The organism is Citrobacter sp. Cu231 (genome assembly GCF_030332265.1).
Taxonomy (GTDB): domain Bacteria; phylum Pseudomonadota; class Gammaproteobacteria; order Enterobacterales; family Enterobacteriaceae; genus Citrobacter; species Citrobacter meridianamericanus.
In genome coordinates this window covers 805836-863506 of sequence record NZ_JAOWIE010000032.1, presented here as the reverse complement: position 1 = coordinate 863506, position 57671 = coordinate 805836, and the positions used below count along the sequence as shown (strand labels likewise).

The window sequence follows — 57671 nt, the reverse complement described above, 5'->3', positions numbered from 1 at the left end:
TGCTGGTACTGTTGTTTATCATTCCTATCGCGCTGCTGGTTAATAGCATTGTGGATGGCAGCGGGCCGTTGATCCATGCCGTAACCGCAGGCGATATGACGTTGCCGGATCTGGCGTGGCTGAACAGTATTCCATTGGTCGGCGCCAAAATGTATGCCGCATGGCATAGCCTGCTGGATATGGGCGGCTCGGCCATCATGGCGAAGGTTCGTCCTTATATTGGCACGACGACAACCTGGTTCGTCGGTCAGGCTGCACATATTGGCCGTTTTATGATGCACTGTGGTCTGATGCTGCTGTTCAGTGCCCTGCTGTACTGGCGCGGTGAACAGGTGGCGTTAGGTATTCGTCACTTCGCTTGCCGCCTGGCATCCAAACGCGGCGATGCCGCCATTCTGCTGGCAGCACAGGCCATTCGCGCCGTCGCATTAGGCGTCGTGGTCACCGCACTGGTGCAGGCCGTGCTCGGCGGTATTGGTCTGGCGGTAACCGGCGTGCCGTATGCCACGCTGCTGGCAGTGGTGATGATCCTCTCTTGTCTGGTACAGCTGGGCCCCTTGCCGGTGCTGGTCCCGGCCATTATCTGGCTGTACTGGACGGGCGATTCAACCTGGGGCACAGTGCTGCTGGTGTGGAGCGGTGTGGTCGGAACGCTGGATAACGTGATTCGCCCGATGCTGATTCGTATGGGTGCCGATTTACCATTGATCCTGATTCTCTCAGGGGTCATCGGTGGACTAATTGCATTCGGCATGATTGGCCTGTTTATCGGCCCGGTGGTCCTGGCTGTTTCCTGGCGTCTGTTCTCCGCATGGGTAAACGAAGCCCCTGCGCCGGATAGCGATCCGGATACAATCCTCGAAGAAATTGCTGAAATAGAACGCAATAAGTAATCCCACGTCAGGCGGCACAGCTGCCTGACTGTTTAACAATTCTAATTAATCCCTCCCATTTACTGAATCAGACCCAACGTTGCCCTTCTTTAAACACTCATTTGTGTCGCAAATTCTTTACAGTTTTTAAACTATTGAGATGAATCTGATCGACGTTAAAAAGCCGTATGCCTACTATTAGCCCATGGCTTTAGATCAACACATTGATTTATAAGCATGGAAATCCCCTGAGTGAAACAACGAATTGCTGTGTGTAGTCTTTGCCCATCTCCCACGATGGGCTTTTTTTTGTCCTTCGTACCCTTCTAATCGCCATACTCTCCTTTCTTAACTTTCCCGCCATTCAACGGTCTGTACCAATTAAAAAAGTGGTTTCGATATCAAGCACAAAACCGTGATATTGTTGAAGGCTCAGGGGGCTGACGGACAGATATCAGCCAATATTTATAGGGTAATCAATGAAAACCGTAACTGTAAGAAATGTCGTAATTGGCAAGGGTGCGCCGAAGATCATTGTCTCACTGATGGCTAAAGACATCGCAATGGTAAAAAGTGAAGCGCTGACCTATCGCGAAGCGGATTTCGATATTCTGGAATGGCGCGTTGACCATTTTGCCGATGTCGCATCCATTGACGCAGTACTGGACGCTGCGCGCGCCATCCGCGAGATTCTGCCTGACAAGCCGTTACTTTTTACCTTCCGTACTGCGCAGGAAGGCGGCGAGCAGGCCTTACCTGCTGAAGACTATTTCGCACTAAACCGTGCAGCGATAGACTGTGGTCTGGTGGATATGATCGATCTCGAGCTATTCACTGGTGATGCGCAGGTGAAAGCAACCGTTGAGCAAGCTCACGCCAAAAAAGTCCTGGTTATTATGTCGAATCATGATTTTCATAAAACGCCGGCCGCTGAGGAGATTGTTCAGCGTCTGCGTAAAATGCAGGAACTGGACGCCGATATCCCCAAAATTGCGCTGATGCCGCAATGCAAAACGGATGTGCTGACGCTGCTCAGCGCGACGCTGGAAATGCATGAACGCTATGCCGATCGTCCAATTATCACGATGTCGATGGCAAAAAACGGGGTGATTTCTCGTTTAGCTGGCGAGGTTTTTGGTTCAGCAGCCACGTTCGGTGCGGTGAAAAAAGCATCTGCTCCGGGGCAAATCGCAGTGACCGATCTGCGCACTGTACTGACAATATTGCATCAGGCTTAAGCGTGGAAGGATAAAATACCGGATGACGATGCTACCGCATCTTATCCGGCCCACGAATGATACTCACCGTAGGCCGGATAAGGCGCTTACGCCACCATCCGGCATAATGTTACTTGTTCAGTTCAGCCAGGCTCAGCCAGGTCTGCACGACGGTATCCGGGTTCAGCGACAGGCTGTCGATCCCCTCTTCCATCAGCCAGGCCGCGAAGTCTTCGTGGTCAGAGGGACCCTGACCGCAGATACCCACGTATTTGCCTTGTTTCTTGGCTGCGCGAATCGCCATCGACAGCAGGGCTTTCACCGCGTCGTTACGCTCATCAAACAGTTCAGAAACCACACCAGAGTCACGGTCCAGACCCAGCGCCAGCTGCGTCATATCGTTTGAACCGATGGAGAAGCCGTCAAAGTATTCAAGGAACTGCTCGGCCAGCAAGGCGTTGGACGGGATCTCACACATCATGATGATCTTCAGCCCGTTCTCACCGCGTTTCAGCCCCTGACGCGCCAGCTCTTCCACCACCGCTTTCGCCTGCGCAACGGTACGTACAAACGGCACCATCACTTCGACGTTAGTCAGGCCCATATCGTTACGGACACGTTTCACTGCGTCACATTCCAACGCGAAACAGTCGCGGAAGCTATCAGCAACGTAACGGCCCGCTCCACGGAAGCCCAGCATCGGGTTCTCTTCATGCGGCTCATAACGCTCACCGCCGACGAGGTTGGCATATTCGTTGGACTTAAAGTCAGACATACGCACGATGACGCGTTTCGGATAAAACGCCGCCCCCAGCGTCGCGATCCCTTCCGTCAGACGACCCACGTAGAATTCACGTGGAGAATCGAAACCTTTCATCATGGCGCGGATTTCGTTTTGCAACTCAGGCGTCTGGTCATCGAACTCCAGCAGCGCGCGAGGGTGTACACCAATCATGCGGTTAATGATAAATTCCAGACGAGCCAGGCCAACACCTTCGTTTGGCAGGCAGGCGAAGTCGAAAGCGCGGTCCGGGTTACCGACGTTCATCATCACCTTCAACGGCAGATCCGGCATGGTTTCGACGCTGGAACTCTTCACGCTAAAGTCGAGCATTTCAGCGTAAACATAACCGGTGTCACCTTCGGCACAGGAGACAGTAACCTTCTCACCGTCTTTCATGCGCTCGGTAGCATCGCCACAGCCAACCACTGCCGGGATCCCCAGCTCACGGGCGATGATCGCCGCGTGACAGGTACGACCGCCACGGTTGGTGACAATCGCCGCTGCTTTCTTCATGATCGGTTCCCAATCCGGGTCGGTCATGTCAGTAACCAGCACATCGCCGGGTTCGATACGGTTCATTTCGCTGATGTCCTGGATGACTTTGACCGGACCCGCGCCAATGCGGTGACCGATGGCACGACCTTCAGCAATAATTTTACCCTGCGCATGCAGCGTATAACGCTCCATCACCTGGCCACGAGAACGCACGGTTTCCGGACGCGCCTGCACAATAAATAGCTTACCTGTATGACCGTCTTTCGCCCATTCAATGTCCATCGGACGACCGTAGTGCTTCTCGATCTGTACCGCCTGCTTCGCCAGTTCCTGCACTTCAGCATTGGTCAGGGAGAAAATGTCGCGCTGTTCCTGCGGGACATCTTCAATCGTTACCTGCTTACCGTGTTCCTGGGTTGGCGCGTAGACCATACGGATCTTTTTCGAACCCATTGTGCGACGGACGATAGCCGGACGATTAGCCGCCAGCGTCGGTTTGTGCACGTAGAATTCATCCGGGTTAACGGCGCCCTGCACGACCATCTCGCCCAGGCCCCATGCAGACGTGATAAACACCACCTGATCGAAACCGGATTCGGTATCGATGGAGAACATGACGCCGGAAGACGCGAGGTCTGAGCGCACCATCCGCTGCACACCCGCAGAGAGCGCTACGCCACGATGGTCATAACCCTGATGGACACGATAAGAGATCGCACGGTCGTTAAACAACGAGGCAAATACGTGTTTGATAGCAACCAGTACAGCATCAAATCCCTGGACGTTGAGGAAGGTTTCCTGCTGCCCGGCAAATGACGCATCTGGCATATCTTCTGCGGTGGCGGAAGAACGCACGGCAAAAGATGCATGGGCATCGTCCGCTGACAGCTGCGCGTAGGCATCGCGGACGGCATTTTCCAGCTCCGGCTGGAAAGGAGTGTCGATAATCCACTGGCGGATCTGCGCGCCGGCTTTTGCAAGCTCGGTGACATCGTCAATATCCGTTTTATCCAGCAGCTCATAAATGCGCTGGTTTACACCGCTTTGGTCCAGAAACTGGTTAAACGCATCGGCGGTCGTTGCAAAACCATTCGGTACGGAAACACCCATACCTGAAAGGTTAGTAATCATTTCACCCAGGGAGGCATTTTTGCCCCCAACTCTGTCTACATCATTCATGCCGAGTTGGTTATACCAAAGCACCAGCGGTGACGAGCCATTGTTGGACATCGAACAATCCTTATATTTGAACGAGGTTAGAAAACTCAATTTTGCGTAATTATCTTTGCATATTTACTCCAGCGAAAAAAACGGTGAATCGTTCAAGCAACTTTATTTTTTATTTTTTCAGATTGTTTCCGCATTTGCGCAAACCCGCGAGCCACAAGGGATCTCCACAAAAACTACCGGTATAAACATTTGTTCCGAAAAATGAAATGTACTTTTCATTAAATATAAAAATACCGTTTCATTTTATAAAAAAGATGCAGCAATATTCGCTTCTGGCGAATTTTAATTTATGCTTTCAGAGAATTATGTCTGCCCAGGATGAGCAAAATGGATAATGCTGTTGATCGTCATGTATTTTATATTTCTGATGGTACGGCCATCACCGCCGAGGTATTGGGCCACGCGGTAATGTCGCAATTTCCGGTCACGATCAGCAGCATTACGCTGCCGTTTGTGGAAAATGAGAGCCGTGCGCGGGCGGTAAAAGACCAGATTGACGCGATCTACCAACAAACTGGCGTGCGTCCTCTGGTGTTCTACTCCATCGTCCTGCCAGAAATACGCTCAATCATTTTGCAAAGCGAGGGTTTTTGTCAGGATATCGTGCAGGCGTTGGTTGCTCCGCTGCAGCACGAGATGAAGCTCGATCCCACGCCAATCGCCCATCGCACCCACGGTCTGAATCCCGGTAATCTCAACAAATACGACGCGCGCATTGCCGCTATTGATTACACCCTTGCCCATGACGATGGTATTTCGTTGCGCAACCTCGATCAGGCGCAGGTGATCCTGCTTGGCGTTTCCCGTTGCGGCAAAACACCGACCAGTTTGTACTTGGCGATGCAGTTTGGTATTCGCGCCGCCAACTACCCCTTTATTGCCGATGATATGGATAATCTGGTACTGCCAGCGTCCCTGAAGCCGTTGCAGCATAAATTGTTCGGCCTGACCATCGACCCAGAGCGCCTGGCGGCAATCCGCGAAGAACGCCGGGAGAACAGTCGGTACGCTTCGCTGCGCCAGTGCCGGATGGAAGTTGCTGAGGTAGAAGCGCTATACCGGAAAAATCAAATCCCATGGCTGAACAGTACCAATTATTCGGTAGAAGAGATTGCTACCAAGATCCTCGACATTATGGGGCTGAATCGGCGCATGTACTAGAACGCTAGTTCATTGGTTCGATTTTTTGTTATGATGCTCGCCACCAGGCAGGATGAGTGTGATATTGTGATGTACATCACTTCCCGGTAGTCCTGCCGTTGAAGCAACAAATTTCTGAGACAAATAATGAACAGAACCGATGAACTCCGTACTGCGCGTATTGACAACCTGGTCACTCCAGCAGAGCTTGCGCAACGGTATCCTGTTTCGTCCTCCGTCGCCCGTCATGTCACGGAATCCCGACGCCGGATAGAAAAAATTTTAAATGGTGAAGACCCGCGTTTGCTGGTGATCGTGGGTCCCTGCTCGATTCACGATCTTGATGCCGCCATGGAATACGCGACGCGTTTGCAGGCCCTGCGCGAGAAACATCAGGCGCGTCTGGAAATCGTAATGCGCACCTATTTTGAAAAACCGCGCACCGTCGTGGGTTGGAAAGGTTTAATTTCCGATCCGGATTTAAACGGCAGCTACCGCGTAAATCACGGCATTGAACTGGCGCGTAAACTGCTGTTGCAGGTTAATGAATTAAGCGTACCGACGGCAACAGAATTCCTCGACATGGTGACCGGTCAGTTTATTGCCGATTTAATCAGTTGGGGAGCCATTGGCGCGCGCACCACCGAAAGCCAAATCCACCGCGAGATGGCATCCGCGCTCTCCTGCCCGGTCGGTTTTAAGAACGGTACAGATGGCAATACGCGTATCGCCGTCGATGCAATTCGTGCCTCTCGCGCCAGTCACATGTTCCTCTCACCGGATAAAACCGGCCAGATGACCATTTACCAGACCAGCGGTAATCCTTACGGGCATATCATCATGCGCGGCGGTAAAAAACCGAATTATTATGCGGAAGATATTGCCGCCGCCTGCGATACGCTGCACGAATTTTCGCTGCCTGAGCATCTGGTGGTCGATTTTAGTCACGGCAATTGCCAGAAGCAGCATCGTCGTCAGCTGGAAGTATGCGATGACGTCTGTCTGCAAATTCGTAATGGTTCGACGGCGATTGCCGGGATTATGGCCGAGAGTTTCCTGCGTGAAGGTACGCAAAAAATCGTTAGCGGCCAGCCGCTGGTGTACGGTCAGTCCATTACTGACCCGTGCCTGAACTGGGAGGATACCGAACTGCTGGTTGAAAAACTCGCCTCTGCGGTTGATAGCCGTTTTTAATGCTGTTCGCCGGGTAACACTACGTTGCCCGGTGCTAATCCTATGTTTTCCCCCTCTTTGCTGTACAAAATCCGTTCTCGTCACAATTATTTCACAAAAATGCTTGCCGCAAATTTGCTGTTTGATGATAATGATTATCATTGTTACATTGATTGTTATTTTTAAACACTATGTCACGTATGGATAACTCAACAACAACGTCTGCAAAAGAAAATGCACCGCCTTCTGCCGCGCCAAATGAGCGTCAAATTGACAGCAAAAGCCTGCTGGGTAAAGAAGGACGTGTGATCATAGAACATGATGGTCAGCACTACTTGCTGCGCCAGACCCAAACCGGAAAACTCATTCTGACCAAATAAACAATACTGTTCGCCAGCCACCCAGGTCATACCCAGGCAGCCAGCGCTTTTCGATTTCCTAATGGAGAGTTGCTATGCCATACCTGCACACCGCATCCCTACGTCCTTCGCTGTTGGCGCTGGCGATTGTCAGTAGCCTGCCCGCCATCGCGTATGCAGCGGTCGAAGATATGACCGTCACCGCCACCGGCAACGCCCGTAGCGTCTTTGAAGCGCCAATGATGGTCAGCGTGATAGATGCCACCGCCCCGGAAAACCAGACCGCCAGTTCGGCTGCTGACCTGCTACGCAAGGTTCCAGGGCTGACCCTCGATGGCACGGGGCGCACCAACGGTCAGGACGTGAATCTGCGCGGCTACGATCGACGCGGCGTTCTGGTGCTGGTTGACGGCGTTCGCCAAGGAACTGATACCGGGCACCTGAACAGTACCTTCCTCGACCCGGCGCTTATCAAACGCATCGAAGTCGTACGCGGTCCCTCTGCACTGCTGTACGGCAGCGGCGCACTTGGCGGCGTGATCGCGTATGACACTGCGGATGCCAAGGATCTGCTGGAAGCCGGAAAAAACAGCGGTTACCGCGTATTTGGTACTGCGGGAACCGGCGATCACAGCCTCGGTATGGGCGCCAGCGCGTTTGGGCGCACCGATACGCTGGACGGACTGCTTGCATGGTCGAGTCGCGATCGCGGTGATTTGCGCCAGAGCGACGGTACTACGGCGCCAAACGACGAAGCGATCAACAATATGCTGGCGAAAGGCAGTTGGAAAATTGACGGCGCCCAGACGCTGGCAGGCTCGTTACGCTACTACAACAATGAGGCCCGTGAACCTAAGAACCCACAAACCAGCGCGACGGATGCCACCAGCAACCCGATGACTGACCGTTCAACCATCCAGCGCGATGCGCAACTGACCTACTCGCTCGCTCCGGCAGACAATGACTGGCTGAACGCGGATGCCCGTATTTACTGGTCCGAAGCGCGCATTAATGCACAAAACATGGATAACACCAGCGAATTTCGCAAACAGACCACCAAAGGCGGTAAAATCGACAATCGCAGCCGCCTGTTTACCGACTCTTTTGCCTCTCACCTGCTGACCTATGGCGGCGAATATTATCGTCAGGAACAACAGCCTGGCGGCACAACCACCGGTTTCCCGGAGGCAAAGATCGATTTCAGCTCCGGCTGGCTACAGGATGAAATCACCCTGCGCGACCTGCCGGTTACGCTGCTCGGTGGGACCCGTTATGACTCGTATCGCGGTAGCAGCGATGGTTACGCGGATGTTGATGCCGACAAATGGTCGTCCCGCGCCGGACTCACCGTTACGCCAGCCGACTGGCTGATGCTGTTCGGTTCATACGCTCAGGCCTTCCGTGCGCCGACCATGGGCGAGATGTATAACGATGCTAAACATTTCTCTATTGGTCGTTTCTACACTAACTACTGGGTACCCAATCCTAACCTGCGTCCGGAAACCAACGAAACGCAGGAATACGGATTTGGCCTGCGCTTTGACGATCTGCTGATGGCAAGCGATGCGCTCGAATTTAAAGCCAGCTATTTCGACACCAAAGCGAAAGATTACATCTCCACCAGCGTCGACTTTGCTGCCGCAACAACGATGTCCTATAACGTCCCCAACGCCAAAATTTGGGGTTGGGACGTCATGGCGAAATATACCGCCGACTTATTCAGCCTCGACATGGCCTATAACCGTGCGCGCGGCAAAGATACTGACACGGGCGAATACATTTCCAGCATTAACCCGGACACCGTCACCAGCAAACTAAATGTGCCGGTTGCGCACAGCGGATTCTCCGTGGGCTGGATAGGGACATTTGCCGACCGCTCCACGCATATCAGCAGCAGCTACGCTAAACAGCCCGGCTATGCGGTAAACGATTTCTACGTGAGCTATCAGGGTCAACAAGCGCTGAAAGGCATGACCACCACGCTGGTGCTGGGCAACGCCTTCGACAAAGAGTACTGGTCGCCGCAAGGCATTCCGCAGGATGGTCGCAATGGCAAAATTTTCGTGAGTTATCAGTGGTAATCACTTTTCCCCGGTTCGCCGGGGTAGCAATCTGGAAGGAAGAGACAATGAATCATTACACATGCTGGCTGGAACTGAAGAAAGAAAATCCCGGTAAATACGCACGCGATATTGCAGGGTTGATGAATATTAGTGAAGCCGAGCTGACCTTTGCGCGTGTCGGCCATGACGCCTGGCGCTTACGTGGCAAAGTCCGCGAAATCCTCGGCGCACTGGAAGCCGTAGGCGAAACCAAATGCATTTGCCGCAACGAATATGCGGTGCATGAACAGGTTGGCGCTTTTACCAATCAGCACCTGAACGGTCATGCCGGACTGGTTCTTAATCCGCGCGCCCTCGACCTGCGTCTGTTCCTTAATCAGTGGGCAAGCGCCTTCCATATCAGTGAGACCACGGCCCACGGCGAGCGTCAGAGCATTCAGTTCTTTGACCATCAGGGGGATGCGCTGCTGAAAGTCTATGCCACACAGAATACTCTCGTTGAGGAATGGGCTGCGTTGCTGACCCGTTTCATCTTCGCTGAAAACCCGCCACTGGTACTGCAACCTGCTAACACGTCTGCACCAGCCGCCATCACGGTCGATGCGCATACGGTTGATCAAGAGTGGCGAGCCATGACCGATGTACATCAGTTCTTCGGTCTGCTGAAACGCCACGAGCTCACCCGTCAACAGGCATTTAATCTCGTTGGTGACGATCTGGCCTGCAAAGTTTCTAATCGTGCACTGGCGCAGATACTTGATGCCGCACGCCAGGATGGCAATGAAATTATGGTCTTCGTAGGTAATCGCGGGTGCGTACAGATTTTTACCGGCGTAATAGAAAAACTGGTGTCGATGAAAGGCTGGCTGAATATATTCAACCCGGCATTTACCTTACATCTGCTGGAAGAGAGCGTGGCAGAAACGTGGGTAACGCGCAAACCGACCGCCGATGGCCACGTCACCAGTCTGGAACTGTTTGCTGCCGACGGCACGCAAATCGCCCAGTTGTATGGTCAACGTACGGAAGGCGAACCTGAGCAGACGCAATGGCGCGCACAGATTGACGCGCTCACGCCGAAAGGACTTGCCGCATGAAAAAACTGCTGGTCCTGATTGCTCTGCTGCCCATCGCAGCGCTGGCTGCGCCCGTGGAACGAGTTGTTGCGCTCGGTGGGGATGTCACGGAGATTGTCTACGCGTTGGGCGCACAGTCATCTCTTGTGGCGCTCGACAGCACCAGCCAGTGGCCGGAAGCGGCAACCGCATTGCCGGATGTGGGCTATTTGCGCCAACTCAACGCCGAAGGGATCCTTGCCACCCGCCCTACGCTGGTCCTTGCCAGCGCACAGGCGCAGCCCTCTCTGGCGCTAAAACAGGTTGAGCAGAGCAATGTCAGGGTTGTCACGATCCCGGCGAGCAACGATCTCAACGTGATTGATGAAAAAATCCGCGTCATCGCCGAAGCAACCCACCGGGAGGATGAGGGCGAAACGCTGCGCACCCGCTTACGTCAGGAACTGGCGGCATTGCCGTCATCCGGACTTAACAAACGCGTACTGTTTATTCTCAATCATGGCGGAATGACCGCGATGGCAGCAGGCCAACAAACCGGAGCCGATGCGGCGATTCGTGCCGCCGGTTTGCGCAACGCCATGCAGGGCGTTACCCGCTATCAGCCGATGTCACAAGAAGGCGTCATTGCCAGCCAGCCCGATCTGGTAGTGATTTCACAAGATGGCGTTAAGGCTATGGGTGGCGAAGCGAACCTGTGGGCGCTGTCGGGTCTTGCGCAGACGCCAGCTGGACGGAATAAACAGGTATTGCAGATTGACGATATGGCGCTGCTCGGCTTTAGCATACGCACGCCACAGGCGATATTGCAGCTTCGTGCCAAAGCAGAGCAATTGCCCTGATGTCCCGACGAATCAGTTGTTCTTTATGGGCACTCGCCTTCATGTTGGTCGTGGCAACCATCCTGGCTACCGGTTTTGGCGCGTTGCGCCTGCCGGTAAGTCTGCTTTGGCGCGATGGCGATGAAGCGCTGCGTCAAATTTGGCTCACAATTCGTCTGCCGCGCGTTCTGCTGGCGTTAATCATTGGTGGCGCTCTGGCGCTCGCAGGCTGCGTGATGCAGGGACTGTTTCGCAACCCGCTTGCCGATCCGGGATTGCTGGGCATAAGCAGCGGTGCCGCCTGCGCCGTCGCTTTATGGGTCGTGCTACCTGTCTCTTTACCCGCATTGTTGATGCTGTACGCCCCAATGCTGGCCGCTTTTATTGGCGCCCTGGCGGCAACGGTAGTGATTTTTATCCTCAGCCAACAGCGCGGCGGTTCACTCTCACGTCTGTTACTGGTCGGTATTGCAATTAACGCGCTCTGCGGAGCGGCGGTTGGCGTTTTGTCATGGGTCAGTAATGATGCGCAATTGCGCCAGTTGTCGTTATGGGGGATGGGAAGTCTGGGGACCGCGCAGTGGCCAACGCTGCTGGCTGTCACGTCACTGACTATCCCGACGGTACTGACCATCTGGCGTCTGGCACCGGCGCTGAACCTGCTGCAGTTGGGTGAAGAAGACGCGCATTATCTCGGTGTAGATGTGCGTAGCGTTCAACGTATTTTGCTACTGTGTAGCGCATTGCTGGTTGCCTCAGCCATAGCGGTAACCGGTGTCATTGGCTTCATCGGGTTGGTTATCCCACATTTAATGCGTATGTGGCTCGGTTCAGACCATCGGGCCGTTATCCCCGGCTCCGTGCTGGCGGGCGCGTTTTTATTACTGGTTGCCGACACGCTGGCCCGTACGGCGGTTGCGCCTGCGGAGATGCCAGTCGGTCTGTTAACCAGTCTTCTTGGCGCTCCGTGGTTTTTATGGCTTATTTTTCGTCAGCGAGGACCGCATGGCTGAACATTTTATCGCTGAAGGGCTTCATTATCGTGTGGCTGGCAGAGCGGTGATTAACGACGTATCCCTCTCCCTCGCAAAAGGTGAACTGGTGGCGCTCATTGGCCCAAACGGCGCGGGGAAATCCACCCTGCTGCGCCTGCTGACCGGTTTTCTGCAACCGGCGAGTGGATGCTGCATGCTGGCGGACAAACCGCTGGATGAATGGCCTACCCAGACGCTGTCGCGGCATCGGGCAGTGATGCGCCAGCAAACACGGCTGGGATTTGACTGGCCGGTAGAGGCCGTTATCGCGATGGGACGCGCGCCCTGGACGCCGCGGCCGGAGCCACGACTCATCGCTCAGGTGATGGAAATGACCGGATGCACACCGTTGGCGGGCCGGCAATACGCCGCGCTTTCCGGCGGCGAGCAACAGCGCGTACAGTTGGCCCGTGCGCTGGCGCAACTTTGGTGCGACGGTGCGCCTCGTGGCTGGTTATTCCTTGATGAGCCTACTTCGGCGCTGGATCTTTATCACCAGCAGCATTTGTTGCGCCTGCTGAAGACGCTCACCGCGTCACAAGAGCTACATGTGTGTATTGTGCTTCACGATCTGAACCTCGCCGCATTGTGGGCAGACAAAATAGTGCTGCTGCACAACGGCAGGCTGGTGTCGCAGGGAACGCCGGCGGCTGTGTTACAGGCCGATGATCTGCAGCACTGGTACGGTGCTCAGGTACACGTTGGTCAGCATCCGGCCACCGTGTCCCCGCAGGTGTTTCTGGCACCTTAGCTCGAACAGCTCACCTCCAGCCGTTTACCCCAGTCAGGAGGACGGCTGACATAGTCATCATCACGATCGACAAACGGAGTACGCAACGCTGAATGCAACCGATGCAGTTCGGCGTAATCCCCCTGCTCCGCCTGACTAATCGCCCGCTGCGCCAGCCAGTTACGTAACACCATTGCCGGATTTGTCGCTTTCATCTGCGTTTGTCTGACCGCATCGGCGATGCCGTCTTGCTGCAGGCGCGCGCGATACCGAGCGAACCAGTCGTCAAACGCCGCGCGGTCGATAAACTCATCGCGCAGCGGGGATTGCGCACTGTGTTGTTCCGTTTGGCAGAGCATGCGAAACGTTCGCGTATAATCACTTCTTTCTCGCGCCATCAGACTAAACAGTTCGCTAAGCAGATCGTTATCGTTTTTTTGCTCGCTAAAGAAGCCGAGTTTTTGCCGCATCCGCTGACCGTAGCGAGTCAACAGTGCCAGTTGGTAACTGTCCAGCGCATCATTCAGCGCCTCGACCGGGATAAATGGCGACAGGGTTTGCGCCAGACGTTGCAGATTCCACAGCGCCGCGGCTGGTTGATTATCGAAACTGTATCGCCCCTGATTGTCTGAGTGGTTGCAGATAAAATCGGGCACGTAGTCATCAAGAAAACCGAATGGACCGTAATCCATCGTCAGCCCCAGAATCGACATGTTGTCCGTGTTCATCACACCATGCGCGAATCCTATCGCCTGCCAGTCAGCGACTAGTGTTGCAGTACGCGTGACAACATCATTAAACCACAACAGATACTTATCGGCTTCTTCCTGCCATTGCGGCCAGTAATGCCGAATCGCAAAGTCAGCCAGTTGGCGCACTTTTTCCGGCTCGCGACGATAGTAAAAGTGTTCAAAATGGCCAAAGCGCATATGGCTTTGCGCCACACGAATGAGCATCGCTCCTGCTTCTACCGTTTCGCGATACACCGGCGTGTCGCTGGTCACAATCGACAATGCCCGCGTGGTCGGTATGCCCAGATAATGCATCGCTTCGCTGGCCAGACTCTCGCGAATTGTCGAGCGCAGCACGGCGCGCCCATCTCCCATGCGGGAATAAGGCGTAAGCCCGGCCCCTTTCAGGTGCCAGTCAAACGTTGAGCCATCCGCAAGTTGTTGTTCGCCTAGTAGGATCCCGCGGCCATCGCCAAGCTGGCCTGCCCAAACACCGAACTGATGCCCGCTATAAACTTGCGCTACAGGCGACATCCCGGGCAGCAGCGATTCGCCTCCCCAAATACCTGCACCGGTTGGAATATCAAATAGCGACTCCGGTATCGCTAATTGCTCCGCCAGCGCATCGTTATGCCAGATCAGGCGCGCATTTTTCAGGGGAGTAGGCAAAAGAGCTGTATAGGTTGCTGGTAACTCATCACGCCAGCGGGTGGTAAAAGACAGGGTCATAGGGCCTCCTGCCTCTAGTGTAGACTGTTAATAGTCTGTTAAACACCAGCAAATAATAGGGTCATCTCTTAGCGAGCGAAATTATCTGCGCAGGAGGCACGGCAGGCCATAATCCTCCCTGCATGGCACTGAATCCCAGAGGTAATACACGTGCTAACATCTCTGGTGTATCAATACCGCTAATGATGACGGACTCACTACAGGGAGATATCTGCGCCAGGATAGCCCGCATAAATGGCTCAAATGAAATATGTGCAATCCTTTGTTGAACAAAGTTTTTATCCAACACGACGCGTTTGAACAGCCCATCAAAAATTGCCCGGGTAGATATCCCGCCAGCACCATAGTTTGTCAGTACTAATGGAAATCGCGCCGCCAATGCAGCCAGCGTTGGATTCTCTCTTCCATTATTTAACTCTGGAAAGTTTTCATTAATTGCCATTTCCAGAAACGAAAATCGTTCAACTTGTGAAGCAAATTTATCATCTGATAATAAAGTATTAGCAATTGCCGGCGTTAAATTAATCCAGGCAGAAACTTTTCGTTGAATAAAAAAATGTTGGCACGTTTCGATTAAATCAAGCTTTTCGGTAAATAAGCGACATTGCTCATCGTCCGACATCCGAGGCAGTACCAGCTCGGTGGGTATACGCACGCCCCCCTGCTCACTGGCAAAACTGGTGATGATATCAACGTATTCAAGATCGCCTTTTTCGCTTCTCGCAGGAAGAAAAGAAAACTCTGAATGGTATAGCGTATCCAGTGAAACAATCATCGTGCCAGCCCCTCTGCATAGGTGTTATCCGGCATCCTGTAGCAAAGGATGGAGAAATACGTTATTGCTGATGCAAATAGAGGCTCTTTCATTTTTCCCTTTTTAGCCAGTAAATCGAATCCTTTTTTTTAGCTTATCCTGATTATAAGCGAATATCCAGCTTTGCACTTTTTAATATCTCGGAATAAATCATATTTTTAGCAAAATACGCTCTTAATGCTCAGGGTTATTGTTCGGCTGGCGGCAGAAATAAAAGTTAACTTTCAAATGGTGATGTCGAGGCTGCGCAGTCGTTGGCAGCCTTGTGTCTTATGAGGATTAAATACGTCGCGCCTGCCAAAAGTTTTTACGCCAGTAAACGTTATCCAGTGACGAGCGCATAACTCCACGACTGGTTGAGGCATGAATAAATTGATTGTTGGTATCGTAAATTCCGACATGCAGACCGCTTTCCCCTGATCCGGTTTTAAAGAAAACCAGATCGCCTGGCAGCAAATCATCTTTATCAATTTCGGTACCAATCTTTGATTGTGTGCGTGTGTCACGCGGGAGTTGCAGATCGAATTTGTCGCGCATTGTCATCAAAACAAATCCAGAACAGTCTACCCCGCTACGACTCATGCCACCGTAACGATAGGGTGTTCCGTGCCAGGTTTGTAGCTGGTCATTCAGACCGGCGATAACGGCGATAGAATCCGACAAGCGAGCATTTGGCGCAGGAGCACGATGGCTGCTGCAGCCCGCCAAAAACAATGCTGTGATGAAAATAAGCCAAAAGCGCATTCAGGAAGAATCCTCTGAATTATATTTTTATACCAATTTAGCGTGGAAATTATATGATTTTCAAGAACCCATTTAACTTAAGTGGTTGATATGAGCATTCTGTGGCCTTCAATGTCCAAACGACGGAAGTTTACGCCATAAGCCGCAGTCAAATTAGCTGGCGTCAGCACTGCATCCCGTGGGCCGCTGGCAAGCAACTTCCCGCGTTTAAGGAGCCAGGCCTTATGCGCATGGCGTAAGGTGTGATTAAGGTCATGGCTGCTCATAACAATCGCGATGCCCTGCAAACACAGCTGACTCAATAACCGATCCAGTGCATTTTGTTGCGCCACGTCCAGGCTGTTCATCGGCTCATCCAGCAGTAAAAGCTGGCCAAAGGGATTCGCTTGCGGGCAAATCTGCAGGATAACCGCTGCCAGGCGCACGCGCTGCCATTCTCCGCCGGAGAGCTGATTCACACTACGTGGCAGCTTATCTCCAAGCCCAAGCGTATCGGCGACGTCCTGTAGCTGATCGGTACGTGCTTTATCTGGTTGATGCAGCGTCAGAAAATGCCAGACCGGCATCGCAAACGGCGGGTTTTGCTGTTGCGCAAGATAGGCACGATATTGCGCCAGCTTTGCCGCTGGCCATTCGTCCAACAACATATCACCAAAGGTGATACTGCCTTCTCCAGTCGTCAGACCCGCCATCCGCGCCAACAGCGTGCTCTTTCCGGCGCCGTTAGGGCCCACTAAATGCAGAATCTCCCCCGCTTTTATCTCACCGGAAAGCGGGCCGAGCCGGGTTGATTCCGCTACGTCCTGTAGCTGCATCAATCGAGACATTAGTTTACCAGCGCCTTCTTGATAGACTGCACCAGGATGGGATCCTCAGGCGTCATATCGGGTGAGAATCGTTGCAATACCTGACCATCTCGCCCCACTAAAAACTTCTCGAAATTCCACAAAATATCGTCCGGGTAGAGCGGCGCCCGACCTTTACTCGCCATGCGCTCATAGAATCCGCTCTCCACAGGCGTAGTGGCTGTTGGCGCGGCATCAATCAGTTTCTGATACAGTGGATGGCGTCCCTCGCCGTTAACGTCAATCTTGCTGAACATCGGGAAGGTAACCCCCCAGGTAGTACTGCAGTACGTTTTGATTTCCTCTTCGCTGCCCGGCTCCTGGCCCAGAAACTGGTTGCAAGGGAATCCAAGTACGGTGAAACCCTGCTGATGCCAGGTTTTCTGTAGGTTCTCCAGTTGCTCATATTGCGGCGTCAACCCACATTTTGACGCCACGTTGACAATTAACAGCACATTTCCGGAATACGGCTGCAGTGAGGTAACCTCACCGTCGATGGTGATCACTTCTGTATCGAGGATAGTGTTTTGCATAGCATCTCCAGAACAACAAGTGGATTTTCAGTTTTTAATCATAGACCGAACCAACACGTTCTAGCGCGCGGCTTTTAGCAATAGCCAGATAAATACCGGTGCGCCCATGGTGGCCGTCACCACGCCGATAGGCAGCTCAGCCGAGGCCAACACCAGACGCGCGACAACATCAGCTAACAGTAATACGATAGCGCCAGCCAACGCACAGCCCGGCAGTAACACGCGATGATCGGTTAAACCGCACAGCCGCAGAATATGTGGGATCACAAGCCCAATAAAGCCAATCGCCCCCGCCAGTGCCACGCTGACGCCAACCATCCAGCCCGTAGCGACAACCAGCAGATTACGCCAGAACCACAATGGCAGCCCCAGCTGGCGTGCAGAAGTCTCCCCCAGCGCCAGCATATTCATCGGCTGCGACTGACAGCAGATCCACACCAGTACTGGGATCAGCGCCACCATTAGCCAGGCCTGATGCCAGTCGACGCCGCCGAAACCTCCCATCATCCAGTACATCAGCTGTCGTAAATCGAAAGACGTGGAAAAATAGATGGCCCATGTCATTAGCGCGCTACAGATAATTCCCAGCGCCACCCCCGCCAACAGCAGGCGGCTGGTAGACAAATGGCGACGGGCGAAACGGAGCAAAATAAGCGTGATAATCAGCGCCCCGGCGATGGCGCATAAACCCAACGCCCAGCCTGGAAGCTGGCCCTGTCCCAGCAGCACTGCCGCGATGAGTCCTACCCCTGCACCGTTAGACACGCCCAATAACCCAGGCTCCGCCAGCGGGTTTTCAAACAGAGCTTGCATCACTGCGCCAGATATGGCCAACGCAGCGCCTACCAGCAAAACGGCCAGGGTTCGGGGAAGTCGGATTTGCCAGACGAACAGATCGCCGCGGGCACTGAACCAGTCGCCAGGGGCGATCCACTGTTCTCCTGCGCACAAGCTTAGAATCGTTGCCAGCAGCATCAGTACTGACAGTGACAATATCCAGCGCACATTTCGTCGCTGCTGTAGATGGGCGAAAGTCAGCATGTTTTCCATTCTGCTGAAAAGAGATGAAGGTGATTCTACGGTGCTGATTCGGTAGTGAAAAGGAAAAAGGCCGCAGAGCGGCCTTTTTAGTTATATATCATGGTTTGCGCTGCCGCTTTGATGGCAGAGCAATTGACTTAGCTGATCGTTAAATCACTCTTCTTTGGGCGTTGCGTTTTCGACTCGGCTTTTTAACTTCTGTCCGGGTCTGAAGGTCACCACGCGCCGTGCTGTAATGGGAATATCTTCGCCCGTTTTCGGGTTACGTCCCGGACGTTGATTCTTATCACGCAGATCGAAGTTACCAAAACCAGAGAGTTTTACCTGCTCACCATTTTCCAGAGCACGACGGATCTCTTCGAAAAACAGCTCGACCAGTTCTTTGGCATCCCGCTTGCTAAGCCCAAGCTTATCAAACAGATATTCTGACATTTCAGCTTTTGTAAGCGCCATAGGTTCAATCCCTCAATGATGCCTGGAATCGCTCTTTTAATGCCCCTACACATTTGGCGACGGTAGCGGCAATCTCCTCTTCTTCAAGTGTACGGCTGGTATCCTGAAGGATCAGGCTGATAGCGAGGCTCTTATAACCCTCCGCAACACCCTTACCGCGGTACACGTCAAATAAGTTTACGCCAACTACCTGATTTACGCCAACTTTCTTACACTCGGATAAAATATCCGCAGCGGGAACGTTTTCTGCCACAACAACTGCGATGTCGCGACGGTTCGCCGGGAAGCGAGAAACTTCACGCGCCTGAGGCACCACGCGGTCTGTGAGCTTATTCCACTCCAGTTCAAACACCAGAGTGCGACCGTTCAAATCCAGTTTACGTTCCAGTTCAGGATGAACAACCCCAATGAAACCAATGCGTTCACCTTTCAGATAAATCGCCGCAGATTGACCTGGATGCAGGGCTGGATTTGCTTCAGCTTTGAACTGAATGTCCGCCAGTTTGCCGGTCAGGTCGAGCACCGCCTCCAGATCGCCTTTCAGATCATAGAAATCAACGGTCTCTTTTGCCAGATTCCAGTGTTCATCATGACGGTTACCGCAGATCACACCCGCCAGCATCAGATCCTGACGGATCCCGAGGTTGGCCTGCGTATCCGGTACAAAACGTAAACCCGTTTCGAAAATACGCACGCGGTTCTGCTGACGGTTCTGGTTATACACTACTGTAGACAGCAGGCCTGTCCACAGGGACAAACGCATTGCCGACATATCAATAGAGATTGGACTTGGCAGCAGCAGCGCTTCTTCACCTGGATGCAGCAGCGCCTGAACTTTCGGGTCGACAAAGCTGTAGGTAATAACTTCCTGATAGCCTTTATCATTCAGCATGGTTTTCACACGTTTCAGCGATAAATCCGCTTCACGATGCGTACCCATGATAAGCCCCGCCTGAATTGGCGTATTCGGGATATTGTCATAACCGTACACGCGGGCGACTTCTTCGACCAGGTCCTCTTCGATCTCCATGTCGAAACGCCAGCTTGGGGCTACCGCTTTCCACTCATCTTGCCCTTCCGTAACGTCACAACCCAGACGACGCAGAATATCGCTCACCTGCTCATCCGCAATATGGTGCCCAATCAGACGATCAAGTTTGCTACGACGAAGCGTAATAGTTGCGCGTTTTGGCAGTGTGGCTTCGTTCGTCACGTCAATAACTGGACCCGCTTCACCGCCGCAGATATCAATCAGCAAGCGCGTAGCGCGTTCCATGGCTTTATGTTGCAGCGCAGGATCGACACCGCGCTCATAGCGGTGAGACGCATCGGTGTGCAGGCCGTGACGACGTGCGCGACCGGTAATAGACAGCGGGCTGAAGAATGCGCATTCCAGCAGGACGTTTTGCGTTTCATCATTCACACCGGAGTGTTCGCCGCCAAAGATACCGCCCATCGCCAGCGCTTTGTTATGGTCTGCAATCACCAGCGTATCCGCGTTCAGCTTCGCTTCGCTGCCGTCCAGCAATATCAGGGTTTCCCCCTCTTTTGCCATACGGACAACAATCCCACCTTCAATGCGGTCTTTGTCGAAAGCATGCATTGGCTGACCCAGTTCGAGCAGCACATAGTTCGTTACGTCAACCACGGCATCAATAGAGCGGATCCCGCAACGACGCAGTTTTTCTTTCATCCACAGCGGGGTTGGCGCTTTAACGTTGATGCCCTTCACCACACGGCCCAGATAGCGTGGGCAGGCTTCCACAGCTTCGACCTGAATCGGCAGGACGTCGCTAATGGTTGCGGCTACTGGTGCCATTTCCGGCTCAACCAGCGGAGCTTTGTTCAGCACAGCAACATCACGTGCGACACCGATAATCCCTAAGCAGTCGGCACGGTTCGGGGTGACGCTAATTTCGATAGTATTATCGTCAAGCTTAAGATATTCACGGATATCCGTACCAATTGGCGCATCGGCTGGCAGTTCGATAATACCGTTATGATCGTCGGAAATGCCCAGCTCGGAAAACGAACACAGCATACCTTCAGACGGCTCACCGCGCAGTTTCGCGGCTTTGATTTTAAAATCGCCCGGCAGAACGGCACCAACGGTTGCCACGGCCACTTTCAGCCCCTGACGGCAGTTTGGCGCGCCGCAGACGATATCCAGCAGGCGCTCGCCGCCTACATTCACTTTGGTGACGCGCAGTTTATCAGCGTTCGGGTGCTGAGCGCACTCAACCACTTCGCCCACTACAACGCCGTTGAACGCGCCGGAAACAGGATCCACACCGTCAACTTCCAGACCCGCCATCGTGATTTGGTTTGACAGCGCATCGCTATCAATCGCCGGGTTTACCCATTCGCGTAACCACAGTTCACTGAATTTCATTGTTTTATCCTGCCCTTATTTAAACTGTTTGAGGAAACGCAGATCGTTTTCGAAGAAAGAGCGCAGATCGGTCACGCCGTAACGCAGCATGGTCAGACGCTCCATACCCATGCCGAATGCAAAGCCAGAGTAGATTTCCGGATCGATGCCGACATTACGCAGCACGTTCGGGTGAACCATTCCGCAACCCAGCACTTCCAGCCATTTACCGTTTTTGCCCATCACGTCCACTTCCGCAGAAGGTTCGGTGAACGGGAAATAGGAAGGACGGAAACGAACCTGCAGGTCTTCTTCAAAGAAGTTGCGCAGGAAATCGTGCAGCGTACCTTTCAGATTGGTGAAGTTGATGTTGGTATCAACAATCAGCCCTTCCATCTGATGGAACATCGGGGTGTGCGTCTGATCGTAGTCGTTACGATATACGCGACCCGGGGCGATAATACGAATCGGTGGCTGTTTTTCCTTCATGGTGCGGATCTGCACGCCGGAAGTCTGTGTGCGCAGCAGACGCGTCGCATCAAACCAGAAAGTGTCGTGGTCAGCGCGCGCCGGGTGATGGCCAGGAATATTCAGTGCATCGAAGTTGTGATAGTCATCTTCGATTTCCGGACCGGTCGCCACGGTAAAGCCCAGCTCACCGAAGAAACTTTCAATACGGTCGATAGTACGTGTTACCGGATGCAAACCGCCGTTTTCGATGCGACGCCCTGGCAGGGAGATATCGATCGTTTCTTCAGCCAGACGTGCATTCAGCGCAGCACTTTCTAATTCGGCTTTACGCGCGTTGAGCGCTTGCTGAACCTGCTCTTTGGCTTCGTTTATCACCGCACCTGCAGCCGGACGCTCTTCCGCCGGCAGTTCGCGCAGGGTAGTCATCTGAAGGGTCAGATGCCCTTTCTTGCCCAAATATTCGACGCGGACATTGTCTAACGCGGCAACATCTGAAGCCTGGTTAATGGCGGCCGTTGCACTGGCAACCAGCTCTGCGAGATGTGACATGGTTTTCCTCGTTATGTTGCGATATTCACTAGTCGCTCGTAAATACGCAAAATCATTCAAGTTGTGTCACGGCGGCAAAAGAGCAAACCCTCAGGAACGTACATCAGTACGTGACTGGGGTAAGCGAATGCAGCCAACACAGAGACAACTTGAAGGATGACGCGTATAAAAAAAGCCTCCACCAGGGAGGCTTTTAGGCGCTGTTTTCCGTTTCTTCTTTCACGCGCAAGCCTCCTGAGTTCAGGTGCTAAAGTAAAAGAAGAAGCGGAAAATAGCAGCATTCATGCTTGCGTTACCTTGTGTGGTAAAAACCGGACAACCTTTATTGAAAAGGCTTACGAATAAATTGTCAACCAATTGATTGCACTACAAATAAAAGAGAGGGAGCCAGGCTCCCTCTTTTCACCGGCTTATGCCAGAGCTGCTTTCGCTTTTTCGACCAGAGCGGTGAACGCTACTTTGTCGAATACTGCGATGTCAGCCAGGATCTTACGGTCGATTTCAACAGAGGCTTTTTTCAGGCCGTTGATGAATTTGCTGTAAGAAATACCGTTCTGACGTGCTGCTGCGTTGATACGCGCAATCCACAGTTGACGGAACTGACGCTTTTTCTGACGACGGTCACGATAAGCGTACTGACCAGCTTTGATAACAGCCTGGAAGGCAACGCGGTATACGCGAGAACGCGCACCGTAGTAGCCTTTAGCTTGTTTCAAAATTTTCTTGTGACGTGCACGGGCAACTACACCACGTTTTACGCGAGCCATATGTGCTCTCCTGTATCTATATTCTTAGTAAAAAAATTAATTAAACGTTAACGGCTTATGCGTACGGCAGGCACGCGATAACCAGACCCAGATCGCCTTTAGACACGAGGCCTTTTGGACGCAGGTGACGTTTACGCTTAGTAGATTTTTTGGTCAGAATATGACGCAGGTTTGCGTGCTTACGCTTAAATCCACCACCACCGGTTTTTTTGAAGCGCTTAGCAGCACCGCGTACGGTCTTAATTTTTGGCATTTTAATAACTTCCACTTCGCATTGTTAATAAACGAAACGTAGGCGAACAACGGCTGTGGAACCCGCAGGCTCCACAGACATTGCTACTTGAAGGCCTTACTGTTTCTTCTTAGGAGCGAGCACCATGATCATCTGGCGGCCTTCGATCTTCGTTGGGAAGGATTCGACTACTGCCAGTTCACTCAGATCGTCACGGACGCGGTTAAGCACTTCCATACCGATCTGTTGGTGGGCCATTTCACGACCGCGAAAACGCAGCGTGATCTTAGCCTTATCGCCATCTTCCAGAAAGCGTACCAGGCTGCGGAGTTTTACCTGGTAATCGCCATCGTCGGTACCAGGACGGAATTTAATTTCCTTAACCTGGATAACTTTTTGCTTTTTCTTCTGTTCCTTAGAAGACTTACTCTTTTCATAAAGGAACTTGCCGTAGTCCATAATACGACAAACTGGCGGTTCGGCGTTAGGGCTGATTTCAACTAAATCTACTCCAGCTTCTTCAGCTTTTTCGATCGCTTCTCTCAGACTCACAATACCCAAAGCTTCGCCTTCCAGACCTGTTAAGCGAACTTCCAGGGCGCGAATCTCGCCATTGATACGATTCGGACGTGCCGTTTGAACTCGTTTTCCGCCTTTAATACCTTATTCCTCCAGTTGTTGAAGACTGCGGCTGCGAATCTCTTGTTGCAGCTTCTCAATCACTTCATTTACGTCCAGGCTGCCCAAGTCTTTGCCACGACGGGTGCGCACGGCAACTTTGCCTGCTTCTACCTCTTTGTCGCCACAGACCAACATGTAAGGGACACGACGTAAAGTGTGCTCGCGGATTTTAAAGCCAATCTTCTCATTTCTCAAGTCTGCTTTTACACGAATACCCGCATTTTGTAGTTTCTGCGTTAATTCGTTAACGTATTCAGACTGAGAATCGGTGATGTTCATGACCACAACCTGAACTGGCGCAAGCCAGGTCGGGAAGAAGCCAGCGAACTCTTCGGTCAGGATACCGATGAAACGTTCCATCGACCCAAGAATTGCGCGGTGAATCATAACCGGCACCTGACGCTCGTTGTTTTCGCCAACATAAGAGGCGCTTAAACGGGACGGCAGAGAGAAGTCCAGCTGTACAGTACCGCACTGCCATGCACGATCGAGGCAGTCATACAGGGTAAATTCAATTTTCGGACCGTAGAATGCGCCCTCACCCAGTTGGAACTCAAACGGGATGTTGTTTTCTTCCAGCGCAACGGCCAGGTCAGCTTCAGCACGGTCCCACATTTCATCGCTACCGATACGTTTTTCGGGGCGAGTGGACAGTTTGACGACGATCTTCTCGAAGCCAAAGGTGCTGTACATATCGTAGACCATACGAATACAGGCGTTAACTTCATCACGGATCTGCTCTTCTGTACAGAAGATATGCGCATCATCCTGAGTGAAGCCACGAACACGCATCAGGCCATGCAGCGCGCCTGACGGCTCATTACGGTGGCAGCTACCAAACTCGGCCATACGCAGCGGCAGATCGCGATAGGACTTCAGACCCTGATTAAAGATCTGTACGTGACCCGGGCAGTTCATGGGCTTAATGCAGTACTCACGGTTCTCAGAGGAGGTCGTGAACATCGCATCTTTGTAGTTATCCCAGTGACCTGTTTTTTCCCACAGCACACGGTCCATCATGAACGGACCTTTCACTTCCTGATACTGGTATTCTTTCAGTTTTGAACGAACGAAAACTTCCAGTTCACGGAAGATAGTCCAGCCATCATTGTGCCAGAACACCATACCCGGCGCCTCTTCCTGCATATGATACAGGTCAAGTTGCTTACCGATTTTACGGTGGTCGCGTTTGGCCGCTTCTTCCAGACGTTGCAGGTAGGCATTCAGGGCTTTTTTATCTGCCCATGCAGTACCATAAATACGCTGCAGCATCTTGTTATTGCTGTCGCCACGCCAGTATGCCCCTGCGGTCTTCATCAGTTTGAAGTGATGGCAGAAACGCATGTTCGGCACGTGCGGGCCACGGCACATATCGACATATTCTTCATGATGGTACAAGCCAGGCTTGTCATCATGGGCAATGTTTTCATCAAGAATGGAGACTTTATAGGTCTCGCCACGCTTCACGAAGGTTTCACGCGCTTCGTACCAGCTAACTTTCTTCTTAATGACATCGTAGTTTTTCTCAGCGAGCTCGTGCATCCGCTTCTCGAGCGCGTCGACGTCTTCCTGGGTTAACGTACGATCAAGATCGATATCGTAGTAAAAACCGTTATCAACAACCGGTCCGATCGCCATTTTGGTGTGCGGCCAGAGTTGTTTGATCGCGTGCCCTAACAGGTGCGCACAGGAGTGACGAATGATCTCCAGACCTTCTTCATCCTTCGCGGTGATGATGGAGAGCTTCGCATCATGCTCAATCAGATCGGAAGCATCTACCAGCTCACCGTCAACACGGCCAGCAATAGTGGCTTTCGCCAGACCTGGACCGATGTCCAGCGCAACATCCATGGGGCTTACAGCGTGGTCGTAATGGCGTTGGCTGCCATCAGGAAGAGTAATAACAGGCATGTTATATCCTTATTTGCAGTGGTGACCCACACGTAAGATCACATACAAAGAGAAAATTTATTTGTTTACAGTAAGTTGTGCAACCATCTAACCAACAATCGCTAAATTGGTACACAATCTGGCACACAAATGAAAAACTGACATCCTCAGTCCCTCACTCGGTAAACCGATGGTAACACTAAAAAAGTGGTGATTGCACCACTCTGTTTCACATTGCTTCAAATTGTCTTGCAACGATAACTATGATCGACTAAGAGAAGAGTAAGCAAAGCCTTGCAAGCCGGTGCAAAGCTCTGTGTGTGCAGCATTTGTCTGAAAGATTTGTGGAGACGATGCTCTTCTTGGAGGGGCGCTTGATGTGAATGTAGATTAGGCAATCTTATCAATGATTTTATTATCAAGATAACTCATTAATTATTAGACATATAATTATGGTCCATGATAAAATTCCGAAGTTTATCTTAACGCATTAAGAGTACACGCATGTTATTGTCCTTACAGTATTTGAGAGGAATTGCCTCGCTATTAGTGGTTCTTTACCATGCAAGAGGCGAAATAAGTAATGTATATGCCCAAAGCAATTTAGGTGAATTGCTTTTTGGGAATGGTTATATTGGCGTTGACTTATTTTTCATGATAAGCGGGTTTGTTATTATGTTATCTACTGAAAAGGATAAGTCAGCTTTCTCATTCATAATAAAAAGATTATTTAGAATTTACCCTGTTTATTTAGTCTGCTTGTTCGTTTTAGTTTTTATTCAAGACAGGCCAATAGACATCAACGTAATAAAATCTTTATTTTTTGTAAATCTTGATTTGTTTTCAGAAGCTCCGTGGTTTGGGTATACAATTATATTCACAGCATGGACATTGATGTTTGAGATCATCTTCTACATACTTTTCTATATTTCATTGGCTTTATCATGGATAATATAGAGGATATATTTCCATGTTGTTAATTTCTTCTATCGTATTAGGAACGAATTTCTATTTTAATGGCAGTGTTAATTTTAGTGGATATTCCAGCATAATTATTAGCCCCAATCAAGAGCATAGTGTTATGTTAGGAATAGCTAGAGTTTTTTCATCTCCTATGTTTTTTGAGTTTGTTATTGGGATAATTATTTATAAAATATACAACTCAGCTAAAATAAACATAAGTAATGATTACATACGAATTATTACAATTGTATCTATAGCTTTATTTTCATACTTTTATGTTACAGGGTACAATGGAGGCCATGGACCTTTGAACTGCGGAGTCTATGCAGCACTTCTGTTATTAGCATTAGTTCTCTTTGAGAAGACGTGTAAAGTGAAAAACTCAGCAACACTAAGCTATTTTGGGAATATTTCATATTCATTGTATCTGACTCACGCTCTCGTCATGAACATATTACCAACCGGTATAATTGCTGGTTCGCTGTACTCTCAAGCTCATGGATTCTCAAGTTTATACCTGATACTATTATCTTCCATTTTTATTTCAACCATTCTTTACTATACGATAGAATTATATTTTGTGAAGTTTGCCAGATTAATACTTAATACCACTGCGACAAAAAAATACATCAAATTTAATTTGTGAGGTTATAGGTGCATGGGTTCATAAATATGTTTCCATAAAGATATTAGACACCAATAAGCATACTGGCTTTATGAGAATGGAGATTACCCCATCCTCTCATAAAGCCATGCAACAGATTCAATATTTATGCTCGATATGCAATTATCGCAAGAAGCTTTTCACTCATCCCCGGCATCTGGATGCTTTTTTACAACAACATCTGTAGAACCAACATTAATAATGTTGTACAGTGACTGAGTTCACACCCGATGCAACCTGAACAATAATACCTATGTATAAATGGCCCATCTCCACATGACTGCACTACAACTTTTTATTCCAGGAACTGCAACGGACGTTGCGAATGTTCCACAGTTATAAACAATTGTAGTGACAATAGTCGCACTTCCTTAAACCTTGGTGAGAATACCAACTAGTGAATCGCAACGGATTTCACAAACACCTCAGAATCATCAAAAAGGTATGGGCTGATTCCCGCTTCACTCTGCGAAATATGTCACTGGTTTCCTGAATGGCTACACTGGACCTACACCCGCTTTTTGATAACACCGTTTGACGGTGTACACGGCATTAGGATGCGATCAAAGCAACAATCAACGTGCACTCTATGATGTAAATCAATTCACTGACACCCTGACGTCTTTGTTACACTTACAGAAAGTCATTTAACCAGAGCAGGAAAAAACAATGCCAAAAAACCGCTTTGCGAAGAAACACTGGAAGATGGTGGTGATCCTGCTGGTTATTTGTGCAGCAATGCTGATACTGCGTTGGGCAGCGATGATCTGGGGTTAAAATACTGGTCGCTGTTCTGGTTCCATTGTATTTATCAACTAAATCGAATTCGTCTAAAAAAAAGCGCGTTATTGATAAGTATTAAAAATAAAACACAGATTAACTATTAAATTAACTTAACGTTAATAGATAAAAGCCGGGCCAATTATTTGACCCGGTTTGTCATTACATACGATAGCCGAGTGAAACAGTAGTACGGCGATCGGTATGTTCCGGCGCTGTTGCCGGTGGTTCAGAGTTCCAGGTGACGTTGTAAGCCACTTTCAACCCAAAGTGTTCGTTGATAGCAACGTTCAACGCCGTTTCAGAGTTGAGTGTTGTATCATCAGCACCAAATACCGACACACCTTGTGTAAACTTAGTATTGTCAGTCATCTGCCACGCATAAGCTCCTGACGCATAACCCAGCGGCTGCGTTTCAGTGGTGCCATCCGTATGCTCGTCATAGCGTACGCCAGGACCGAATTCAAAACGGAAACTGTGTACTGGTCCGTTGAGGAACTGACGACCATAACCTGCGGTCAGCACATCGCGCTCACGATAGCCGTTGTAACGGTCGGTCAACCAGCTTGCCTGCCCAAAGAGATAGTCATAGTCGGTCATGTTGTAGCGACTACGGCCACCTACGGCATATTTCTCCGAGGAACGCTCATCATTCGAAGAGGTATTACTGGCATTTCCCCACAAAGACCACGCCGTGGATTCACCATACCAGGTCATGGTGGTGTCTGCCGTTAAGGAGGAACTTTTTGTGTTGCCTGACTGGGCGAGATATCCCGCGTTCAGGTTACCTTCAAAGGGTTTTTTCGCGCTGGAAGGGTCATCCATGACAGTAAAAACGGAATCATCGGCAACAGCATGCATTGACGCAAGCAGGCCCCCCGTCAGCAGTAATGCTGCGGGCACTGTCTTCAAAAGCTTCATTTATTAAGAGTCCGTACAACAAAAAAAGAGACCATTACGGTCTCGGAAACTTTCATATGGATCAATGACAAGAGACCCTTGAAAGGTAACAAATTATAAAAAGACTCGAATAACATAGCAATAAATTCTTATTTCATTTTTTGAATAAGAGCCTTCCTAAACCGTTTTTTTATTTATATATCTTTAACGCAAATGTTTTAAATAAAGACACGAAAAATCATGTTGTTAATTACTTCACTTTCGAAAGGTTAAGTGCCAGACTGAGGAAAGCCTAACAGGAGGTAAAGATGGTACGTATCTATACGTTAACACTTGCGCCCTCTCTCGATAGCGCAACAATAACCCCACAAATCTACCCGGAAGGTAAGCTTCGCTGTACCTCGCCGGTTTTTGAGCCCGGTGGTGGCGGCATCAATGTCGCTCGCGCAATTGCCCATCTTGGAGGAACCGCCACGGCCATCTTCCCCGCGGGGGGCGCCACTGGAGAGCATCTCGTCGCATTGCTTGCCGACGAAAATGTTCCCGTATCCACCGTCGAGGCCAAAGACTGGACCCGACAAAATCTCCATGTCCATGTTGAGTCCAGCGGCGAACAGTATCGCTTTGTCATGCCCGGCGCTGCGTTGACCGATGCTGAGTTCTGTCAGCTTCAGGATCAGGTGCTGGAAATTGAGTCTGGCGCGCTGCTGGTTATTAGCGGCAGTTTGCCGCCAGGGGTACAGCTTGAGAAGCTGACCCGGCTCATTAGCACGGCGCAAAAACAGGGAATTCGCTGCATCGTCGATAGTTCTGGCGAAGCGCTGGCAGCAGCGTTGGCTATCGGCAATATCGAACTGGTCAAACCCAACCTCAAAGAGCTGAGCGCGCTGGTAAACCGCGAGCTTACCCAGCCCGATGATGTGCGTAAAGCCGCACAGGAAATCGTGCAAAGCGGTAAAGCACATCGCGTTGTGGTCTCGCTTGGCCCACAGGGGGCGCTGGGCGTTGATCGTGAATCCTGCGTCCAGGTGGTTCCGCCGCCGGTGAAAAGCCAAAGTACTGTGGGCGCAGGCGACAGTATGGTCGGGGCCATGACGCTTAAACTGGCTGAAAACGCACCTTTTGAAGATATTGTTCGCTACGGTGTCGCAGCCGGTAGCGCCGCAACCCTGAACCAGGGGACGCGCCTGTGTGCTTTAGACGATACGAAGAAAATATACGCATACCTTGCTCAGCAATGAGACCTTCCCTTGTGTTAGGTTAAAGGAAGATTTTCCCGTAAAACTGTCGGCGCTAGTGTTATACGTCTATGATAAAAAGTCACGTGATTACAAAGCAGTGAATCACGAGCAACCGGACGTCTTCACAGCAATGCGAGGTGAGGAAGAACGACAAACATTAAGTGCCTTTCCAGCGATGACGCGTCCGTGGTGTGCGTCAGTTCGTGTTTTTTAACCGCATTCTTGCGCTAACCTTATGATCTGGCAGACAACATGGGGAGAGACATCATGTGGCAGGCTATCAGTCGTCTTTTAAGCGAGCAATTAGGTGAAGGCGAAATCGAACTGCGTAACGAACTGCCCGGCGGAGAGATCCACGCCGCATGGCATTTACGCTATGCGGGGCGCGATTTTTTCGTCAAATGCGATGAAAGAGAGCTGTTAACCGGCTTTACGGCGGAAGCCGATCAGCTGGAGCTACTTTCACGCAGTCAAACCGTATCTGTGCCGAAAGTTTGGGCGGTAGGTGCAGACAGAGATTACAGCTTTCTGGTGATGGATTTCCTCCCTCCCCGCCCGCTTGATGCGCACAACGCCTTTATCCTCGGTCAACAGCTTGCGCATTTGCATGAATGGAGCGATCAGCCTCAGTTCGGGCTCGACTTCGATAATGCGCTCTCAACCACGCCGCAACCTAATACCTGGCAACGTCGCTGGTCGACCTTTTTTGCCGAGCAGCGTATTGGCTGGCAACTGGAGCTCGCCGCGGAAAAAGGCATTGCGTTTGGCAATATCGACGCCATTGTCGAGCATGTTCAGCAGCGTCTGTCTTCACATCAGCCGCAGCCGTCTCTCCTGCACGGTGATTTGTGGTCAGGAAACTGTGCCCTCGGCCCGAACGGTCCCTATATCTTTGACCCTGCCTGCTACTGGGGAGACCGGGAGTGCGATCTGGCAATGCTACCGTTACACACCGATCAGCCGCCGCAAATTTATGACGGTTATCAGTCTGTGTCGCCGTTACCATTAGATTTTCTCGACAGACAACCTGTCTATCAGCTCTATACGCTGTTGAATCGGGCAATTCTGTTTGGGGGGCAGCATCTGGTTGTGGCGCAGAAGGCACTGGACAGATTACTGGCAGCTTAGCACGCTTATCAGGCCTGGCGGTTCACAATGCGACAGGCCTGAACGTGCAGCACTTACAGAAAGCCCAACAATGAAAAGAAGAAGTAGCCGATTACGATAACGATCACCGGCAAAATATACAGCGGGAAAATTTGTAAAAAGATCGTATGGTGCGGAACCACAATACGCGACTCAAGCTGCTCTCGCGTTAACCCTTCACTGCCTTTTGCCTGTTCCAGAATCAGTTGATCCTGAACGCCCTCGCGTAAAAAACGCGCCTGACGGCTCATCCTGGCGCCTGAATCCTGCAACGCCAGACCGATAAAAATCAGGATGAAAATCAGCCAAAAGACGAGATTCAGTCCACTTTGAAAATCGGGCGTCGGCGAGTTATACCAAAACACGTTAAGAAAAGGGGTATTAACCCGCATCATATCGATCATTACATGGGCAAAATCGAGCATGACCGCGTTAATTCCCTCCTGCTTTTCGCTGTGCGCATACATAAACTTCAGTACTGAAACCAGTGTTGAAATCAGCGCGGGAATGAAAATTACCCATCCCACCAGCCTTTTCAAGACAGCAATGCGTCCAGCTTGTTGATACGTCATGAGTTCCCCTTGATAAAGACGTGTCATTTTGGCCTAAGTTTACCCGTTGATAACCATTTTCGCCTGATCTTTAAAGGCAGTATACTGTTGAATTAGCCATAATAAACGCCCAAAGCCTGTCCAGACGGGCTCTTAATCCCTTTTATTACCGTAAAGGAGAGGTTGTAATGTCAACCCCGCGTCAAATTCTTGCTGCAATTTTCGATATGGATGGATTACTGGTCGATTCTGAACCGCTCTGGGATCAGGCCGAACTGGATGTGATAGCAAGTTTAGGCGTTGATATCTCCCGCCGCCATGAACTTCCCGATACCCTGGGCTTACGCATCGACATGGTGGTTGATTTGTGGTTTACGCAGCAACCGTGGAACGGACCTTCACGCCAGGAAGTCACCGAGCGCATCATATCCCGCGCAATTGCGCTGGTTGAAGAAACGAAGCCGCTGCTGCCAGGGGTGCGCGAAGCCGTGGCGTTATGCAAATCACAGGGAATCAAAGTAGGTCTGGCATCCGCTTCGCCGCTGCATATGCTGGAAAAAGTGTTGACCATGTTTGATCTGCGCAGCAGCTTCGACGCACTGGCTTCTGCGGAAAAACTGCCCTACAGCAAACCACACCCGCAGGTTTATCTCGATTGCGCCACAAAACTGGGCATTGACCCTTTAAACTGCGTCGCGCTGGAAGACTCGGTGAACGGTATGATTGCTTCGAAAGCCGCCCGCATGCGTTCCATCGTAGTACCTGCGCATGAAAATCAGCACGATCCCCGCTTCGTTCTTGCCGACGTTAAGCTGACCTCGCTCACCGAACTGACTGTCGCAGATCTGCGCGGCTAATCCTGCCAGGGGCAATGATCGCATTGCCCGCTTATTTTAAAACACCATTTCATTTTAATTGTATTTCTGTTTAACCTCTCCTATTCTTCCCCTATCGTAAGCGTTGATGACATAAATAGTTGGGGTGGACATAATGCAGAATGCTTTTCGTCTCGAGGGTAAAGTCGCCATCGTCACCGGGTGTGATACCGGCCTTGGGCAGGGTATGGCTGTAGCGCTGGCCGAAGCAGGCTGCGATGTGGTCGGCGTGAATCGCAAAATACCGCATGAAACCGCAGAGAAGATTAACGCGATCGGTCGACGTTTTATGGCAATTCAGGCCGACCTCAATCAACAGGAAACGATCACCAGCATCGTCACGCAAACAGTGTCAACGTTTGGCCGGGTCGATATTCTGGTCAACAATGCGGGAACCATACGTCGTCAGGATGCGCTGGACTTCAGCGAAAAGGATTGGGATGACGTATTGAACCTGAACCTTAAATCCGTTTTCTTTTTGTCACAGGCCACGGCGCGCCAGTTTCTGGCTCAGGGCAACGGCGGAAAAATCATTAACATTGCCTCAATGCTCTCTTTTCAGGGTGGTATCCGCGTGCCTTCCTATACCGCATCCAAAAGCGGCGTTCTGGGTATCACCCGCCAGCTGGCTAACGAATGGGCGGCTCTGGGAATTAATGTCAACGCCATCGCGCCCGGCTATATGGCGACTAATAACACCCAGCAACTACGCGAAGACAGCGAGCGTAATCAGGAGATTGTCAATCGTATCCCCGCCGAACGCTGGGGCACGCCTGATGACCTGAAAGGCCCGGTCGTTTTCCTCGCTAGCTCTGCCTCTGACTATATTCACGGCCATACGCTGGCCGTAGATGGCGGGTGGTTGGCGCGGTAAAGACACACTTGTGACAAAGGGTTACAACGTCACCTCTTCCGCCTACTGTATAAAACCCCTATACTGTATGAATCGACAGTTTATTGGGTTTTATCATGACGGCGGAAGGTCACCTTCTTTTTTCTATTGCCTGTGCGGTATTTGCCAAGAATGCCGAGCTAACGCCCGTTCTTGCGCAGGGTGACTGGTGGCATATTGTTCCTTCAGCCATTTTAACGTGCCTGCTGCCGGATATTGATCATCCCAAATCCCTGCTGGGACAGCGTCTGAAGTGGATATCTAAACCCATTGCCAGGGCATTTGGTCATCGCGGATTTACGCATAGCCTGCTGGCGGTTTTTGCCCTACTGACCACGTTTTACCTGAAAGTCCCTGATACCTGGATAATCCCGGCAGATGCCTTACAAGGTATGGTTCTCGGTTATCTCAGTCACATTCTGGCTGACATGCTGACTCCAGCTGGCGTTCCCCTGCTTTGGCCCTGCCGCTGGCGTTTTCGTCTGCCCATCCTCGTGCCGCAAAAAGGCAACCAACTGGAACGGTTTCTGTGCATGGCGCTGTTCGCGTGGGCAATCTGGATGCCGCAGACCGTACAGGAGAACAGCGCGATACGCTGGTCATCACAGATGATTAATACACTACAAATGCAGTTTAATCGCTTTATAACGCACCAGGTTGACTAATAAACCAGCCAAAATGTCATTTTTGGTATAAACAATTCCATTTGAATATAAGAGGCATGTCACAGTTCTGCTAATCTTGCGCCAACAGAATCACCTTCACACGGTGATACGCATAATAAGATCAGGAGAACGGGGATGAACTTTCCTTTAATCGCGAACATTATCGTGTTCATAGTGTTGCTGTTCGTGCTGGCGCAAGCCCGGCACAAACAGTGGAGTCTGGCCAAAAAAGTACTGGTCGGTCTGGTCATGGGTGTGGTGTTTGGCCTCGCCCTGCATACCATTTATGGCTCCGACAGCCAGGTTCTTAAAGATTCCGTACAGTGGTTCAACATTGTAGGCAACGGTTATGTCCAGTTGCTGCAAATGATTGTTATGCCGCTGGTATTTGCGTCCATTCTCAGCGCCGTTGCACGTCTGCACAACGCCTCTCAGTTAGGTAAAATCAGCTTCCTCACCATCGGCACGCTGCTGTTTACTACGCTGATTGCCGCACTGGTCGGGGTTCTGGTGACCAACCTGTTCGGCCTGACCGCCGAAGGACTGGTACAAGGTGGTGCCGAAACTGCACGTCTGAACGCTATTGAAACCAATTATGTTGGCAAAGTGGCTGATCTCAGCGTTCCGCAGCTGGTGCTGTCGTTTATCCCGAAAAACCCGTTTGCCGATCTGACCGGTGCTAACCCGACGTCGATTATCAGCGTGGTCATCTTCGCAGCATTCCTCGGTGTTGCCGCGCTGAAGCTGTTGAAAGATGATGCGCCAAAAGGCGAGCGCGTCCTGATCGCTATCGATACCCTGCAAAGCTGGGTGATGAAGCTGGTTCGTCTGGTGATGCAGTTGACGCCGTACGGTGTTCTGGCGCTGATGACCAAAGTGGTGGCCGGTTCCAACCTGCAGGACATCATTAAGCTGGGTAGCTTCGTCGTGGCCTCTTATCTCGGTCTGGGAATTATGTTCGTGGTTCACGGGATCCTGCTGGGTATTAACGGCGTTAGTCCGCTGAAATACTTTCGCAAGGTGTGGCCGGTGCTGACATTCGCCTTCACCAGCCGTTCCAGCGCAGCCTCAATTCCGCTGAACGTTGAAGCGCAAACCCGTCGTCTGGGCGTGCCTGAATCTATCGCCAGCTTTGCCGCCTCTTTTGGTGCCACGATTGGTCAGAACGGTTGTGCGGGTCTGTACCCGGCTATGCTGGCAGTAATGGTCGCACCGACCGTCGGGATCAACCCACTGGACCCAATGTGGATTGCCACACTGGTAGGTATTGTGACGGTCAGTTCTGCAGGGGTTGCGGGTGTAGGAGGCGGTGCAACGTTTGCTGCGCTGATCGTCCTGCCTGCAATGGGTCTGCCGGTCACGCTGGTTGCCCTGCTGATCTCTGTTGAGCCACTGATCGATATGGGTCGTACCGCCCTGAACGTAAGCGGTTCCATGACTGCCGGTACGCTGACCAGCCAATGGCTGAAGCAAACCGATAAAACGATTCTGGACAGCGACGATAACGCTGAACTGGCGCATCGCTAAGCCTGATAGCTGAAAACAAAAAACCGCCGGAGTGTCATGCTCCGGCGGTTTTTTTTATATCCATTACTCGCTTAGTTCATTTTCCTGGCGAATTTGATTAGCCCAACGTTGCGCTGATTCCGGGACCGTAAATGCAGGCGAACGTTGAAATGCCTCCCCCATTAAGACAAAAGCGACATATTTTCCGCGCAGTATCCATACGTCACGAAACGCATCCATTTTAACCGCATGCTCTGGCGGCGCGGGCTCCACGCGCGGAACATAGCTGATAACTGGACGATTTTGTTGGCGAAGAGGTTTCATAATCAATTGCTTCACTAAAGACAAATTCTAAAAATCAGAAAACTGCTATCTTAGCCGATTTCGCCCCCTTGCGTCCTGCCTTGCGTGCGCGGTTTGTCTGTTTCATCGCGCTTTACGCCATCGGCCCGCACCTGCGCCATTGAGTGAGTGGTCTATAGTTAAAGCTTTTGACAGCAGCAACGACCCTTTCAGCAATGAAAACAGGAGACGAGTTTAATGTCACAGAATGATAAGCACCCACTCCATCACTCAGCGCCGGTTCATGATGCCAGCGAATCCCAGCCAGGACTTGACTCACTGGCGCCAGCTGACGGTTCACACCGGTCAACACCAGAACCCACTCCACCGGGCGCGCAGCCAACCACGTCCGGCAGTTTAAAAGCGCCAGACATCAGAAGTGACAAACTCAATGCGCTGGAAAGTTTTCGTAAAGGAAGCGAAGATTTTGCTCTGACCACCAATCAGGGGGTGCGTATTGCGGACGATCAAAACTCTCTGCGCGCCGGAAACCGAGGGCCAACCCTGCTTGAGGACTTTATCCTGCGGGAAAAAATCACCCATTTTGATCATGAACGCATCCCGGAGCGGATCGTACATGCCCGCGGTTCTGCCGCGCATGGTTACTTTCAGCCTTATGCCAGCTTGAGCGCGACGACGAAAGCAGACTTCCTCAGCGACGAGAATAAAATTACACCGGTTTTTGTGCGCTTCTCTACGGTTCAGGGCGGCGCAGGCTCGGCGGATACGGTCAGAGATATACGGGGATTTGCGACCAAATTTTATACTGAAGAGGGTATTTTTGATCTGGTGGGAAACAATACGCCCATTTTCTTTATTCAGGATGCCCATAAATTTCCGGACTTTGTCCATGCGGTAAAACCGGAGCCGCATTGGGCTATCCCGCAAGGCCAAAGCGCCCATGACACCTTCTGGGATTATGTCTCATTACAGCCTGAAACGTTGCACAACGTTATATGGGCGATGTCTGACCGGGGTATCCCACGTAGCTATCGCACGATGGAAGGTTTTGGCATTCATACGTTTAGGTTGATTAATGATCAAGGGAAAGCCACCTTTGTCCGTTTCCACTGGAAACCGCTGGCAGGCAAGGCCTCGCTGGTATGGGATGAAGCACAAAAACTTACCGGTCGGGATCCCGACTTTCATCGCCGCGAACTTTGGGAAGCGATTGAAGCGGGCGATTACCCGGAATATGAACTGGGGCTACAACTCATTCCCGAAGAGGACGAATTCAAGTTCGATTTTGACCTGCTAGACCCGACCAAGCTGATCCCGGAAGAGCTGGTTCCGGTCCAACTCGTCGGTAAAATGGTGCTAAACCGCAATCCGGACAATTTTTTTACCGAAAATGAGCAAGTGGCTTTTCATCCCGGGCACATCGTCCCTGGCATCGATTTTACCAATGACCCCCTATTGCAAGGCCGCTTGTTCTCCTATACCGATACCCAGATCAGCCGCCTGGGTGGTCCCAATTTCCATGAAATCCCAATTAATCGCCCAACCTGTCCGTACCATAATTTCCAGCGTGATGGCATGCATCGCATGGACATCGATACCAATCCAGCCAACTATGAACCGAATTCCATCAATGATAACTGGCCGCGTGAAACACCGCCGGGGCCAAAACGTGGTGGATTTGAGTCGTATCAGGAACGGATTGAAGGAAACAAAATCCGCGAACGCAGCCCCTCTTTTGGCGAATACTATGCGCAGCCTCGCCTGTTCTGGCTAAGTCAGACGCCAATTGAGCAGCAGCATATTATCGGCGGATTCAGTTTCGAACTCAGTAAAGTTACGCGCCCCTATATCAGAGAAAGAGTGGTCGAACAGTTAGCCCATATTGACACTGCTCTCGCTGTGGCGGTTGCCGGGAATCTCGGTTTTGAACTCACTGAGGAACAGACCCAAATTGTGCCGCCGCCCAACGTCAACGGTTTGGAAAATGCGCCGTCACTCAGTTTATATGCGGGGGCGAAAGGTGAGATTAAGGGCCGCGTAGTCGCCATTTTACTTAATGACCAGGTAAAGTCGGGCGACCTGCTCGCCATCATGCAAGCCCTACAGGCCAAAGGTGTTCACGCCAAACTGCTCTATTCCCGAATGGGTAATGTGGTAGCCGACGATGGCTCCGTCCTGACTATCGCCGGTACCTTTGCGGGTTCGCCATCACTGACGGTCGATGCGGTCATTGTTCCATGTGGGAATATTGCGGATATCGCAATGAACGGAGATGCCCGATATTACTTACTCGAAGCGTATAAACACTTAAAACCTATCGCCCTGGCTGGTGATGCTCGTCAGTTTAAAGCAACGTTGAATATCAAAAATGAAGGAGAAGAAGGCGTGGTGGAAGCGGACTGTGCAGACGTACAGTTTATGGATGCTCTGCTGACACTGATGACCGCGCACCGCGTCTGGTCACGCGCGGGAAAAGTTGACACAATCCCTGCCTAAAAAATGCGGCGCATTAAGCGCCGCAAACTCAGGAATTACACGTTCAGAAAACTGCCAAGACGATAACCACGCTCCGCAATAGCATATTTCAGTGACGAAGACGTCAGCACGTCGAGCTCAGTTAAGCGGGGGTAACAGTAGGCACTTTGACGAATAATCTCATCGATAAAGGCCGGATGACACATCACTTCCAGCGAAGACTCTCCCCGGTCTGCTGACGCATCAAGCATCTGCAAGAACAACGCTTCGGAAATCGCTTCGCCATAAAACTCGCTGCTGAATCCCTGGGAAGTCCGTAACGTTTGCGGAAAGTCAGACGCCTGAAATACCGTCTGACGATCAATCCGTAACGCAATCCCCTTTTGGGCAGCAAACCCGGCCACTATAGGGAAAATCTGCGGGAACATATGCACATGGTGATGGCTATCCAGATGCGTTGGCTCCCGTCCGAACAGGTCAATAAAACGCTGATACTGCGCGGCCAGTTCCTGTGAAATTTCATCCAGTGGCAGAGTGTCTTCCTCTGCCATCTGCCAGATCCATTTCCCGAGTACCCCTTCACGAGTAAGGCCTGGCATTACCGTCAACGGCCTGCCCAGCGTCAGAACAAAGTGCATTCCGACGGCAAGTTCAGGTATGTCGCGACTCAGCTGTACCGCATGGTCAATTGCCGCGCCGTTAACCAGCGCCGTTGTCGAGGTGACAACACCATTACGACAGGCTTCAACAATGCCATAGTTTTGTCCTTTACTCAGGCCAAAATCATCCGCATTAACAATCAGTACGCGTTCCATAACCGACCTCAGTTAGTGTTGTTCGCTTTTGAGTTTCTCGATGCACACGGCGAAGTTTGGCAGCCATTTTTCATGCGCCAGAATCAGCTCACGCGCCAGAATTTCGGCATCGCTGTCAGAGTGAACCAGCGGGCTAAGATTCAACGCAAGCAGCACATCATTCAGCTCACCGCTCAGCGCCGCATTGCTCGCCGCAACTTCAAAGCCTTTAATGGTATAGATAAGGCCGAGTACTTTCTCATCAAAATGGGTAATACGTGGATGTGGCGTAGCACCGTTGCGTCCCAGCGTACAGGTCATCTCCACCGCCCAGTCGGCAGGAATATTATCAACATGCCCATGATGAGGAACGTTGACATAGTGCTCGGTCTGTTTGTCGTTGTAGATGGCATTGATCACTTCACAGGCCGCATCGGAGTAATAGGCCCCGCCGCGCTGCTCCAGCTCTTTTGGCTTCACGTTCAGATCAGGGTTTTTGTAGAGCTCAAACAGTTGCTTCTCAACTTGTTGTACCACCTGAGCGCGCGCGCCGCCCTTATAGTATTCGCCCATTTCAATCGCCAGCATCTCTTTTGGCTTGAAGTAGTACAACAAATACGAGCACGGCAGCAGTTTCAGCGAGCGAATCAACCCTTCACTGAACGGCAGGTCGAAAATATTCTTCACGCCAGAGGCTTTCAACTGACCCGACGCAACGCCGTCCAGCAGTTCATCAAAGCGTGACACACCGTTGACCAGAACATCCTTAATAAAGACCATATGATTCAGACCGAACAGATCGATGGATAAGTCATCGCTCTCTTTCAGCGCCAGCACGTCGCTGATGAACATTTTCATGCCGATCGGAATATTACATACCCCGATGAATTTCTTGAAATTCGTATGACGATAAACCGCCTCAGTTACCATCCCTGCTGGGTTAGTGAAGTTGATCACCCACGCATTCGGGCACAATTCTTCCACATCTTTCACAATATCAAAGATAACCGGAATGGTTCGCAGCCCCTTGAACAGCCCACCAGCGCCGTTGGTTTCCTGCCCCAGATACCCGTGGCTCAGGGGAATGCGTTCATCCTTTTCACGGGCTTGCAGTTGCCCAACCCGCAACTGGGTGGTAACGAAATCAGCATCTTTCAGCGCTTCCCGGCGATCCAGTGTTTTAAACAACTTCATTGGGATGCCCGCTTTGTCGATCATACGCTGACAAAGGTCAAAAATAATGTCCAGCTTCTCTTTTCCACCGTCGACATCAACCAGCCACAATTCAGAAACCGGTAATTCATGATAGCGCTTAATAAAGCCTTCAAGTAATTCAGGGGTGTAGCTGCTCCCGCCACCAATCGTGACGACTTTTAATTTCTGGCTCATATTTTCTCCCTTCAGTGTCAACACACTGACGTGTATTATGCTCAACCCGTTTGTCAGGTATAGCGTGGCTGTCCCGACGCTATTTTGGGCAAGCTATAAAAAATGGTTTATTGGTAAATAATATTTACTGATTAAATTCAGTTAATTTCTTACGATAGCTATTAGGTGTAAATGACGTCAGCTTTTTAAACGTTTTAATAAACAGACTTGGACTACTGTAACCTGCCTCGTAGGCAATATCCGTTACTGAATAGTTCGTCATTTCAAGCTGCTTTTTAGCAAAATTAATGCGAATTTCATTAATAATCTGCATTGGCGTTTTGCTGTAATAACGCTGGGTTGCACGGGTCAGATACTCCTGGGATTTCGCGGACAGGTGTACCATATTTTCCAGCGCATTCTCGCTAAACTGTCGTTTGTCGTGCATGGTCTCGACGGTGGTTTTAAGCCACTGCGGAATATCATCTAACACCTGCTCTTCACGATGATGGCGTAACCGATTAATAATGTAGAAGGTGACCACTTCGACAAATTCATCCAGTCCGCTCTCACGAAAGTTCAGTGATGCAATAACCGTTTCAATGTAGGTAAGAAACGAATTATTCGCCCGATAGACCTGCGATGCAACAAAACAAAATGGCAGCAGCGGGTGGTAATGCTGTTCAAAAAAACGTTTGCTGATACCGACGTTAAGGATCCTTGTCGCGCCAAAATCATAGAAACTCTGATGGTGCGATCCCAACGGGATAAAAACAAAATCCCCACGCTCAAGCAATACGCGTTTGCCGTTGATTTCCTGATAATAGCGCCCGGTTAAAACCAGGGTAAATTCATAGTAGTCATGCTGATGCAGCCCACTGATACTCTCAGTTTTGTTATAGATGAACACATGGAAATTTTTGCCGTTAAACAGTTGTTGCTCAAAGACGGTTTTGATTTCCGGTGCGTTAATCTGTAGCTGCATTATGCACTCCTCGTTATTTCAGCTTTTCATGAAGCTCAATCAGTTCAGTTACCAGCTCACGCGCCAGCATAGATGTCATTAGGTGGTCCTGCGCGTGGACCAGCACCAGGCTGACTTTCATTTTACCTTCGCCCTGATCGCCTTCAATCAGTTTCGTTTGCACGAGGTGCGCTTCGTTCAGCGCCAGGCGAGACTGGTCCATCATGGCCTTTGCTGACTCGAAATCGCCTTGCTTGGCCATTTTGAGCGCGCCATACGCCAGGCTACGCGCCTGACCGGAGTTGATGATGAGGCCCATCACCACTTCTTCTAGTTCTTCTGCTTCTGACTGCGTGTCGACGATGTTCTCGATATCCAACATACTTTTTTCCTCTGGTTCAGTCCGGCATGACCGTGAAGCCATGCCGGATTAAATTTAGAATTTCAATGCGTTAGCGATATCTTCTTCGCTTTCTTCTTGATCAATAACATTCTGTGCTTTATTAGCTACCACCACGAACGGCAGGTAAACCAGCGTGGCGATGCCGAGGTTGAACAGCGCGACCAGCAGAGCAGCGACACTACCGTTGGTGTTAAAGAACGCCCCCAAACCGGTTGGCATTGTCCACGGCGCAATATTGGTAATCGGTGGAATAATACCTGAGTAGTAAGCTGCCAGCGTAATTGCCGCCAGAATCGGCTGCACCAGAATGAACGGGATAAACATGACCGGGTTCATGATGATCGGCAGACCGAACAGGATGGGTTCGTTAATCTGAAACAGGCCTGATGGCAGCGCCAGTTTAGCCACCTGACGATAATCCGGACGACGGGATGCCAGGAAGATAGCGATGATCAGACCCAGCGTAGCCCCGCTACCCCCAAGGAAAATATAGGAGTCGAGCATCGGCTTCGCCCAGACGTGGAACGTCTTACCGGCTTCCAGCGCGGCGTCTACGGAACCAAACTGTTGGTAGATAGAGATATTTTCCAGCGCCCATGGCGTCATGATGCCGCTGTCAAGCGCGGTCAGCGCCAGCGAGCCGTGAATACCGAAGAACCACAGCAAGGGAACAAAAATCACATACGCCCAACCCACCACACTGCCCAGCGATGCCAGCGGCGTTGAGATGGAGTCCATGATGATCTGGTGGAAGTTTGTACCCCAGGTGTTCAATGCCCAGGCGATAATCCCCATAATGGAGAGAATAATGAAACCTGGGATCAGCGCAGAGAAGGAGCGCGAAACAGAAGCCGGTACGCTATCAGGTAATTTGATCACCCAATTGCGACGGACCACAAAGGTAAACATTTCCGCGACCACGAGGCCGATAATAATACCGGAAATAATATTGGCACCGCCGAGCCAGTTTGCGCCAACGGCATAGGCTTCACCTACGCTATATGGCGTTACGGTCATAAACGCGGCGACGGATAACAGACCGGCAGCCAGCGCATCGACTTTGCGTTCTTCCGCCAGCGCCATGCCGATAAAGAACGGCGCCATCAATGACATGATACCCAGCGTACCGTTATAGACGTTTCCACCAATGCCTTTCAAACTATTAAGCGTTTCAATAGTTGAAGCATCAAGTCGAATGCCCATTGAATAAAAAAACGACCCCTCCCCAAAGCTCAGGAAAACGTTATTGATTAATACAAACATGGCCCCTGCGAGGGTCAACGGCATCAAGCGAATAAAACCGTTTTTGATTGCATTAACGTGTGGCTGCTTTCCAATTTTTACAGCAAAAGGAAGGAGTACCTTTTCAAGTGAAGCAATAGCGTTACTCATAGAAAAATACCCTTAAATACCGCAATTAATAATTGCGGTGAATGTTAATGAAATAACTCTTTGACGGGAAAATTAAAATAAAATAATTAATTTGCTGCGGCTTTTTTAATTGCTGCCACAGCAGCCTTAAGCACGCCTAAACCATCGACTTTGCCATACAGCAGCGAGTCAATCACTTCCACAGGCTTGTTTGGTAACAAGCGCTGAATTTCGGGCAACATATAAGCAATTTGTGGACCTAATAACACGACATCAGCCGCTTGTCCTTTTTCTCCGGCCAGCGTTTCAGGAAACGCTTCAATAATAACCGGCACTTCATATTTTTCGGCCTGAGCACGCATCTTCGAAACCAACAATGAAGTCGACATGCCCGCAGAACAAAACAGATAAATGTGTTTCTTTTCCATTAAAACGATCCTCATGTGCGATTATCTGTCAACCAGACACTCCGCAAGCCATAACCTGCATCCATGCTCTGGGTAACTTGCGTCAGCTAAATTATTTTTTTAGGTGGCTGAAATGAGTATACGGGATTGCACCGGTGGATGGTATTTCCTTGACCACCTAAATTGTCTCTCCTTGACCTGTGGTTATGACCCCCCTCACATTTCGGGCAAATAATTCGCGGCAATAAATAAGATCGTGGGGCACAAAAAAACCGGCTCGATGGCCGGTTCTTCTGAGTGCTCAGGCAATAAACAGTTGTTACTTCTTCGCCGCCTGCGGGTCGGTATCGTACTCTGCGCAGGTTTGATAACCAGAGTTAATCACGTGCCCGGTATCATCTAAAGCAACAAAATAGGTTTCAGCTTTACCATCTCGTTGACCCAGGATGTAGGTCTGACACGTCCCACGCGCATGGATCATACTGACTTCAGAAGAAGGTTTACCGGCAATCTGCGCCACTTGCGCCCGGCTCATTCCTTTCTTCACATCTTTCACCACGGGCTGAACAAATTGGTCTTTCGTGCGATCGTAGGCCGTACACCCTGCCAGCATAGTCAAAACAGCCGCTGCGCTCAGAATTCCTGTTAGATTCTTGTTCATATTCCGTCCTCTTTTATTTCAGCGTGTTATATAAGCCTGGAGCACAACAACGCATTTTTCAAGCAATCAGATGATACTTAGGCGGTTTCGGAAAATTCTATTAAAACAAAATGCTGCGATATCAGGCTCGCATCCCTTGTCGTTTGGGCCACAACGCGATAGCTTTAACACATCATTTTTTTGATCATTTTATTTTTCACAGGGGGTTAAATGACTCTGCAGCAAGAGATAATCCAGGCGCTTGGCGCTAAACCGCACATTAATGCAGAAGAAGAAATTCGCCGTAGCGTGGATTTTCTGAAATCTTACCTGCAGGCCTACCCCTTTCTGAAATCGCTGGTATTAGGGATTAGCGGCGGACAGGATTCAACGCTCGCGGGCAAACTATGCCAGATGGCGATCTCCGAGCTTCGCAACGAAACGGGCAATGACGCACTGCAGTTTATTGCTGTACGCCTACCGTATGGCATTCAGGCTGATGAACAGGACTGCCAGGACGCCATCGCTTTTATTCAACCGGACCGCGTACTCACCGTCAACATTAAGGGTGCGGTGCTGGCCAGTGAACATGCCCTGCGTGAAGCTGGTATTGAACTGAGCGATTTTGTGCGCGGCAATGAAAAAGCCCGTGAACGTATGAAGGCACAATACAGTATCGCCGGCATGACCAGCGGCGTTGTCGTGGGGACAGATCATGCAGCAGAAGCCATCACCGGATTTTTCACCAAATACGGCGATGGCGGTACAGACATTAACCCACTCTTCCGTCTGAACAAGCGTCAGGGTAAACAGCTGCTTGCCGCGCTGGGTTGCCCGGAGCACTTATATAAGAAAGCGCCAACCGCTGACCTTGAGGATGATCGACCTTCTCTGCCGGATGAAGCCGCATTAGGCGTCACTTACGACAACATTGACGATTATCTGGAGGGAAAAACGCTGGATGCCAGCATCGCGAAGAAAATCGAAGCCTGGTATGTGAAAACCGAGCACAAACGTCGCACGCCGATCACCGTGTTTGATGATTTCTGGAAAAAAGCCTGATTCTTTTCTTTCATAAGGGCAGAGTGCCTCAGGATTGCCGCTCACTGCCCTTAGCCTGCTACTTCATGCCGCTTTTTTAATCGCCGCCAGGCTGCTATACTGGATGAATAACCAGCATCCGGAGTGAACTGTGGTACGGCGTCAATCAGCCCCTCGTCTGACCTTTGAGGCAGCGGCAATCTATGAATATCCTGAGCATCTGCGCCCATTTTTGAGTGCGCTTCCCACTACGCCCGGCGTGTATCTGTTTCACAGTGATAGCGACACCATGCCGCTTTATATTGGCAAAAGCATCAATATTCGCAGCCGCGTGCTGGCGCACCTGCGTACTGCTGATGAAGCAAGTATGCTGCGTCAGGCCAGGCGCATTAGCTGGATTTGCACCGCTGGAGAACTTGGCGCTCTTCTGCTGGAGGCGCGGTTGATCAAAGAGCAGCAGCCACTGTTTAACAAAAGGCTGCGGCGTAATCGTCAGCTTTGCGCCTTGCAGCTTACCGAGCGGACTGTTCAGGTTGTCTACGCACGGGATATTGACTTCTCCCATGCCACCAATCTGTTTGGCCTGTTTGCTAATCGCCGAGCCGCACTACAGACGCTGCAGAGCCTCGCCGATGAACAACAGCTATGCTATGGCCTGTTGGGGCTGGAACCCCTGAGTCGCGGGCGCGCCTGTTTTCGCTCCGCGCTTAAGCGCTGCGCCGGAGCCTGCTGCGGGAAAGAAAGCCCTGAAGCGCATCATTTGCGCCTGCTGGAAGCCCTGGAAAGAGTGCGCGTAATCTGCTGGCCGTGGAACAACGCCATTGCGCTGCAGGAAACCCGTGCGGAAATGACCCAGTACCACATCATCAATAACTGGCTGTGGCTGGGAGCCGTTTCAACACTTGATGAGGCGGTAACACTGGCACGTATGCCGGCCGGTTTTGACCATGATGGCTACAAAATTCTCTGCAGGCCTGTTCTGTCTGGTCAATATGACATTATTGAACTGAGTCCGGAGAATGGCCCGGCATCCAGTTAATTTCGCTGAACAGCAGTTTTCCCTCGCGCTCCAGCAGTCGTACGGTGTGTTTACCGTCGTGCCAGCTTGCCCCCTGATCGGCGGTCAGTAGCTTATCACCCAATTGCCAGGCACCGCTGATAACAAATACCACGCCACCGCGCGAACCAAAGGTCGTAAACGTGCGGTCGGCAACTCTGACTTTCGCCTGGCAGACATCCCGTCGGGTCATGATATTGAAATCCATCGACATCTTTCCTTCTGTCAGCTTCGCTTTTACCACCTTGTCACCGGCAAAGGTAAAAGGCTGATGCTGTTTCAGGGTATGTGTGAAGGTGTTCGACTCTTCCAGGGTCACTTCACCGCCCTCCAGCAGGGTAATCACGCGTTCTACGCCGGGAAAAAGAGAAAACTCTCCGTTGGCTGCAATGGAGGCGATACTCGCCCGCCAGTGAAAATCTCGTGTTGCTGGCGGAAAACAGCAAATCTCACGGGTTTCTCCCGCACCATTTCGCCACAGATTGACCGGCATTTTGCGGATATCGAAGTATTCCATCATCCCTCCAGAAAGGCGCAGTACGGCAGCCCACCGTAAACTGGCAGCCATAAATCATCATTGTTATGTTAACCCTGCAGATTATTGTTATCGGCAGCAGAGTTGATTTGCCTTAGCGATGAACCCGGTGTTTTGCAAAAAAGACTGACGCGTCGTCCCGGTGGAATTTTCGCGGGCTTCAGGAGAATAACGTGTCACAAGCGCGGTGCAAGAGGCGGTAAAGAAAAAACCGCCGATCCTGCCCACCACGTTAAACGTATTGTGGACAAGAGCGGCGGTCTTGAGTTTGGTTTCACACTGTGCGGCAATCAGGACACACAGCATGAATGATTTAGTGTAAACGCTGAACGATTACTCGGCAGCTTGTGGCATTTTACCCTTCTGCGCCGCACGTTCTGTCAGACGCTTCTCAAAATTGGCATTAAACTGCTTTTTCTGTTCCGGGGTTAAAATGTTGTAAATCTTGTTCTGGGTTTCCATATGCGCCAGCATGTTGGCTTTGCGCTGTTCTTCCATCTTCGCAATCTGCGCTTCGGCCTTCGCTTTATCGAAGCTATCGCTGGCAATAATGTCGTGCATCGCGCGACGCTCCTCCAGCGGCGGACGTTTCATCTGGTCACGCTGACCTTTCATGATCTCGCGAATCTGCTGTTTCTGCGCATCGGTCAGGTTCAGGTCTTTGAACATCATGTCGTGATGCGGGGCGAATTTACCGTTGTGGTGCATCATCGGTTTGGCATCAGCTGGCGCAGCTGTTGTCGTGTCAGCGGCGTGGGCCAGGTTGGCAGCGCCCAGGGCCAGAGTAGAGGCAACAAACAGAGCAGTCAGTTTACGCATAATTTCTATCCTTTCTTTCAGTTATTTTTACGACACTCATGCGACTCTTATGCAATGTGATGTCGTGTTGACGAGATTAACTTTACCGGCTTAAGCGTCAATTAATCAGAGTAACGGTAAAACAGTGAAAGTATAAAAAACAAATTTTCATCAATTATGAAGAAAAAAAGAATAAATTGCGCAGAGTTGCAATAAAAATTCACAACAGGATGATTTTGAAAGGATTATGAAGAACTATACCTGAACCCTGATTATTAAGAAAGCAATTCACCAGGAATAATCCGTAATAAATAAAAACAGCACGCAAAAATAAGCCCTTAGGAATAAACCATCAGGGCATATATATTTATCACATTTTTTGGAGCATCAACCCGGCACGTAAACCACAGGCCACACTGGGATTCGGAAAGAGAACGTATTCAACATCATGGGTGACAATAAAACGTTCATCACCGTCCTGCGCCAGCAAAGTTCCCTCTTTAAAAGGGGTAAAGTTGAGCGTCTGGTTATCCATATGAAGAATGAAATCGTCGCTACGTCGCGTGATTTGCGATACAACGCGGTAACGCAGCGGAGATGTTTTTCCTGCAGGCATTCGCTCGCCTTGCAGCAGCCTCGCCAGCGCATCCGCCGTCTGCGCAAACTGGGACAGATCGTTTTGCCCAAACGGCAGCGCTTTACCCAGTTCCAGTGTACAGGCCAGCGCGCCAAAATGTTCAGCGCTAAAATGGGTGAACGTACCGCCAGGCGTCTGATGGAACACCAGCGCCTCAAGTCCTGCATCTCCCAACCACCCCAAAAAATCTTCGTCCCAGGCAATATTTCGTTGTGGCAGCACGCCAAAACGCAGATGCTGTGAGCCGCGAATCGCGGTATGCAGATCCAGATGCCAGCGTACAGACTCTTGCGCGCGCGTATAAAAATCTTCCAGACACAGCTCAAGCTCATGGGCACGTTGCGTTTCATCACTCGCGGCGAGAACCTGCCAACGGCCGCCAAACATTCGGTTCAGGTCGCTATGGCAATACCGTTTTCCCGCCGCCAGCGCCAGTGGGTTGCCCAGAATCACCAACAGCCGCCATGTCAGCGTCAACTCACCGCGAAACAGACTGGACAGCAATGAATCCAGGATCTCTACCGGGGCCGTTTCATTGCCGTGGATCCCCGCTGACAGCACCAGAGAATGTTCGACCGGTGCGTCCGGCGTCAGCTCCAGAATCCCGTAGCCGAGCCACTGCCATGAAAAACCGCGAGCGGTGCCCTTGGTTTGCTCGGGGGTTATCCCTGCAAGCGTTTGGGTCAGAAAATCATTCATGGTTCGACCTCTCCAGTTGGAAAGGATAAACCGAGCCGAGACTAAGCAATTGTGTCAATGTATCCAGAGCTTCACGTCCCTCGCGCAGCAGTTGCGGGTCAGCAAGGTCGGCGGCGGTAAGACGATCGCGATAGTATCGATCAACCCAGTTATTCAGCGTGTTAAACAGCGTATCGTTCATGAAAACCGCCGGATTCACGGCCTGCTGCTCCTGAGGGGTAAGCACCACTCTCAGGCGCAAACACGCCGGACCGCCGCCGTTGGACATGCTTTCACGCAGATCAAATACCCGCAGCTCATCGATCGGATTGTCTTCCTCAAGCAGACGGTTCAGATACCGCCACACGCCCGCATGCTCCCGACACTCTTGTGGCAGAACCAGCATCATCGAGCCATCATCACGACTCAATAACTGGCTGTTAAACAAATAGGTCGTCACCGCATCCTGCACCGACACTTCAGCAGCCGGGACTTCCAGCGGCGTAAAACCTGCCACCTGGCTGTGCAACTGCGTCAACAATGCCTGCTGTCTGACAAACGCCTGCTGATGACAAAACAGCACCTGGCGATTCGACACCGCAATCACATCGTTATGAAACACGCCAAGATCGATGACATCCGGATTTTGCTGGGCAAAAATACACTGATGCGGGTTGACCTGATTCAGTCGCGCGACTGCCTCACTGGCCTCACGAGATTGTCTCGCCGGATAGCGCGTCGGCTGGGACGCATTCCCTTCTTCACGACCATAAATGAATAGCTGTACGCCGGGGCCGCCGTACTCCCCGCCAAGGCGGTTATGGTTGGCCGCACCTTCATCACCGAAAAGCGCCACCTGGGGTAATGCACCATGGACCGCAAAGCGATGCTCATCACGAAAGATAGCCCTTAACAACGCTTCAGTGGTTGGCGCTTCCAGCGAACGGTGGAACTTGTTATTCAGATTCGCCACCGTCAGATGCAGTTTCCCGTCCAGCGCATCTGCTGAAGGGCAGACCGTTGCCGCATTCGCCACCCACATCGGCGATGCGGAGCTGGCACTGGAAAGCCAGTGCGGTGCCTGACGCGCCACTTTCCCCAGCACCTGTTCGTCGCTGCCGCTAAATCCCAACTGCCGTAGCACCGGAATATAAGGCCGCTCATGGGGCGGGATCACCGCCTGGGGAAATCCCGCATCCGCCAGCGCTTTCATCTTTAGCAGACCCTGTTTCGCCGCCAGACGTGGGTTCGACACCTGAAAACGGTGTTTGGTTGAGGCCTCATTACCAAATGACAATCCAGCATAGTGGTGAGTAAGCCCCACCAAACCATCAAAATTTATCTCACGGGCTTTCATCGCTTATCCTCACGAGAAAAATCCAGGCCAGGGCTTAACGCTGTTGGCAGCGTTAAGGCTGGTGATTCCAGACTTGCCATCGGCCAGGCGCAATAATCTGCGGCATACCACGCGCTGGCACGATGGTTTCCGGAAGCACCTACACCACCAAACGGCGCTGTACTCGCCGCGCCAGTTAACGGTTTATTCCAGTTGACGATCCCTGCCCGCGCCTCCAGCAGCAGTTGATCAAACTGGCTGCGATCGGGTGAAACTAACCCACAAGACAGTCCAAAACGGGTGTTGTTCGCCATGCGAATCGCGTCATCAAAGCTGTCATAGCGCCAGACGCCAAGCAGAGGGCCAAAAACCTCTTCATCCGGTACGTTCGCCGCTCCGGTCAGTTCAATGATACCGGGAGCCAGCAGTGATGTTCCGCCTTTCACCAGACGTGGGGCTAACAGCGTACGTCCACCCAACGACTCCAGACGCTGCCAGGCATCATAAACGTGCTGCGCGGCCTGTTCGGAAATCAGCCCGCCAATAAATGGCTGCGGTTCTGCGTCCCAGTTACCGGGCATTAAACGCTGGCTGACTTCCACCAGACGTGCGAGGAACGCATCACCCTGCGCGCCTTTTTTAACTAACAGGCGACGAGCGCAGGTACAACGCTGTCCGGCGGTAACAAACGCAGATTGAATGGTCAGATGCACAGCAGCATCAATATCTTCCGGGCTCTCAATAATCAGCGGGTTGTTCCCTCCCATTTCGAGGGCGAGGATTTTTTCCGGCTGACCAGATAACTGTCGATGCAGGTGATAACCAGTATTGGCGCTGCCGGTAAACAGCAGACCATCGAGGTCTTCCAGCGCGCTCAGCGCCTGCCCCGTTTCACGCCCGCCCTGTACAAGGTTCAGCACGCCCGGCGGTAATCCCGCTTGCGCCCACAGCTTTGCCACAGCTTCACCGGTCCACGGCGTCAGCTCGCTGGGTTTGAAAATCAATGTATTGCCTGCCAGCAGTGCCGGAACAATATGTCCATTAGGTAAATGACCTGGGAAGTTATATGGGCCAAAAACTGCCAGCACGCCGTGTGGGCGATGGCGCAACGTTGCCGCGCCATCCGGTAATTCGCTATGCTGCTCTCCGGTGCGGGCATGGTAAGCTTTCACGGAGATAGCAATTTTATTGATCATCGCCGTCAGTTCCGTGGCTGCTTCCCAACGAGGTTTTCCGGTTTCCTGGGCGATAATCTGTGTTAGCCCGGCTTTATTGCTTTCCAGCAGAGCAGCAAATTTCTCCACAATCGCCTGACGCGCGGCAAAAGGCTGCTTTGCCCAGCCAGGAAAAGCCGTACGCGCTGCGTGGCACGCCTGCGCCACCTGAGTTGCCTCGGCATCATTACCCTGCCACAGCACATCTCCACTGACAGGATTGGTTTTCACCCGACGCTCGCCGAGCCCTGTTACCCAGTCGCCGTTTATCCATAATGTCATGCTGTTTTCTCCTCTGCACAAAGACGCACAAAACGTACATGGTCGCCCGCGTGGCATTTCAGGGCATCCAGTTGTGCCGCCGTCAGCACCAGACGTTGAGTATTCGGGTCGGCACGAACCAGCATGACGCGAAAGTTTTGATAGTTTTCATTGGCAACCAGACAAGCCGGATAATCCCCCTGTGCTGGCTGCCCTTCAGCCACCTCAACCAGTCTGCTTTTACGAATCGCCCGCACCCGGTCAATATCGCATTCCAGGGTCGGCCCGCCGTCAAAAATATCGACATAGTTGCGATAGCGAAATCCCTCTTTCTCCAACACCGCCCGCGCGGGTGCCGTTTGCGGATGTACCTGACCAATCACGCTTTGTGCTTCATCAGACAGGAAATCGGTATAAATAGGATGCTTGGGCATTAATTCAGCAATAAACGCTTTTTGCCCTGTTCCGCAGAGAAAATCCGCCCGGCTGAATTCCATTGAGAAAAAACGTTTGCCGAGGCTTTGCCAAAACGGAGAGTAGCCGTGCTCATCAATCACGCCGCGCATCTCGGCAACGACCTTCTCGTTAAACTTGTCACGAAAGGCGGCCATAAACATAAAGCGCGACTTCGACAACAAATAGCCGTTGCCTTCTTTTCGCCAGTCAGGGTCGAGAAACAGCGTACAGAGCTCGCTGCTACCCGTGTGATCGTTACTCAGGAACAACGTCGGTAGCGCGTTATACACGTTCAATTCTTTCGAGGCGTGCACCAGAGTACCGACCCGATAGTTGTACCAGGGATCGTTAAGCCCGACTGCCACCTCGATGGCGCAAATCCCCGCCACGGTTCCGCTGGTGCTGTCTTCCAGCACAAACACATATCCCTGCTCACTTTTGGGCAACTCACCGCGCCAGGTTTGTAGCGAACGTTCGATACGTGCCATTAGCGTCGCTTCATTCGCCGGTAGCGAGGTCAATCCGCCGCCGGTCTTACTGGCAAGCTGCATCAACGCGGTGATATCAGCACGTTCAATGGGACGAATCACCATCATGATGAACCTCCTGCTTTAATGCGTTCGCAGGCCAGCGCAAAGCGATCCAGGCCGGTAGCAACTTCTTCCTGGCTGACGTTTAACGCTGGCGCAAAACGCACCACATTCGCACCAGCAATCAGTACCATCACCCCGGCGACAGCCGCTTCTTGTGAGATAAGTTTCGCTTTCCCTGCATATTCCGCATTCAGCACGCAGCCGATCAGCAGTCCAAGTCCACGAATTTCACTAAACAGTTCAAAACGCTCGTTAATGGCGTTAATACGCTCCACAAACCAGTCATGTCGCTGTTTGACTCCGTTCAACACTTCCGGCGTGTTAACAATTTCCAGCAGTTTACCCGCCACCGCAGTGGCCAGTGGGTTTCCGCCGTACGTTGTACCGTGCGTACCTACCGTCATCACACTGGCGCAATGCTCTGTCGCCAGCAGTGCGCCAATAGGGAAACCGCCGCCCAGCGCCTTTGCGGTAGTCAGCAGGTCCGGCGTAACGCCGTAATGCATATAGGCATACAGCTCGCCAGTACGGCCAACCCCGGTCTGAACTTCATCAAAAATCAGCAGCGCATTATGGCGATCGCATAATTCACGCAGCCCCTGCAGAAACGCGTTTGTTGCCGGCACCACGCCGCCTTCGCCCTGCACAGGCTCGACGATGACCGCACAGGTGCTGTCATCAATCAGTTGGCTGGCAGAATCGAGATCGTTATACACGGCATGGCGGATATCCGGTGGCAGCGGCGCGAAATCCTGTGAATAAGCAGGCTGACCACCAGCACTGACGGTAAATAGCGTGCGGCCGTGAAAAGCATTTTTAAACGCCACAATGCCGCTCTTCTGGCTACCAAAACGATCATGAGCATATTTACGTGCCAGTTTTAACGCCGCTTCGTTGGCTTCTGCCCCTGAGTTACAGAAGAAAATGCGCTCGGCAAAGGTGGCGTCAATCAGCTTTTTCGCCAGACGCAATACCGGCTCGTTGGTGTAACCATTTCCCGTATGCCAGAATTTGCTCGCCTGGTCGTTTAATGCCTCACGCAATGCTGGATGTGCGTGGCCCAGCGCATTAACCGCAATGCCTCCCGCGAAATCGATATACTCTTTACCCTGTTGATCCCACAGACGTGAACCTTCACCCCGTACCGGAATAAAAGGGGCCGGAGCGTATACGGGCATCATCCATTCATCAAAATTTTCACGCGTAATTGACAGAGACATAGCGACCTCAACGGTAAATAAAAGGTTATTTATATGTTAATAAATATAGTGTTTGCGGTGTAAATGTAGATTGCAGGGTTCGTGCCAGCCAGCGAAAAAAGTGCATAAACGGAGGTCCATGACGGAATATCAACAAGTTACAACGTGACGATATTCACTATATGTGCATATAAAGTGAATATGTTTGCACATCAGGCGACTAAACAGAGGAAAAAACGCAGTTTTATTCAGTCGCCAAATATAATTCTGGAATTGTGATCGTATACGAAATTTTTCGGAAATTATTGCCCCATTCCGACGCGCTTCGCGCCAAAACGGTGCAGTTTTTGCTCCATCGTTAACACCATTAGCAATCATTGTTGGAATCACGTGACAAGAAGCAGTCAGTCTGCAGAAATTCTGCTACCATCCTTGCACTATTCATCTTGCAAAGTGGCAGTGACTATGAAATTTGTCTCTTTTAATATCAACGGCCTGCGGGCCCGTCCCCATCAACTGGCAGCCATTGTCGAAAAACACCAACCGGATGTGATTGGCTTACAGGAGACAAAAGTCCACGACGATATGTTCCCTCTCGAAGAGGTGGCAAAACTCGGTTATAACGTCTTTTATCATGGCCAGAAAGGTCATTACGGCGTCGCGTTGTTAACAAAAGAAACACCAATTGCGGTGCGTCGTGGCTTCCCAGGCGATGGCGAAGAGGCGCAGCGTCGTATCATCATGGCGGAAATTCCGTCTCCTCTGGGCAGCATCACGGTGATCAACGGTTATTTCCCGCAGGGCGAAAGCCGTGACCATGAAACCAAATTCCCGGCCAAAGCCGCGTTTTATCAGAACCTGCAAAACTATCTTGAGACAGAGCTGAAGCGCGACAATCCGGTATTGATCATGGGCGATATGAATATTAGCCCAACCGATCTCGATATCGGCATTGGCGAAGAGAACCGTAAACGCTGGCTGCGTACCGGAAAATGCTCCTTCCTGCCGGAAGAGCGCGAGTGGATGGAGCGTCTGCTGGGCTGGGGTCTGGTGGATACCTACCGTCACGCCTATCCTGAAAAGAACGACCAGTTCTCGTGGTTTGATTACCGCTCAAAAGGCTTTGACGATAACCGTGGCCTGCGTATCGATCTGCTGCTGGCGAGCAACCCGCTGGCGGAGCGCTGCGAAGAAACCGGCATCGATTATGAAATTCGCAGCATGGAAAAGCCGTCCGATCATGCGCCGGTATGGGCTAAATTCCGCGTCTAATCTTTTGCGTTTTTGCACTCTCCGGGCCAGGCCTGGAGAGTGTGTTTATTTGGTGCAAAATCAATAAAGCAACGGTAATTCATTGTTGTAGTCGGAATTTTACTATATCTTCGCGCGCACTTTTCGCTGATGAAAATGCTGCATTGCACTCAGTTTTACAGGAGAACCCCCATGAAAAAGAAGCTCGCATAAAGCAGAATACCGGCTGCTGATTGTCGGGGCCCTGTTCTGCGTTCTGGCGGGAGTTTTCCATCATTACGGTCTGACCGACCTGATAACTAATTTCCATCATTTACAAGACGTCATCCGCCAGAGCGGCATGTTCGGCTATACGCTTTTTATCCTGCTGTTCATTCTCGCGGCGTTGTGTCTCATCCCAGGCAGCATCCTGGTGATCGTTGGCGGTGTGCTGTTTGGCCCCGTGACCGGGACGGTTATCTCATTAGTGGCGGCAACTGTGGCTTCATCGCTGTCTTTTTTGCTGGCGCGATGGCTGGGCCGGGAACTGCTGCAAAAATACGTTGGGCATACGGCAATGTTTCAGGCTATCGAAAAAGGCATTGCCCATAGCGGAGTTGACTTTCTTATCCTCACCCGCCTCGTGCCGCTGTTCCCTTATAACATTCAAAACTACGCCTATGGGCTGACGGCCATTCCGTTCTGGTCATTTACCGTGATATCTGCTGTAACCACCTTACCTGGCATCTTTATCTATACACTGATGTCGCACGAACTGGCCAGCGAAGGAATTAGTTGGACATTTATCGGTGAGCTCAGCGTTGCGGGGCTGGCGCTTTTTGTCCTCGTACAGGCTGCCAAAGCCTGGGCTCGTTATAAGCATGTCGATCCATCAGCTCCTCACGAGTGCGCAGATAAATGATAAAACGACGCATCCATTTCTACCGGGCAGGAGTGATTATCCTGTTGCTGCTCGCGCTGATGGCGTGGGCGTGGATACCTGGTGTGAGCGATTTTCTCCGCGCCAGCCTGGCGGCATTTGCCACGCTCGATCAGCATGCCATTGAGAATTTCATTCGTTCTTACGGAACTCAGGCGGCGGTTGTTTCTTTCTTCCTGATGCTCTTACAGGCCATCGTAGCCCCCCTTCCGGCCTTTGTGATCACCTTTGCCAACGCCTCGCTGTTTGGCGCATTTTGGGGCGGCGTACTGTCCTGGTGCAGCGCGATGACCGGCGCGGCGCTGTGCTTTTTTATTGCTCGCGTTTTAGGCCGTGGCGCGGTGGAGAAACTGACCGGAAAAACGGTGTTGAACAACATGGACGCTTTTTTCGAGCGCTATGGCAAGCACACCATTCTTGTCTGTCGCCTGTTACCTTTTGTACCGTTCGATCCGGTAAGCTACGCAGCAGGCCTGACCTCGATTCGGTTTCGCCATTTTTTCATTGCCACCGGCATCGGCCAGTTACCCGCCACTATCGTCTATTCATGGGCGGGTAGCCTGTTAACCGGCGGTACATTTTGGTTTGTGACCGGACTGTTCATCCTGTTCGCCCTGAGCGTGATGATTTCAGTGGCGAGAAGCCTGTATCTTGAACATCAACGAAAAAAAACCTGAGAATTCCCCCATTTTTAGCAATGGAGATACTATGCGTTACTGCTTATTGTGCCTGAGTTTATTGCTCTGTCCGCTGGCGACGTTTGCCCAGGATGCCGACTGGCAGCAAATCAAAAATGACGCCCGCGGTCAGACGGTGTGGTTCAATGCCTGGGGTGGCGACAACGCAGTTAACCAGTATCTCGACTGGGTTAGCGGCGAGATGAAAACACACTATGCCATAAACCTGAAAATCGTACGTCTCGCAGATGCCGCCGACGCGGTAAAAC

General features: G+C 51.3%; 58 protein-coding genes, 1 other RNA gene and 1 other annotated feature (2 of these 60 cut by a window edge). Of the genes, 27 read left to right on the top strand and 32 right to left on the bottom strand.

Translation table 11 applies throughout. The features are described from left to right. The 3 genes from ydiK to aroD form a co-directional block, all read left to right on the top strand. A protein-coding gene (gene ydiK / locus OGY15_RS10650) for an AI-2E family transporter YdiK (protein ID WP_151219029.1) crosses the window boundary here: on the top strand, window positions 1-893 show its 3' portion. Its footprint begins 217 nt before the window's first position; 893 of the gene's 1110 nt are visible here — the last part of the coding sequence; its start codon lies beyond the left edge, outside the window; the stop codon is at window positions 891-893. Between the two features lie 184 nt (window positions 894-1077). Beyond that, window positions 1078-1185, top strand: an RNA gene (gene rprA / locus OGY15_RS10645) — antisense sRNA RprA. Between the two features lie 166 nt (window positions 1186-1351). Further along, on the top strand, window positions 1352-2110 hold the full coding sequence (gene aroD, locus OGY15_RS10640; RefSeq protein WP_187252535.1) for a type I 3-dehydroquinate dehydratase: 759 nt from the start codon (window positions 1352-1354) through the stop codon (window positions 2108-2110). A 109-nt stretch (window positions 2111-2219) separates the two neighbouring features. Here the strand turns inward: aroD and ppsA are convergent, their stop codons facing one another. Beyond that, window positions 2220-4598, bottom strand: coding sequence for a phosphoenolpyruvate synthase (gene ppsA, locus OGY15_RS10635; RefSeq protein WP_151225380.1), 2379 nt, complete (start codon window positions 4596-4598; stop codon window positions 2220-2222). 327 nt (window positions 4599-4925) lie between these two features. Between ppsA and ppsR the strand changes: the two genes are divergently transcribed. From ppsR to OGY15_RS10595, 8 genes are all read left to right on the top strand, one after another. Continuing rightward, window positions 4926-5759: a posphoenolpyruvate synthetase regulatory kinase/phosphorylase PpsR gene (ppsR, locus tag OGY15_RS10630; RefSeq protein WP_003030553.1), complete on the top strand. Its 834-nt coding sequence runs from the start codon at window positions 4926-4928 to the stop codon at window positions 5757-5759. 126 nt (window positions 5760-5885) lie between these two features. Next, window positions 5886-6932 carry a 3-deoxy-7-phosphoheptulonate synthase AroH gene (gene aroH / locus OGY15_RS10625; RefSeq protein ID WP_151219027.1) on the top strand — a complete coding sequence of 349 codons (1047 nt, stop codon included), beginning with the start codon at window positions 5886-5888 and terminating at the stop codon, window positions 6930-6932. Between the two features lie 170 nt (window positions 6933-7102). After that, a complete protein-coding gene (hemP, locus tag OGY15_RS10620; protein ID WP_151219026.1) occupies window positions 7103-7291 on the top strand; it encodes a hemin uptake protein HemP in 189 nt (62 codons plus the stop codon). Window positions 7292-7365: 74 nt separating this feature from the next. Next, window positions 7366-9351, top strand: coding sequence for a TonB-dependent hemoglobin/transferrin/lactoferrin family receptor (locus OGY15_RS10615; protein ID WP_286539051.1), 1986 nt, complete (start codon window positions 7366-7368; stop codon window positions 9349-9351). Between the two features lie 47 nt (window positions 9352-9398). Continuing rightward, the gene (gene chuS, locus OGY15_RS10610; protein WP_286539049.1) at window positions 9399-10430 is read left to right on the top strand and encodes a hematinate-forming heme oxygenase ChuS; all 1032 of its coding nucleotides are present in this window, start codon (window positions 9399-9401) and stop codon (window positions 10428-10430) included. Continuing rightward, on the top strand, window positions 10427-11248 hold the full coding sequence (locus OGY15_RS10605) for a heme/hemin ABC transporter substrate-binding protein (RefSeq protein WP_187252539.1): 822 nt from the start codon (window positions 10427-10429) through the stop codon (window positions 11246-11248). Before chuS ends, OGY15_RS10605 begins: the two co-directional genes overlap by 4 nt. After that, entirely contained in the window at window positions 11248-12240 is a 993-nt protein-coding gene (locus tag OGY15_RS10600; RefSeq protein WP_286539046.1) for a FecCD family ABC transporter permease, read from the top strand. Before OGY15_RS10605 ends, OGY15_RS10600 begins: the two co-directional genes overlap by 1 nt. Continuing rightward, on the top strand, window positions 12233-13012 hold the full coding sequence (locus OGY15_RS10595; protein ID WP_286539044.1) for a heme ABC transporter ATP-binding protein: 780 nt from the start codon (window positions 12233-12235) through the stop codon (window positions 13010-13012). The genes OGY15_RS10600 and OGY15_RS10595 overlap by 8 nt, the downstream gene beginning before the upstream one ends. On the opposite strand, the gene selO is transcribed toward OGY15_RS10595, so the two are convergent. The 14 genes from selO to thrS form a co-directional block, all read right to left on the bottom strand. Then, window positions 13009-14451: a protein adenylyltransferase SelO gene (selO, locus tag OGY15_RS10590; RefSeq protein ID WP_286539041.1), complete on the bottom strand. Its 1443-nt coding sequence runs from the start codon at window positions 14449-14451 to the stop codon at window positions 13009-13011. The two genes, OGY15_RS10595 and selO, sit on opposite strands and share 4 nt — an antisense overlap. A 61-nt stretch (window positions 14452-14512) precedes the next feature. Continuing rightward, window positions 14513-15226, bottom strand: coding sequence for an EAL domain-containing protein (locus OGY15_RS10585; RefSeq protein WP_210905002.1), 714 nt, complete (start codon window positions 15224-15226; stop codon window positions 14513-14515). Between the two features lie 318 nt (window positions 15227-15544). Further along, complete coding sequence (locus OGY15_RS10580) at window positions 15545-16009, bottom strand: C40 family peptidase (RefSeq protein ID WP_151219021.1); 465 nt, start codon at window positions 16007-16009, stop codon at window positions 15545-15547. Window positions 16010-16086: 77 nt separating this feature from the next. Further along, on the bottom strand, window positions 16087-16836 hold the full coding sequence (gene btuD / locus OGY15_RS10575) for a vitamin B12 ABC transporter ATP-binding protein BtuD (RefSeq protein ID WP_151219020.1): 750 nt from the start codon (window positions 16834-16836) through the stop codon (window positions 16087-16089). Beyond that, window positions 16836-17387 (bottom strand): glutathione peroxidase, encoded by a 552-nt coding sequence (locus OGY15_RS10570; protein WP_151225374.1) that lies wholly within the window; start codon window positions 17385-17387, stop codon window positions 16836-16838. The genes btuD and OGY15_RS10570 overlap by 1 nt, the downstream gene beginning before the upstream one ends. Before the next feature lie 60 nt (window positions 17388-17447). Continuing rightward, entirely contained in the window at window positions 17448-18428 is a 981-nt protein-coding gene (btuC, locus tag OGY15_RS10565; RefSeq protein WP_286539036.1) for a vitamin B12 ABC transporter permease BtuC, read from the bottom strand. 153 nt (window positions 18429-18581) lie between these two features. Next, window positions 18582-18881 (bottom strand): integration host factor subunit alpha, encoded by a 300-nt coding sequence (ihfA, locus tag OGY15_RS10560; RefSeq protein WP_003030571.1) that lies wholly within the window; start codon window positions 18879-18881, stop codon window positions 18582-18584. Between the two features lie 4 nt (window positions 18882-18885). Further along, a complete protein-coding gene (pheT, locus tag OGY15_RS10555) occupies window positions 18886-21273 on the bottom strand; it encodes a phenylalanine--tRNA ligase subunit beta (protein WP_286539034.1) in 2388 nt (795 codons plus the stop codon). 15 nt (window positions 21274-21288) lie between these two features. Beyond that, a complete protein-coding gene (gene pheS / locus OGY15_RS10550; protein WP_103770153.1) occupies window positions 21289-22272 on the bottom strand; it encodes a phenylalanine--tRNA ligase subunit alpha in 984 nt (327 codons plus the stop codon). A gap of 165 nt (window positions 22273-22437) precedes the next feature. Beyond that, window positions 22438-22562, bottom strand: a sequence feature (Phe leader region). Beyond that, a complete protein-coding gene (pheM, locus tag OGY15_RS10545; protein ID WP_001386830.1) occupies window positions 22513-22557 on the bottom strand; it encodes a pheST operon leader peptide PheM in 45 nt (14 codons plus the stop codon). (Overlaps the previous feature by 45 nt.) A gap of 120 nt (window positions 22563-22682) precedes the next feature. Continuing rightward, entirely contained in the window at window positions 22683-23039 is a 357-nt protein-coding gene (rplT, locus tag OGY15_RS10540; RefSeq protein ID WP_003030578.1) for a 50S ribosomal protein L20, read from the bottom strand. Between the two features lie 55 nt (window positions 23040-23094). Further along, entirely contained in the window at window positions 23095-23292 is a 198-nt protein-coding gene (gene rpmI, locus OGY15_RS10535) for a 50S ribosomal protein L35 (protein WP_003030583.1), read from the bottom strand. Between the two features lie 96 nt (window positions 23293-23388). Next, a complete protein-coding gene (gene infC / locus OGY15_RS10530) occupies window positions 23389-23931 on the bottom strand; it encodes a translation initiation factor IF-3 (RefSeq protein ID WP_048997935.1) in 543 nt (180 codons plus the stop codon). A gap of 3 nt (window positions 23932-23934) precedes the next feature. Further along, window positions 23935-25863: a threonine--tRNA ligase gene (gene thrS / locus OGY15_RS10525; RefSeq protein WP_003832572.1), complete on the bottom strand. Its 1929-nt coding sequence runs from the start codon at window positions 25861-25863 to the stop codon at window positions 23935-23937. 483 nt (window positions 25864-26346) lie between these two features. Here thrS and OGY15_RS24680 point away from each other — a divergent pair, with 483 nt between their 5' ends. The 3 genes from OGY15_RS24680 to yniD all read left to right on the top strand — a co-directional run bounded on the left by OGY15_RS24680 (window position 26347) and on the right by yniD (window position 28246). Then, window positions 26347-26799, top strand: a complete 453-nt coding sequence (locus tag OGY15_RS24680; RefSeq protein WP_353655351.1) for an acyltransferase family protein — start codon at window positions 26347-26349, stop codon at window positions 26797-26799. A 13-nt stretch (window positions 26800-26812) separates the two neighbouring features. After that, entirely contained in the window at window positions 26813-27451 is a 639-nt protein-coding gene (locus OGY15_RS10520) for an acyltransferase family protein (RefSeq protein ID WP_286539030.1), read from the top strand. Window positions 27452-28138: 687 nt separating this feature from the next. Beyond that, on the top strand, window positions 28139-28246 hold the full coding sequence (yniD, locus tag OGY15_RS10515) for a small membrane protein YniD (RefSeq protein WP_151219016.1): 108 nt from the start codon (window positions 28139-28141) through the stop codon (window positions 28244-28246). A 165-nt stretch (window positions 28247-28411) separates the two neighbouring features. Here yniD and OGY15_RS10510 read toward each other — a convergent pair whose 3' ends face one another. Then, the gene (locus OGY15_RS10510) at window positions 28412-29170 is read right to left on the bottom strand and encodes a DUF481 domain-containing protein (RefSeq protein WP_151225371.1); all 759 of its coding nucleotides are present in this window, start codon (window positions 29168-29170) and stop codon (window positions 28412-28414) included. A gap of 287 nt (window positions 29171-29457) precedes the next feature. Here OGY15_RS10510 and pfkB point away from each other — a divergent pair, with 287 nt between their 5' ends. After that, window positions 29458-30390 carry a 6-phosphofructokinase II gene (pfkB, locus tag OGY15_RS10505; RefSeq protein ID WP_286539027.1) on the top strand — a complete coding sequence of 311 codons (933 nt, stop codon included), beginning with the start codon at window positions 29458-29460 and terminating at the stop codon, window positions 30388-30390. A 267-nt stretch (window positions 30391-30657) separates the two neighbouring features. Next, window positions 30658-31518 (top strand): fructosamine kinase family protein, encoded by an 861-nt coding sequence (locus OGY15_RS10500; RefSeq protein WP_043016598.1) that lies wholly within the window; start codon window positions 30658-30660, stop codon window positions 31516-31518. A 53-nt stretch (window positions 31519-31571) separates the two neighbouring features. Here OGY15_RS10500 and OGY15_RS10495 read toward each other — a convergent pair whose 3' ends face one another. Further along, window positions 31572-32108, bottom strand: coding sequence for a YniB family protein (locus tag OGY15_RS10495; protein WP_187252547.1), 537 nt, complete (start codon window positions 32106-32108; stop codon window positions 31572-31574). A 167-nt stretch (window positions 32109-32275) separates the two neighbouring features. Here OGY15_RS10495 and hxpB point away from each other — a divergent pair, with 167 nt between their 5' ends. The 4 genes from hxpB to tcyP all read left to right on the top strand — a co-directional run bounded on the left by hxpB (window position 32276) and on the right by tcyP (window position 36046). Continuing rightward, the gene (gene hxpB / locus OGY15_RS10490; RefSeq protein ID WP_151219014.1) at window positions 32276-32944 is read left to right on the top strand and encodes a hexitol phosphatase HxpB; all 669 of its coding nucleotides are present in this window, start codon (window positions 32276-32278) and stop codon (window positions 32942-32944) included. Window positions 32945-33074: 130 nt separating this feature from the next. Beyond that, window positions 33075-33836, top strand: coding sequence for a 2-dehydro-3-deoxy-D-gluconate 5-dehydrogenase KduD (gene kduD, locus OGY15_RS10485; RefSeq protein WP_286539110.1), 762 nt, complete (start codon window positions 33075-33077; stop codon window positions 33834-33836). Between the two features lie 83 nt (window positions 33837-33919). Continuing rightward, a complete protein-coding gene (locus tag OGY15_RS10480; protein ID WP_151219013.1) occupies window positions 33920-34519 on the top strand; it encodes a metal-dependent hydrolase in 600 nt (199 codons plus the stop codon). A gap of 135 nt (window positions 34520-34654) precedes the next feature. Then, window positions 34655-36046, top strand: a complete 1392-nt coding sequence (gene tcyP / locus OGY15_RS10475; protein ID WP_151219012.1) for a cystine/sulfocysteine:cation symporter — start codon at window positions 34655-34657, stop codon at window positions 36044-36046. Window positions 36047-36109: 63 nt separating this feature from the next. Here the strand turns inward: tcyP and cedA are convergent, their stop codons facing one another. Continuing rightward, complete coding sequence (cedA, locus tag OGY15_RS10470) at window positions 36110-36373, bottom strand: cell division activator CedA (protein WP_151225369.1); 264 nt, start codon at window positions 36371-36373, stop codon at window positions 36110-36112. A gap of 192 nt (window positions 36374-36565) precedes the next feature. On the opposite strand from cedA, the gene katE reads away from it, so the two are divergent. After that, window positions 36566-38824: a catalase HPII gene (katE, locus tag OGY15_RS10465; RefSeq protein WP_187252548.1), complete on the top strand. Its 2259-nt coding sequence runs from the start codon at window positions 36566-36568 to the stop codon at window positions 38822-38824. Window positions 38825-38859: 35 nt separating this feature from the next. Here katE and chbG read toward each other — a convergent pair whose 3' ends face one another. The 7 genes from chbG to osmE all read right to left on the bottom strand — a co-directional run bounded on the left by chbG (window position 38860) and on the right by osmE (window position 44771). Further along, complete coding sequence (chbG, locus tag OGY15_RS10460; protein WP_286539023.1) at window positions 38860-39618, bottom strand: chitin disaccharide deacetylase; 759 nt, start codon at window positions 39616-39618, stop codon at window positions 38860-38862. Between the two features lie 12 nt (window positions 39619-39630). Continuing rightward, on the bottom strand, window positions 39631-40986 hold the full coding sequence (locus OGY15_RS10455) for a 6-phospho-beta-glucosidase (RefSeq protein WP_286539021.1): 1356 nt from the start codon (window positions 40984-40986) through the stop codon (window positions 39631-39633). A gap of 124 nt (window positions 40987-41110) precedes the next feature. After that, on the bottom strand, window positions 41111-41953 hold the full coding sequence (gene chbR / locus OGY15_RS10450; RefSeq protein ID WP_151219008.1) for a transcriptional regulator ChbR: 843 nt from the start codon (window positions 41951-41953) through the stop codon (window positions 41111-41113). A gap of 10 nt (window positions 41954-41963) precedes the next feature. Further along, a complete protein-coding gene (chbA, locus tag OGY15_RS10445) occupies window positions 41964-42311 on the bottom strand; it encodes a PTS N,N'-diacetylchitobiose transporter subunit IIA (protein WP_003030618.1) in 348 nt (115 codons plus the stop codon). Window positions 42312-42365: 54 nt separating this feature from the next. After that, window positions 42366-43724, bottom strand: coding sequence for a PTS N,N'-diacetylchitobiose transporter subunit IIC (gene chbC / locus OGY15_RS10440; protein ID WP_187252549.1), 1359 nt, complete (start codon window positions 43722-43724; stop codon window positions 42366-42368). 86 nt (window positions 43725-43810) lie between these two features. After that, window positions 43811-44131 carry a PTS N,N'-diacetylchitobiose transporter subunit IIB gene (gene chbB, locus OGY15_RS10435; protein WP_187252550.1) on the bottom strand — a complete coding sequence of 107 codons (321 nt, stop codon included), beginning with the start codon at window positions 44129-44131 and terminating at the stop codon, window positions 43811-43813. A gap of 298 nt (window positions 44132-44429) precedes the next feature. Then, entirely contained in the window at window positions 44430-44771 is a 342-nt protein-coding gene (gene osmE, locus OGY15_RS10430; RefSeq protein ID WP_003030621.1) for an osmotically-inducible lipoprotein OsmE, read from the bottom strand. A 210-nt stretch (window positions 44772-44981) separates the two neighbouring features. Here osmE and nadE point away from each other — a divergent pair, with 210 nt between their 5' ends. After that, window positions 44982-45812 (top strand): NAD(+) synthase, encoded by an 831-nt coding sequence (gene nadE / locus OGY15_RS10425; protein WP_151219005.1) that lies wholly within the window; start codon window positions 44982-44984, stop codon window positions 45810-45812. 130 nt (window positions 45813-45942) lie between these two features. Next, on the top strand, window positions 45943-46830 hold the full coding sequence (cho, locus tag OGY15_RS10420) for an excinuclease Cho (protein WP_151225367.1): 888 nt from the start codon (window positions 45943-45945) through the stop codon (window positions 46828-46830). Here the strand turns inward: cho and ves are convergent. From ves to astC, 7 genes are all read right to left on the bottom strand, one after another. Then, entirely contained in the window at window positions 46790-47365 is a 576-nt protein-coding gene (gene ves / locus OGY15_RS10415) for an environmental stress-induced protein Ves (protein WP_151219105.1), read from the bottom strand. The two genes, cho and ves, sit on opposite strands and share 41 nt — an antisense overlap. Window positions 47366-47716: 351 nt before the next feature. Continuing rightward, the gene (spy, locus tag OGY15_RS10410; protein WP_003030629.1) at window positions 47717-48202 is read right to left on the bottom strand and encodes an ATP-independent periplasmic protein-refolding chaperone Spy; all 486 of its coding nucleotides are present in this window, start codon (window positions 48200-48202) and stop codon (window positions 47717-47719) included. A 349-nt stretch (window positions 48203-48551) separates the two neighbouring features. After that, window positions 48552-49517 carry a succinylglutamate desuccinylase gene (astE, locus tag OGY15_RS10405; RefSeq protein WP_151219003.1) on the bottom strand — a complete coding sequence of 322 codons (966 nt, stop codon included), beginning with the start codon at window positions 49515-49517 and terminating at the stop codon, window positions 48552-48554. Further along, window positions 49510-50853: an N-succinylarginine dihydrolase gene (astB, locus tag OGY15_RS10400; RefSeq protein WP_151225364.1), complete on the bottom strand. Its 1344-nt coding sequence runs from the start codon at window positions 50851-50853 to the stop codon at window positions 49510-49512. Before astB ends, astE begins: the two co-directional genes overlap by 8 nt. Further along, a complete protein-coding gene (astD, locus tag OGY15_RS10395; RefSeq protein ID WP_286539019.1) occupies window positions 50850-52328 on the bottom strand; it encodes a succinylglutamate-semialdehyde dehydrogenase in 1479 nt (492 codons plus the stop codon). Before astD ends, astB begins: the two co-directional genes overlap by 4 nt. Further along, window positions 52325-53359, bottom strand: a complete 1035-nt coding sequence (gene astA, locus OGY15_RS10390) for an arginine N-succinyltransferase (RefSeq protein WP_187252554.1) — start codon at window positions 53357-53359, stop codon at window positions 52325-52327. The genes astD and astA overlap by 4 nt, the downstream gene beginning before the upstream one ends. Beyond that, a complete protein-coding gene (astC, locus tag OGY15_RS10385; protein ID WP_252838271.1) occupies window positions 53356-54576 on the bottom strand; it encodes a succinylornithine/acetylornithine transaminase in 1221 nt (406 codons plus the stop codon). Before astC ends, astA begins: the two co-directional genes overlap by 4 nt. 444 nt (window positions 54577-55020) lie before the next feature. Between astC and xthA the strand changes: the two genes are divergently transcribed. The 4 genes from xthA to OGY15_RS10365 form a co-directional block, all read left to right on the top strand. Beyond that, window positions 55021-55827: an exodeoxyribonuclease III gene (gene xthA / locus OGY15_RS10380; RefSeq protein WP_043016615.1), complete on the top strand. Its 807-nt coding sequence runs from the start codon at window positions 55021-55023 to the stop codon at window positions 55825-55827. 223 nt (window positions 55828-56050) lie between these two features. Beyond that, window positions 56051-56707, top strand: coding sequence for a TVP38/TMEM64 family protein (locus OGY15_RS10375; RefSeq protein WP_187253018.1), 657 nt, complete (start codon window positions 56051-56053; stop codon window positions 56705-56707). Next, complete coding sequence (locus OGY15_RS10370) at window positions 56704-57402, top strand: TVP38/TMEM64 family protein (RefSeq protein ID WP_187259550.1); 699 nt, start codon at window positions 56704-56706, stop codon at window positions 57400-57402. The genes OGY15_RS10375 and OGY15_RS10370 overlap by 4 nt, the downstream gene beginning before the upstream one ends. Window positions 57403-57433: 31 nt before the next feature. Next, window positions 57434-57671, top strand: partial view of an ABC transporter substrate-binding protein gene (locus tag OGY15_RS10365; RefSeq protein WP_286539018.1) — the 5' portion only. The gene runs 932 nt beyond the window's last position; the window shows 238 of its 1170 coding nt (coding positions 1-238); the start codon lies at window positions 57434-57436; its stop codon lies beyond the right edge, outside the window.

Bases quoted from the DNA above. Each gene is read 5' to 3' on its own strand.
- aroD (WP_187252535.1), top strand. From the start codon at position 1,352: ATGAAAACCGTAACTGTAAGAAATGTCGTAATTGGCAAGGGTGCGCCG.
- ppsA (WP_151225380.1), bottom strand. From the start codon at position 4,598: ATGTCCAACAATGGCTCGTCACCGCTGGTGCTTTGGTATAACCAACTC.
- ppsR (WP_003030553.1), top strand. From the start codon at position 4,926: ATGGATAATGCTGTTGATCGTCATGTATTTTATATTTCTGATGGTACG.
- aroH (WP_151219027.1), top strand. From the start codon at position 5,886: ATGAACAGAACCGATGAACTCCGTACTGCGCGTATTGACAACCTGGTC.
- hemP (WP_151219026.1), top strand. From the start codon at position 7,103: ATGTCACGTATGGATAACTCAACAACAACGTCTGCAAAAGAAAATGCA.
- OGY15_RS10615 (WP_286539051.1), top strand. From the start codon at position 7,366: ATGCCATACCTGCACACCGCATCCCTACGTCCTTCGCTGTTGGCGCTG.
- chuS (WP_286539049.1), top strand. From the start codon at position 9,399: ATGAATCATTACACATGCTGGCTGGAACTGAAGAAAGAAAATCCCGGT.
- OGY15_RS10605 (WP_187252539.1), top strand. From the start codon at position 10,427: ATGAAAAAACTGCTGGTCCTGATTGCTCTGCTGCCCATCGCAGCGCTG.
- OGY15_RS10600 (WP_286539046.1), top strand. From the start codon at position 11,248: ATGTCCCGACGAATCAGTTGTTCTTTATGGGCACTCGCCTTCATGTTG.
- OGY15_RS10595 (WP_286539044.1), top strand. From the start codon at position 12,233: ATGGCTGAACATTTTATCGCTGAAGGGCTTCATTATCGTGTGGCTGGC.
- selO (WP_286539041.1), bottom strand. From the start codon at position 14,451: ATGACCCTGTCTTTTACCACCCGCTGGCGTGATGAGTTACCAGCAACC.
- OGY15_RS10585 (WP_210905002.1), bottom strand. From the start codon at position 15,226: ATGATTGTTTCACTGGATACGCTATACCATTCAGAGTTTTCTTTTCTT.
- OGY15_RS10580 (WP_151219021.1), bottom strand. From the start codon at position 16,009: ATGCGCTTTTGGCTTATTTTCATCACAGCATTGTTTTTGGCGGGCTGC.
- btuD (WP_151219020.1), bottom strand. From the start codon at position 16,836: ATGTCTCGATTGATGCAGCTACAGGACGTAGCGGAATCAACCCGGCTC.
- OGY15_RS10570 (WP_151225374.1), bottom strand. From the start codon at position 17,387: ATGCAAAACACTATCCTCGATACAGAAGTGATCACCATCGACGGTGAG.
- btuC (WP_286539036.1), bottom strand. From the start codon at position 18,428: ATGCTGACTTTCGCCCATCTACAGCAGCGACGAAATGTGCGCTGGATA.
- ihfA (WP_003030571.1), bottom strand. From the start codon at position 18,881: ATGGCGCTTACAAAAGCTGAAATGTCAGAATATCTGTTTGATAAGCTT.
- pheT (WP_286539034.1), bottom strand. From the start codon at position 21,273: ATGAAATTCAGTGAACTGTGGTTACGCGAATGGGTAAACCCGGCGATT.
- pheS (WP_103770153.1), bottom strand. From the start codon at position 22,272: ATGTCACATCTCGCAGAGCTGGTTGCCAGTGCAACGGCCGCCATTAAC.
- rplT (WP_003030578.1), bottom strand. From the start codon at position 23,039: ATGGCTCGCGTAAAACGTGGTGTAGTTGCCCGTGCACGTCACAAGAAA.
- rpmI (WP_003030583.1), bottom strand. From the start codon at position 23,292: ATGCCAAAAATTAAGACCGTACGCGGTGCTGCTAAGCGCTTCAAAAAA.
- thrS (WP_003832572.1), bottom strand. From the start codon at position 25,863: ATGCCTGTTATTACTCTTCCTGATGGCAGCCAACGCCATTACGACCAC.
- OGY15_RS24680 (WP_353655351.1), top strand. From the start codon at position 26,347: ATGTTATTGTCCTTACAGTATTTGAGAGGAATTGCCTCGCTATTAGTG.
- OGY15_RS10520 (WP_286539030.1), top strand. From the start codon at position 26,813: ATGTTGTTAATTTCTTCTATCGTATTAGGAACGAATTTCTATTTTAAT.
- yniD (WP_151219016.1), top strand. From the start codon at position 28,139: ATGCCAAAAAACCGCTTTGCGAAGAAACACTGGAAGATGGTGGTGATC.
- OGY15_RS10510 (WP_151225371.1), bottom strand. From the start codon at position 29,170: ATGAAGCTTTTGAAGACAGTGCCCGCAGCATTACTGCTGACGGGGGGC.
- pfkB (WP_286539027.1), top strand. From the start codon at position 29,458: ATGGTACGTATCTATACGTTAACACTTGCGCCCTCTCTCGATAGCGCA.
- OGY15_RS10500 (WP_043016598.1), top strand. From the start codon at position 30,658: ATGTGGCAGGCTATCAGTCGTCTTTTAAGCGAGCAATTAGGTGAAGGC.
- OGY15_RS10495 (WP_187252547.1), bottom strand. From the start codon at position 32,108: ATGACGTATCAACAAGCTGGACGCATTGCTGTCTTGAAAAGGCTGGTG.
- hxpB (WP_151219014.1), top strand. From the start codon at position 32,276: ATGTCAACCCCGCGTCAAATTCTTGCTGCAATTTTCGATATGGATGGA.
- tcyP (WP_151219012.1), top strand. From the start codon at position 34,655: ATGAACTTTCCTTTAATCGCGAACATTATCGTGTTCATAGTGTTGCTG.
- katE (WP_187252548.1), top strand. From the start codon at position 36,566: ATGTCACAGAATGATAAGCACCCACTCCATCACTCAGCGCCGGTTCAT.
- chbG (WP_286539023.1), bottom strand. From the start codon at position 39,618: ATGGAACGCGTACTGATTGTTAATGCGGATGATTTTGGCCTGAGTAAA.
- OGY15_RS10455 (WP_286539021.1), bottom strand. From the start codon at position 40,986: ATGAGCCAGAAATTAAAAGTCGTCACGATTGGTGGCGGGAGCAGCTAC.
- chbA (WP_003030618.1), bottom strand. From the start codon at position 42,311: ATGTTGGATATCGAGAACATCGTCGACACGCAGTCAGAAGCAGAAGAA.
- chbC (WP_187252549.1), bottom strand. From the start codon at position 43,724: ATGAGTAACGCTATTGCTTCACTTGAAAAGGTACTCCTTCCTTTTGCT.
- chbB (WP_187252550.1), bottom strand. From the start codon at position 44,131: ATGGAAAAGAAACACATTTATCTGTTTTGTTCTGCGGGCATGTCGACT.
- osmE (WP_003030621.1), bottom strand. From the start codon at position 44,771: ATGAACAAGAATCTAACAGGAATTCTGAGCGCAGCGGCTGTTTTGACT.
- nadE (WP_151219005.1), top strand. From the start codon at position 44,982: ATGACTCTGCAGCAAGAGATAATCCAGGCGCTTGGCGCTAAACCGCAC.
- ves (WP_151219105.1), bottom strand. From the start codon at position 47,365: ATGGAATACTTCGATATCCGCAAAATGCCGGTCAATCTGTGGCGAAAT.
- spy (WP_003030629.1), bottom strand. From the start codon at position 48,202: ATGCGTAAACTGACTGCTCTGTTTGTTGCCTCTACTCTGGCCCTGGGC.
- astE (WP_151219003.1), bottom strand. From the start codon at position 49,517: ATGAATGATTTTCTGACCCAAACGCTTGCAGGGATAACCCCCGAGCAA.
- astB (WP_151225364.1), bottom strand. From the start codon at position 50,853: ATGAAAGCCCGTGAGATAAATTTTGATGGTTTGGTGGGGCTTACTCAC.
- astD (WP_286539019.1), bottom strand. From the start codon at position 52,328: ATGACATTATGGATAAACGGCGACTGGGTAACAGGGCTCGGCGAGCGT.
- astA (WP_187252554.1), bottom strand. From the start codon at position 53,359: ATGATGGTGATTCGTCCCATTGAACGTGCTGATATCACCGCGTTGATG.
- astC (WP_252838271.1), bottom strand. From the start codon at position 54,576: ATGTCTCTGTCAATTACGCGTGAAAATTTTGATGAATGGATGATGCCC.
- xthA (WP_043016615.1), top strand. From the start codon at position 55,021: ATGAAATTTGTCTCTTTTAATATCAACGGCCTGCGGGCCCGTCCCCAT.
- OGY15_RS10370 (WP_187259550.1), top strand. From the start codon at position 56,704: ATGATAAAACGACGCATCCATTTCTACCGGGCAGGAGTGATTATCCTG.